The 56,279-nt window shown below is 73.1% G+C and carries 53 protein-coding genes (2 of these 53 cut by a window edge); 30 read left to right on the forward strand and 23 right to left on the reverse strand.

Annotated elements, in window-relative coordinates; genetic code table 11:
• Positions 1-489 carry the 3' end of an ABC transporter permease subunit gene (locus ACZ6WH_RS01890; RefSeq protein ID WP_469725240.1) on the forward strand. The gene continues 1,398 nt to the left of window position 1, outside the view, so the window shows 489 of its 1,887 coding nt (coding positions 1,399-1,887); its start codon lies off the left edge, out of view; its stop codon occupies positions 487-489.
• Between the two features lie 32 nt (positions 490-521).
• Positions 522-1,760 (forward strand): MDR family MFS transporter, encoded by a 1,239-nt coding sequence (locus ACZ6WH_RS01895; RefSeq protein ID WP_469726219.1) that lies wholly within the window; start codon positions 522-524, stop codon positions 1,758-1,760.
• On the opposite strand, the gene ACZ6WH_RS01900 is transcribed toward ACZ6WH_RS01895, so the two are convergent.
• On the reverse strand, positions 1,757-2,365 hold the full coding sequence (locus tag ACZ6WH_RS01900; protein WP_432850413.1) for a TetR/AcrR family transcriptional regulator: 609 nt from the start codon (positions 2,363-2,365) through the stop codon (positions 1,757-1,759). The two genes, ACZ6WH_RS01895 and ACZ6WH_RS01900, sit on opposite strands and share 4 nt — an antisense overlap.
• Before the next feature lie 171 nt (positions 2,366-2,536).
• Between ACZ6WH_RS01900 and ACZ6WH_RS01905 the strand changes: the two genes are divergently transcribed.
• The 4 genes from ACZ6WH_RS01905 (at position 2,537) to ACZ6WH_RS01920 (ending at position 7,586) form a co-directional block, all read left to right on the forward strand.
• The gene (locus ACZ6WH_RS01905) at positions 2,537-3,811 is read left to right on the forward strand and encodes an MFS transporter (protein WP_469725241.1); all 1,275 of its coding nucleotides are present in this window, start codon (positions 2,537-2,539) and stop codon (positions 3,809-3,811) included.
• A 67-nt stretch (positions 3,812-3,878) separates the two neighbouring features.
• Positions 3,879-6,338: a beta-glucosidase gene (locus ACZ6WH_RS01910; protein WP_469725242.1), complete on the forward strand. Its 2,460-nt coding sequence runs from the start codon at positions 3,879-3,881 to the stop codon at positions 6,336-6,338.
• Positions 6,339-6,439: 101 nt separating this feature from the next.
• Positions 6,440-7,249 carry a thioesterase family protein gene (locus ACZ6WH_RS01915; protein ID WP_469725243.1) on the forward strand — a complete coding sequence of 270 codons (810 nt, stop codon included), beginning with the start codon at positions 6,440-6,442 and terminating at the stop codon, positions 7,247-7,249.
• 4 nt (positions 7,250-7,253) lie between these two features.
• Positions 7,254-7,586 (forward strand): glyoxalase superfamily protein, encoded by a 333-nt coding sequence (locus tag ACZ6WH_RS01920; RefSeq protein ID WP_469725244.1) that lies wholly within the window; start codon positions 7,254-7,256, stop codon positions 7,584-7,586.
• A 30-nt stretch (positions 7,587-7,616) separates the two neighbouring features.
• Here ACZ6WH_RS01920 and ACZ6WH_RS01925 read toward each other — a convergent pair whose 3' ends face one another.
• Complete coding sequence (locus tag ACZ6WH_RS01925; RefSeq protein ID WP_469725246.1) at positions 7,617-8,222, reverse strand: helix-turn-helix domain-containing protein; 606 nt, start codon at positions 8,220-8,222, stop codon at positions 7,617-7,619.
• Between the two features lie 84 nt (positions 8,223-8,306).
• Between ACZ6WH_RS01925 and ACZ6WH_RS01930 the strand changes: the two genes are divergently transcribed.
• The 10 genes from ACZ6WH_RS01930 to ACZ6WH_RS01975 all read left to right on the forward strand — a co-directional run bounded on the left by ACZ6WH_RS01930 (position 8,307) and on the right by ACZ6WH_RS01975 (position 18,471).
• Positions 8,307-9,326, forward strand: a complete 1,020-nt coding sequence (locus ACZ6WH_RS01930) for an NAD(P)/FAD-dependent oxidoreductase (protein ID WP_469725247.1) — start codon at positions 8,307-8,309, stop codon at positions 9,324-9,326.
• A 23-nt stretch (positions 9,327-9,349) separates the two neighbouring features.
• Entirely contained in the window at positions 9,350-9,979 is a 630-nt protein-coding gene (locus ACZ6WH_RS01935) for a class I SAM-dependent methyltransferase (protein ID WP_469725248.1), read from the forward strand.
• A 144-nt stretch (positions 9,980-10,123) separates the two neighbouring features.
• Positions 10,124-10,774: a GntR family transcriptional regulator gene (locus ACZ6WH_RS01940; RefSeq protein WP_469725250.1), complete on the forward strand. Its 651-nt coding sequence runs from the start codon at positions 10,124-10,126 to the stop codon at positions 10,772-10,774.
• A 47-nt stretch (positions 10,775-10,821) separates the two neighbouring features.
• Positions 10,822-11,895, forward strand: a complete 1,074-nt coding sequence (locus tag ACZ6WH_RS01945; RefSeq protein WP_469725251.1) for a 4-oxalomesaconate tautomerase — start codon at positions 10,822-10,824, stop codon at positions 11,893-11,895.
• A gap of 45 nt (positions 11,896-11,940) precedes the next feature.
• Entirely contained in the window at positions 11,941-12,891 is a 951-nt protein-coding gene (locus ACZ6WH_RS01950; protein WP_469725252.1) for a catechol 2,3-dioxygenase, read from the forward strand.
• Positions 12,892-12,982: 91 nt separating this feature from the next.
• On the forward strand, positions 12,983-14,311 hold the full coding sequence (locus tag ACZ6WH_RS01955) for an MFS transporter (protein WP_469725254.1): 1,329 nt from the start codon (positions 12,983-12,985) through the stop codon (positions 14,309-14,311).
• Between the two features lie 22 nt (positions 14,312-14,333).
• Positions 14,334-15,359, forward strand: a complete 1,026-nt coding sequence (locus ACZ6WH_RS01960) for an amidohydrolase family protein (RefSeq protein WP_469725256.1) — start codon at positions 14,334-14,336, stop codon at positions 15,357-15,359.
• A 21-nt stretch (positions 15,360-15,380) separates the two neighbouring features.
• Positions 15,381-16,064, forward strand: coding sequence for a 4-carboxy-4-hydroxy-2-oxoadipate aldolase/oxaloacetate decarboxylase (ligK, locus tag ACZ6WH_RS01965; RefSeq protein ID WP_469725257.1), 684 nt, complete (start codon positions 15,381-15,383; stop codon positions 16,062-16,064).
• Positions 16,065-16,139: 75 nt separating this feature from the next.
• Entirely contained in the window at positions 16,140-17,063 is a 924-nt protein-coding gene (locus ACZ6WH_RS01970; RefSeq protein ID WP_469725259.1) for an amidohydrolase family protein, read from the forward strand.
• 37 nt (positions 17,064-17,100) lie between these two features.
• The gene (locus ACZ6WH_RS01975) at positions 17,101-18,471 is read left to right on the forward strand and encodes an MFS transporter (protein WP_469725260.1); all 1,371 of its coding nucleotides are present in this window, start codon (positions 17,101-17,103) and stop codon (positions 18,469-18,471) included.
• 102 nt (positions 18,472-18,573) lie between these two features.
• Here ACZ6WH_RS01975 and ACZ6WH_RS01980 read toward each other — a convergent pair whose 3' ends face one another.
• On the reverse strand, positions 18,574-19,629 hold the full coding sequence (locus ACZ6WH_RS01980) for a YncE family protein (protein ID WP_469725262.1): 1,056 nt from the start codon (positions 19,627-19,629) through the stop codon (positions 18,574-18,576).
• 167 nt (positions 19,630-19,796) lie between these two features.
• On the opposite strand from ACZ6WH_RS01980, the gene fes reads away from it, so the two are divergent.
• Positions 19,797-21,065, forward strand: coding sequence for an enterochelin esterase (fes, locus tag ACZ6WH_RS01985; protein ID WP_469725264.1), 1,269 nt, complete (start codon positions 19,797-19,799; stop codon positions 21,063-21,065).
• On the opposite strand, the gene ACZ6WH_RS01990 is transcribed toward fes, so the two are convergent.
• From ACZ6WH_RS01990 to ACZ6WH_RS02030, 9 genes are all read right to left on the reverse strand, one after another.
• Complete coding sequence (locus ACZ6WH_RS01990) at positions 20,999-21,802, reverse strand: 4'-phosphopantetheinyl transferase family protein (RefSeq protein WP_469725265.1); 804 nt, start codon at positions 21,800-21,802, stop codon at positions 20,999-21,001. The genes fes and ACZ6WH_RS01990 overlap by 67 nt on opposite strands.
• The gene (locus ACZ6WH_RS01995; protein ID WP_432850377.1) at positions 21,799-21,996 is read right to left on the reverse strand and encodes an MbtH family NRPS accessory protein; all 198 of its coding nucleotides are present in this window, start codon (positions 21,994-21,996) and stop codon (positions 21,799-21,801) included. Before ACZ6WH_RS01995 ends, ACZ6WH_RS01990 begins: the two co-directional genes overlap by 4 nt.
• Positions 21,993-25,925, reverse strand: a complete 3,933-nt coding sequence (locus ACZ6WH_RS02000; RefSeq protein WP_469725266.1) for an amino acid adenylation domain-containing protein — start codon at positions 25,923-25,925, stop codon at positions 21,993-21,995. Before ACZ6WH_RS02000 ends, ACZ6WH_RS01995 begins: the two co-directional genes overlap by 4 nt.
• Positions 25,922-26,149: a phosphopantetheine-binding protein gene (locus ACZ6WH_RS02005; RefSeq protein ID WP_432850373.1), complete on the reverse strand. Its 228-nt coding sequence runs from the start codon at positions 26,147-26,149 to the stop codon at positions 25,922-25,924. The genes ACZ6WH_RS02000 and ACZ6WH_RS02005 overlap by 4 nt, the downstream gene beginning before the upstream one ends.
• A gap of 5 nt (positions 26,150-26,154) precedes the next feature.
• Positions 26,155-26,787 carry an isochorismatase family protein gene (locus ACZ6WH_RS02010; RefSeq protein ID WP_469725268.1) on the reverse strand — a complete coding sequence of 211 codons (633 nt, stop codon included), beginning with the start codon at positions 26,785-26,787 and terminating at the stop codon, positions 26,155-26,157.
• A gap of 28 nt (positions 26,788-26,815) precedes the next feature.
• On the reverse strand, positions 26,816-28,483 hold the full coding sequence (locus tag ACZ6WH_RS02015; RefSeq protein WP_469725270.1) for a (2,3-dihydroxybenzoyl)adenylate synthase: 1,668 nt from the start codon (positions 28,481-28,483) through the stop codon (positions 26,816-26,818).
• The gene (locus tag ACZ6WH_RS02020; protein WP_469725271.1) at positions 28,480-29,700 is read right to left on the reverse strand and encodes an isochorismate synthase; all 1,221 of its coding nucleotides are present in this window, start codon (positions 29,698-29,700) and stop codon (positions 28,480-28,482) included. The genes ACZ6WH_RS02015 and ACZ6WH_RS02020 overlap by 4 nt, the downstream gene beginning before the upstream one ends.
• Before the next feature lie 63 nt (positions 29,701-29,763).
• The gene (locus ACZ6WH_RS02025; RefSeq protein WP_432850365.1) at positions 29,764-30,552 is read right to left on the reverse strand and encodes a 2,3-dihydro-2,3-dihydroxybenzoate dehydrogenase; all 789 of its coding nucleotides are present in this window, start codon (positions 30,550-30,552) and stop codon (positions 29,764-29,766) included.
• A complete protein-coding gene (locus ACZ6WH_RS02030) occupies positions 30,549-31,535 on the reverse strand; it encodes an ABC transporter substrate-binding protein (protein ID WP_469726221.1) in 987 nt (328 codons plus the stop codon). The genes ACZ6WH_RS02025 and ACZ6WH_RS02030 overlap by 4 nt, the downstream gene beginning before the upstream one ends.
• 170 nt (positions 31,536-31,705) lie before the next feature.
• Between ACZ6WH_RS02030 and ACZ6WH_RS02035 the strand changes: the two genes are divergently transcribed.
• Genes ACZ6WH_RS02035 through ACZ6WH_RS02045 form a run of 3 tightly spaced genes read left to right on the forward strand, consistent with a single transcriptional unit; the run spans position 31,706 to position 34,652 of the window.
• The gene (locus ACZ6WH_RS02035; RefSeq protein ID WP_469725274.1) at positions 31,706-32,782 is read left to right on the forward strand and encodes a FecCD family ABC transporter permease; all 1,077 of its coding nucleotides are present in this window, start codon (positions 31,706-31,708) and stop codon (positions 32,780-32,782) included.
• Positions 32,779-33,828: a FecCD family ABC transporter permease gene (locus ACZ6WH_RS02040; protein ID WP_469725275.1), complete on the forward strand. Its 1,050-nt coding sequence runs from the start codon at positions 32,779-32,781 to the stop codon at positions 33,826-33,828. Before ACZ6WH_RS02035 ends, ACZ6WH_RS02040 begins: the two co-directional genes overlap by 4 nt.
• A gap of 8 nt (positions 33,829-33,836) precedes the next feature.
• Positions 33,837-34,652, forward strand: a complete 816-nt coding sequence (locus ACZ6WH_RS02045; RefSeq protein ID WP_469725276.1) for an ABC transporter ATP-binding protein — start codon at positions 33,837-33,839, stop codon at positions 34,650-34,652.
• Here the strand turns inward: ACZ6WH_RS02045 and ACZ6WH_RS02050 are convergent.
• Positions 34,635-35,297, reverse strand: coding sequence for a TetR/AcrR family transcriptional regulator (locus ACZ6WH_RS02050; protein ID WP_469725278.1), 663 nt, complete (start codon positions 35,295-35,297; stop codon positions 34,635-34,637). The two genes, ACZ6WH_RS02045 and ACZ6WH_RS02050, sit on opposite strands and share 18 nt — an antisense overlap.
• A 609-nt stretch (positions 35,298-35,906) precedes the next feature.
• On the opposite strand from ACZ6WH_RS02050, the gene ACZ6WH_RS02055 reads away from it, so the two are divergent.
• The 5 genes from ACZ6WH_RS02055 to ACZ6WH_RS02075 are packed head-to-tail and all read left to right on the forward strand — an operon-like array spanning position 35,907 to position 40,008.
• Complete coding sequence (locus ACZ6WH_RS02055; protein ID WP_469725279.1) at positions 35,907-36,779, forward strand: STAS domain-containing protein; 873 nt, start codon at positions 35,907-35,909, stop codon at positions 36,777-36,779.
• Positions 36,776-37,186, forward strand: coding sequence for an STAS domain-containing protein (locus ACZ6WH_RS02060; protein ID WP_469725280.1), 411 nt, complete (start codon positions 36,776-36,778; stop codon positions 37,184-37,186). The genes ACZ6WH_RS02055 and ACZ6WH_RS02060 overlap by 4 nt, the downstream gene beginning before the upstream one ends.
• A 22-nt stretch (positions 37,187-37,208) precedes the next feature.
• The gene (locus ACZ6WH_RS02065; RefSeq protein WP_432864017.1) at positions 37,209-37,652 is read left to right on the forward strand and encodes an ATP-binding protein; all 444 of its coding nucleotides are present in this window, start codon (positions 37,209-37,211) and stop codon (positions 37,650-37,652) included.
• A complete protein-coding gene (locus ACZ6WH_RS02070; RefSeq protein ID WP_469725282.1) occupies positions 37,649-38,665 on the forward strand; it encodes an ATP-binding protein in 1,017 nt (338 codons plus the stop codon). The genes ACZ6WH_RS02065 and ACZ6WH_RS02070 overlap by 4 nt, the downstream gene beginning before the upstream one ends.
• A complete protein-coding gene (locus ACZ6WH_RS02075) occupies positions 38,662-40,008 on the forward strand; it encodes a PP2C family protein-serine/threonine phosphatase (protein ID WP_469725284.1) in 1,347 nt (448 codons plus the stop codon). The genes ACZ6WH_RS02070 and ACZ6WH_RS02075 overlap by 4 nt, the downstream gene beginning before the upstream one ends.
• A gap of 56 nt (positions 40,009-40,064) precedes the next feature.
• On the opposite strand, the gene ACZ6WH_RS02080 is transcribed toward ACZ6WH_RS02075, so the two are convergent.
• Entirely contained in the window at positions 40,065-40,454 is a 390-nt protein-coding gene (locus ACZ6WH_RS02080) for an STAS domain-containing protein (RefSeq protein WP_361551983.1), read from the reverse strand.
• Positions 40,455-40,830: 376 nt separating this feature from the next.
• Here ACZ6WH_RS02080 and ACZ6WH_RS02085 point away from each other — a divergent pair, with 376 nt between their 5' ends.
• Positions 40,831-41,205, forward strand: a complete 375-nt coding sequence (locus ACZ6WH_RS02085; RefSeq protein ID WP_361551980.1) for an ATP-binding protein — start codon at positions 40,831-40,833, stop codon at positions 41,203-41,205.
• A gap of 99 nt (positions 41,206-41,304) precedes the next feature.
• Positions 41,305-41,625 carry an L-rhamnose mutarotase gene (locus ACZ6WH_RS02090; RefSeq protein WP_469725286.1) on the forward strand — a complete coding sequence of 107 codons (321 nt, stop codon included), beginning with the start codon at positions 41,305-41,307 and terminating at the stop codon, positions 41,623-41,625.
• 28 nt (positions 41,626-41,653) lie between these two features.
• On the opposite strand, the gene ACZ6WH_RS02095 is transcribed toward ACZ6WH_RS02090, so the two are convergent.
• Positions 41,654-42,277 carry a CGNR zinc finger domain-containing protein gene (locus tag ACZ6WH_RS02095; protein ID WP_469725287.1) on the reverse strand — a complete coding sequence of 208 codons (624 nt, stop codon included), beginning with the start codon at positions 42,275-42,277 and terminating at the stop codon, positions 41,654-41,656.
• A 144-nt stretch (positions 42,278-42,421) separates the two neighbouring features.
• On the opposite strand from ACZ6WH_RS02095, the gene ACZ6WH_RS02100 reads away from it, so the two are divergent.
• A complete protein-coding gene (locus ACZ6WH_RS02100; protein ID WP_432850347.1) occupies positions 42,422-43,408 on the forward strand; it encodes an alpha/beta fold hydrolase in 987 nt (328 codons plus the stop codon).
• Between the two features lie 72 nt (positions 43,409-43,480).
• On the opposite strand, the gene ACZ6WH_RS02105 is transcribed toward ACZ6WH_RS02100, so the two are convergent.
• The 4 genes from ACZ6WH_RS02105 to ACZ6WH_RS02120 are packed head-to-tail and all read right to left on the reverse strand — an operon-like array spanning position 43,481 to position 49,297.
• On the reverse strand, positions 43,481-44,248 hold the full coding sequence (locus ACZ6WH_RS02105; RefSeq protein WP_469725289.1) for an SDR family NAD(P)-dependent oxidoreductase: 768 nt from the start codon (positions 44,246-44,248) through the stop codon (positions 43,481-43,483).
• A complete protein-coding gene (locus ACZ6WH_RS02110; protein WP_469725291.1) occupies positions 44,245-45,939 on the reverse strand; it encodes an outer membrane protein assembly factor BamB family protein in 1,695 nt (564 codons plus the stop codon). Before ACZ6WH_RS02110 ends, ACZ6WH_RS02105 begins: the two co-directional genes overlap by 4 nt.
• Complete coding sequence (locus tag ACZ6WH_RS02115) at positions 45,936-47,789, reverse strand: flavin-containing monooxygenase (protein ID WP_469725292.1); 1,854 nt, start codon at positions 47,787-47,789, stop codon at positions 45,936-45,938. Before ACZ6WH_RS02115 ends, ACZ6WH_RS02110 begins: the two co-directional genes overlap by 4 nt.
• Positions 47,790-47,833: 44 nt before the next feature.
• Positions 47,834-49,297 (reverse strand): MFS transporter, encoded by a 1,464-nt coding sequence (locus ACZ6WH_RS02120; protein WP_469725293.1) that lies wholly within the window; start codon positions 49,295-49,297, stop codon positions 47,834-47,836.
• Between the two features lie 188 nt (positions 49,298-49,485).
• Between ACZ6WH_RS02120 and ACZ6WH_RS02125 the strand changes: the two genes are divergently transcribed.
• Positions 49,486-49,941, forward strand: a complete 456-nt coding sequence (locus ACZ6WH_RS02125; protein ID WP_432850342.1) for a MarR family winged helix-turn-helix transcriptional regulator — start codon at positions 49,486-49,488, stop codon at positions 49,939-49,941.
• Between the two features lie 233 nt (positions 49,942-50,174).
• The gene (locus tag ACZ6WH_RS02130) at positions 50,175-50,780 is read left to right on the forward strand and encodes a response regulator transcription factor (protein ID WP_469725294.1); all 606 of its coding nucleotides are present in this window, start codon (positions 50,175-50,177) and stop codon (positions 50,778-50,780) included.
• Positions 50,781-50,797: 17 nt separating this feature from the next.
• On the opposite strand, the gene ACZ6WH_RS02135 is transcribed toward ACZ6WH_RS02130, so the two are convergent.
• From ACZ6WH_RS02135 to lanKC, 4 genes are all read right to left on the reverse strand, one after another.
• Positions 50,798-52,687 carry an ATP-binding cassette domain-containing protein gene (locus tag ACZ6WH_RS02135; RefSeq protein ID WP_469725295.1) on the reverse strand — a complete coding sequence of 630 codons (1,890 nt, stop codon included), beginning with the start codon at positions 52,685-52,687 and terminating at the stop codon, positions 50,798-50,800.
• A complete protein-coding gene (locus tag ACZ6WH_RS02140; protein WP_469725296.1) occupies positions 52,684-54,420 on the reverse strand; it encodes an ABC transporter ATP-binding protein in 1,737 nt (578 codons plus the stop codon). The genes ACZ6WH_RS02135 and ACZ6WH_RS02140 overlap by 4 nt, the downstream gene beginning before the upstream one ends.
• Before the next feature lie 133 nt (positions 54,421-54,553).
• A complete protein-coding gene (locus tag ACZ6WH_RS02145; protein ID WP_361551950.1) occupies positions 54,554-54,685 on the reverse strand; it encodes a SapB/AmfS family lanthipeptide in 132 nt (43 codons plus the stop codon).
• Positions 54,686-54,728: 43 nt separating this feature from the next.
• Positions 54,729-56,279 carry the 3' portion of a class III lanthionine synthetase LanKC gene (lanKC, locus tag ACZ6WH_RS02150; protein WP_469726223.1) on the reverse strand. Its footprint extends 1,053 nt past the window's final position, so only the last 1,551 of its 2,604 coding nucleotides appear in the window; the start codon falls outside the window, past its right edge; it ends in the stop codon at positions 54,729-54,731.

Here is a 56,279-nt window from a genome sequence, read left to right on the forward strand (position 1 = left end):
GCCGTGGCCGCCGTCGCCTGGGCGCCGCTGGCCGCGCACACCTCGGCCCTGCTCCAGCAGGAACGCGCCACCACCCACCTCGCCTCGACCCGTGCGCTGGGCGCGAGCCGCTGGTACGTGCTCCGGCACGAGCTGCTGCCGGCCGTCCTGCCGCCGGTCACCCGCCACGCGCTCGTCCGGCTGCCCGGCATCGCCCTGGCCCTGGCCGCGCTCGGCTTCCTGGGGCTGGGCGCGCAGCCGCCGTCGCCGGAGTGGGGGCTGCTGCTCGCCGAGAACCAGCCGTACGTGGAACGCGCCCCCTGGACGGTGCTCGCACCCGCCGCCGTCCTCGCCCTGCTCGGCGCCCTCGCGGTGACGGCGGCGGGCGCCTTCCGGGGCCGCCGCCGGGGTGCCCGCGCGCCGGGCGGCCACCCCGGCGACGGAGCAGAGCCGCTGGGCGACCGGCGGGTGAGCGTCCAACAGGCGCACGGCGTACGGGAGTTGGTGTGACCGACGTCCGCTCCGGGAGCCGGGTCCGGGTCCTGTCGCGACTACGGGCGCCCGGCTCCCTCCACCACACCTGGCGAGCCCTCTCGCCGCTCCTCCGCCTGCTGATCCTCACCCAGCTCGCCTTCAACATCGGCTTCTTCGCCGTCCTGCCGTTCCTCGCCGAACACCTCGGCACCGGGATCGGCATGGCCGGCTGGCTGGTCGGGCTGGTGCTGGGACTGCGGACCTTCAGCCAGCAGGGGCTGTTCGTCGTGGGCGGCGCGCTGGCCGACCGGTACGGCGTGCGGCCCGTCGTCCTGACCGGCTGCGTGCTCCGGATCGCGGGCTTCGCGTGGCTGGGGTACGCGGCACGGCCCTGGGCCGTGATCGGCGCTGTGCTGCTCATCGGCTTCGCCGCCGCGCTGTTCTCGCCCGCCGTGGAGTCCGAGGTCGCCCGGCAGGCCGTGGCCTGGGAGGACGCGGGCAACGGCCCCCGCACCCGGGTGCTGGCACTGCTCACCGTGGCCGGCCAGGCCGGCGCGTTCCTCGGCCCGCTCCTCGGCTCCCTCCTGCTGGCCGTGGACTTCCGCACGGCCTGCCTCGCCGGAGCCGGCGTCTTCGTACTGGTTCTGGCCGGCCACGCCCGGCTGCTGCCCCAGCACATCCCCGGCCGGGCGAGGGCACGCGGCAGGGGCGGCATACGCACGGCCCTGCGCAACGGCCGCTTCCTCGCCCTGTGCGTGGCCTACGGCGCCTACCTGCTCGCCTACAACCAGCTCTACCTGGCCCTCCCCGAGGAGGTGGCCCGTGCCGCCGGTTCGCAGGCCCCGCTCGCCTGGCTGTTCGCGCTGTCCTCGCTGCTCGTCGTGACGGCCCAGCTGCCTGTCACTCGATGGGCTGCCGACCGCCTGGACCTGCGCCGCTCCATGGCGGCCGGACTGCTGCTCATCGCGGCCGGGTTCGGCGCGGTGGCCCTCGCCCGCCCGGCGGGCGGGACGGGCGTACCGGGCCTGCTCCCCGCCGCCGCGTTCGTCGTCCTGCTCACCCTCGGCCAGATGCTGGTCGCGCCCGCCGCCCGCGCCTGGGTCCCCGACCTCGCCGAGAACGGCCGCCTCGGCCTCTACACCGGCGCGATGTCCTCCGTCTCCGGCCTCCTCGTCCTGCTCGGCAGCTCCGCCACCGGCTCCCTCCTCACCACGGGACTCCCGCCGGCCGTCCCCTGGCTCGCCCTCGCCGCGGTACCGGCCCTGGCCGTACTCCTGCTGCCCCGCCGGTCCCGGGAAACGGTCTAGTCCGCGCGCCCGAGGAGCCGGAGCAGCGCACGGAACGCGGCCGGCATGTCGACGGCTCCGGGGTCCAGGAGCCACTGGTACTGGAGGCCGTCCATCACCGCGATGAGGAGGGGCGCCGCTTCTTCCGGGGTGAGGCCGCCGGGGAGCCGGTCGCCGAACTCGCCGCGCAGCGAGTCGGCGGCGGACTGCCGCACCAGCTCGTACCGGTGGGCGAAGAACTCCCGCGCCGGGTGATCACCGGTGACGCTCTCGCCCAGCAGGGCCGAGAACGTCTGGACGATGCCGGGCCGCATCGCGTTGTACTCGACCAGTGAGGCGTACAGGTCCAGTGGCCAGGGCTCGCCGCCGGGCCGCGGGCCGCCGCTGATGTCCCACTCGTCCCGCGCCTCCAGTAGGGCGACGAGCAGTGCTTCCTTGCTCGGGAAGTAGTGCAGCAGCCCCTGTTGGGTGATGCCGACGCGCTCGGCGACCGCGCTCAGCGAGGCGCCCCGGTAGCCGCGCTCGGCGATCACCTCCAACGCCGCCCGCAGGAGCTCCGCGCGGCGGTCCTCGCCGCGTACGGCCCGCCCCTTGCCACGCTGTGCACGTCGTTCGTCCGCTCCCACGACGCCGAGCCTAACCGAACGGAAACGCCCCGGATCCCCGCTAGTAACAAACGGATAACAACACCTACCGTTCAACAGGTAGCCAGTACAGGATGTCGCGAACAACAGGGAGGCGCCCCCGCCTCCTCCCTGTCCGAGCCGTTTTCATCGCCTCAATGAGGAGGTACGGCAGTGGATCAGGCAGCCGTCCCCGCCCCCGCCACGCCAGCTCACCCCCGAAGACCCGCCACCGCCGAAGTGGCGCCGCGCGGCTTCGTGCTCCGCCTCGGACTCGCCAACTTCGGCCTGTACAGCGCCCTGATGACGCCGGTCATCGTCACCATGGCGCTGCGCGTCGCGGACGTCGCCCCGCACCGCAAGGAAGCGGTACTGGGCCTGGTCCTCGGCGTGGGCGCCGTCGTGGCGGTGATCGCCAACCCGCTCTTCGGCAGACTCTCGGACCGCACCCGCTCCCGCTTCGGCCGGCGCCGCCCCTGGCTCGCCGGGGGAGTGCTCGGCGGCCTGCTGGGCCTGACGGTGATCGCCTTCGTGCCCTCCGTGCCCGCCCTCGTCGCCGGCTGGGCCCTCGTCCAGGCCTCCTTCAACGCCGTCTACGCGGCGCTCATGGCGACCATCCCCGACCAGGTCCCCGAAGCCGCCCGCGGCAGCGCCTCCGGTGCCATCGGCACCGGCCTCACCGCCGCCGTCCTGGCCGGATCGGGCATCGCCGCGGTCAGCTCCGACCCCCGGGCGATGTTCCTGCTGCCGGCCGCCCTGACCATCGTGTTCGTCGGCTGGTTCGTCCTCCGGCTGGCCGACCGCCCGCCCGCCGAACCGCCCGAGCCGTTCTCGCTGCGGGAGTTCCTCGGCAGCTTCGTCTTCGACCCGCGCCGCAGCCCGGACTTCGGCTGGGCCTGGCTCACCAAGTTCCTGGTGATGTTCGGCTCGGTCGCGCCGATGACCTACCTGGCCTACTACCTCCCCTTCCGGATGGGGCTGAGCGCCGCCGCCACGGCCGGCACCGTGGCACTGCTCATCGCCGCCGGCTACGCCGTCCAGTCCGTCATGGCCGCGGCCGGCGGCTGGGTCTCCGACCGCTTCGGCCGCCGGAAGCCGTTCGTGGTCGCCGCCGGGCTCGTGGTCGCGGCGGGGCTCGCCCTGCTGGCCCTCGCACCCGACCTGACCTGGATCGTCGTCGCCCAGCTCGTCATGAGCGTCGGTGGCGGACTGTTCTACGCCGTCGACATGGCGTTGATCACCCAGGTGCTGCCCGACCAGACCAACCCCGCCAAGGACCTCGGCGTCGTCAACATCGCCAACGCGCTCCCGCAGTCGCTGATGCCGATGCTCGCGCCGTTCGTCCTGGCGACCGGCGGGGGAGAGAACTATCCCCTGCTGTTCGGCATCGCGGCCGCCGCGGCGCTCGCCGGATCCGTCCTCGTCACCCGCATCAAGGGCACCCGATGAGCCCGGCCGGCACCGGCCGGGCCGGCACGCCCGCCGCACCGTTCCGCGCACCAAGGAGGAGTCGCCGATGACCCCGTACGACGCGACCGTCGAGGACGCGCTCGGCAAGCTGGACCTCGACGCGAAGACCCGGCTGCTGGCCGGCCGGAACATGTGGGCGCTGCCCGCACTGCCCGAGATCGGCCTGCGGTCGCTGGTGATGTCCGACGGCCCGATCGGGGTGCGCGGCGTCCGCTGGACCGCCGACGACCCCTCCGTCGCGCTGCCCAGCCCCACCGCGCTGGCCGCGACCTGGGACCCGGAGCTGGCCCGCCGCGCCGGTCACCTGCTCGCGCAGGAGGCCCGCCGCAAGGGTGTGCACGTCCTCCTCGCGCCGACCGTCAACCTGCACCGCTCCCCGCTGGGCGGCCGCCACTTCGAGTGCTTTTCGGAGGATCCGCACCTCACCGGCGAGATCGGCGCCGGATACGTCACCGGAGTGCAGGAGGGCGGCGTCGGCACCACCGTCAAGCACTTCGTCGCCAACGACGCCGAGACCGAGCGCTTCACCGTCGACAACCTCGTGGCCCCGCGACCGCTGCGCGAGCTGTACCTCGCGCCGTTCGAGACGATCATCAAGAAGGCCCGCCCCTGGGGCGTCATGGCCGCCTACAACTCGGTCAACGGCACCACCATGACCGAGCACCACCACCTCCAGAACGAGGTCCTGCGCGGCGAGTGGGGCTTCGACGGCTTCCTCGTCTCCGACTGGATGGCCGCCCGCTCCACCAAGGGCGCGATCGAGGGCGGCCTGGACGTCGCCATGCCCGGACCGCGCACCGCCTACGGCGCGGCGCTGGCCGCCGCCGTCCGCGCGGGCGAGGTCGACGAGGCCCTGGTCGACGCCGCCGTACGCCGCGTACTGCGGCTCGCCGCGCGCGTCGGCGCCCTCGACGGCGCACCGCCCGCCGTCGCCCCCGCCGCACTGCCGGCCCCGGTCGACGGCCCGGCGCTGGCCCGCGAGATCGCCCGCCGCGCCTTCGTCCTCGTACGGAACGAGAGCGGCACCCTGCCCCTCGGTCCCGACCGGCCCGGCACCGTCGCCCTCATCGGGGCAGCGGCCCGCGAGGCCCGCGTGCTCGGCGGCGGTTCGGCGCAGGTCTTCCCCGACCACATCGTCTCCCCGCTCGACGGGCTGCGCGCCGCGTTCCCGGAGGGCGTCCTCACCTACTGCGTGGGCGCCGACCCCAGCGACGAACTGGCCGCAGCGGGAAGGGACTTCACCCTGCGAGCCGTCTGCCGGGACCGGGCCGGGCGGGTGCTGGGGGAGACCACGCTGCCCAACGGCGCGGTCCAGTGGCACGGCGACGACCTGCCGGCCGGCGTCACCCACGAAACACTGCACACCGTCGAGATCACCGGCACCTTCACCCCGCGCGAGAGCGGTACGCACCTCTTCGGCACCAAGGGGGTGGGCGGCTTCCGGCTCACCGTCGGCGACCGTGTGCTCCACGACGGCACCGAGAGCCCGGACCACGCCGATCCGTTCGAGGCGTTCTTCGGCGCTCCCGTGGCCCGCGGGGAGGCGGAACTCACCGCGGGCGAGCCGGTCGAGGTCGCCCTGATGCACACCGTTCCCGACCTGCCGGACGCGCCGATCCGGGCCGTCGGGTTCGCCCTCGCCCACCGCGAGCCCCGGCGCGACGCGGAGGAACTCATCGAGGAGGCAGTGGCCGCCGCGCGCGCCGCCGACACCGCGGTCGTCGTGGTCGCCACCACCGAGCGGGTGGAGAGCGAGGGCTTCGACCGTACCGGCCTCCGACTGCCCGGCCGCCAGGACGAACTGGTCGAGCGGGTGGCCGCCGCCAACCCCCGTACCGTCGTGGTCGTCAACTCCGGCTCGCCCGTGGAGATGCCCTGGCGGAACGGCGTGGCCGCCGTGCTGCTCAGCTGGTTCCCCGGCCAGGAGGCCGGCGCGGCCCTCGCGGACGTCCTCCTCGGTGCCGAGGAGCCCGGCGGGCGGCTGCCCACCACCTGGCCGGCCCGCCTCGCCGACGCGCCGGTCACCCGCGTGACCCCCGACAACGGTGAACTCCCGTATGAGGAGGGTGTCTTCATCGGCTACCGGGCATGGCAGAAGGCCGGCACCGAGCCCGCGTACTGCTTCGGGCACGGCCTGGGATACACCGACTGGGAGTACGAGACGGCGACGTACACCCCCGCCGCGGGCGGCGACGCGCTGGGCACGGTCACCGTACGGGTGCGCAACACCGGCGACCGGGCGGGCCGCGAGGTGGTGCAGGTCTACCTCGCCGTCCCGGACGGCGACTCCGTCGAGCGGCCGGCCCGCCGTCTCGCGGGCTTCGCCACGGTCTCGGCGGCGCCCGGGGAGACCGCCGAGGCGACCGTCGCCGTGCCCCGCCGCGCGGCCGAGATCTGGGACGAGCGGGCGCACGGCTGGCGGCTGGTCCCCGGTACGTACACCGCCGAGGCCGGCCGCTGCCTCGACGACGTCCGTCTGCGGAGCCGTGTGACGGCCGAAAGCTGAGCCACCGCCCGCCGCCCGGTGAGGGCGGCGGGCCACGCTCCGCCGTTTACATTGGCCTCGGCACCGTATTCGATCTTCGCCCGCCCGCCGAGGAGTACCCGTTGAACCCCAGCGCACCGGCCCCGGACAGCTACTTCGAGCGCATCGACGAGCACCGCTACAAGCCCACTCCGCACGTCGGCGGCGCGTGGGACCCGGACGAGCAGCACTTCAGCCCGCTCGGCGGGCTGGTCGTGCACGCCATCGACCGCTACCTGGCCGGACGCCCCGAGACGGGCATGCTGCTCGGCAGGATCAGCTTCGACATCCTCGGGCGGCTCGCCACCGACGAGTGCGAGGTCCGGGTGGAGACCGTCCGGCCCGGCCGCACCATCGAGCTGGTCGAGGCCACCGTGCTGATAGCCGGCCGCCCGGTGGTCCGTGCCCGCGCCTGGCTGCTGACCTCCCTGGACACCGGTGCCGTAGCGGGCGGCGGCGCCGACCGGCTCACCCCGCCCGAGGAACTGGAGCCCTGGCACATGGCCGGCGTCTGGCCCGGCGGCTACATCGGCACCCTGGACGTGCGGCCGGTCGCCCCGCCGCAGCCCGGCCGTACGACCGCCTGGGTCGCCACCGGCGTGGACCTCGTCGCCGGGGAACCGGCGAGCCCGCTGGCGTCCTTCATCACGCTGGTCGACACCGCCAACGGCATTGCCGTCCGGCAGTCGCCCACGGACTGGATGTTCCCCAACGTCGATCTGACCGTCCATCTGCACCGGCAGCCCGAGGGCCGCTGGACCGGCCTGGACACCACTGTGGTGTTCGGGCCCGCCGGCCAGGGCATCACCAGCACCGTCCTGCACGACACGGCCGGACCCGTCGGACACGCGCAGCAGATCCTCACCGTCCGGCCGCAGCCCGCGGGAGACTGACCGGATGGACGAGGAAGTCATCCCGATTCTGCACGTCACGGACGCCGCGGCCGCGGTCGCGTGGTACGCGCGCCTGGGCTTCACCCAGGAGTGGGAGCACCGCTTCGAACCCGGGCTGCCCGCGTTCGTCGAGATCGCCCGCGGCGGGATGCGGCTGTTCCTGTCGGAGCACGCGGGCGACGCCCGGCCCGACACGTTGGTGTACCTCCGCGTCCGTGACGTCGACGCGGTCGCGGAGGCGTTCGGGGTCACGCCGGCGGATGCTCCCTGGGCCCGCGAGGTCGAGCTGCGCGATCCCGACGGCAACCGGCTGCGGGTGGGCACGCCGGCGGACTGAACCCACCACCGTCCGCAATCCCGCCCGCTGTCAGTCTTCCCGCCCGGGGGAGTCCTTCGCCTTCGGGCGGGCGCGGAGGTGGGCGCGCTCGCCCTGCTTCCCGAACAGGCTGAGGATCTCCACGGGCTGGTCGTCGGCGGCGCCGAACCAGTGCGGTACACGGGTGTCGAACTCGGCCGCCTCGCCGGGCGTGAGCACCAGGTCGTGTTCGCCGAGGACCACCCGCAGCCGGCCGTTGAGGATGTAGAGCCACTCGTAGCCCTCGTGGGTCTGCGGGGCGGGCTCCCGGCGCGAGCTGTCGGCCGGGATGATCAGCTTGTACGCCTGGATGCCGCCGGCGCGGCGGGTCAGCGGCAGCATGGTCATGCCGTGCCGGGTGACCGGGCGGAGGTGGACGCGCGGGTCTCCGGTGGGCGGCGCGTCCACGAGTTCGTCGAGCGTGACGCCGTGGGCCTTGGCCAGCGGGAGCAGGAGTTCCAGGTTGGGGCGGCGGGCGCCGGACTCCAGCCGGGAGAGGGTGCTCACCGAGATGCCGGTCGTCGCCGACAGCTCGGTCAGCGTGATCTCGCGCTGAGTGCGCAGCGCGCGGAGCCTGGGGCCGACTGCCTCCAGTGCGTGGTCGAGGTCGTTGTCCATATCCGCAAGCTTGCCATACCGGCAAAGAAGTTTGCGGATGCGGCCGAGGGCCCCGCATGGTCGTCCGTGAAGGAGGTGGTCACGGTGACCGAGCGGTGGGAGAACGACTGCGACGTAGTGGTGATCGGTGGTGGCGCCGCGGGGCTGAACGGGGCGCTGATGCTGGCCAGGGCGCGGCGGTCGGTGGTGGTGATCGACGCGGGCGCGCCGCGCAACGCCCCTGCGGACGGCGTGCACGGCCTGCTGGGCAGGGAGGGGATGCCGCCCGCCGAGCTGCTGGAGCGGGGCAGGGCGGAGGTCCGCGCGTACGGCGGACAGGTGGTGACCGGCGAGGTCGCGACCGTGGCCCGGGGCGCGGCAGGGCTGACCGTGACACTGGCCGACGGCCGGACGCTCCGCGCGCGCCGGCTGCTGGTGACCACCGGACTGGTCGACGAACTGCCGGACGTCCCGGGGCTGCGGGAGCGGTGGGGCCGGGAGGTCGTGCACTGCCCGTACTGCCACGGCTGGGAGATCCGCGACCGCGCCATCGGCGTGCTGGCCGCCGGGCCGCTCTCCGTGCACCAGGCGCTGATGTTCCGGCAGTGGAGCGACGACGTCACCTTCTTCACCCGCGCCGCGGCACCGCCGGCCGGCGAGGAGGCCGAGCAGCTGGCGGCGCGCGGGATCCGGGTGGTGGAGGGCCCGGTGGCGGGCCTGGAGATCACCGGCGACCGCCTGACCGGGGTGCGGCTGGGCGACGGCACGGTGGTCGCCCGGGAGGCGCTGGCGGTCGCGCCGCGGGTGACGGCGCGGGCCGGCTTCCTCGCGGGGCTCGGGCTGCGGCCCGCGGAACACCCGTCCGGGGCGGGGGAGTACCTCCCCTCCGACGAGGCAGGGCGTACCGAGGTGCCCGACGTGTGGGCCGCCGGAAACGTCACCGATCCGACGGCCCAGGTCGGCGCCGCCGCCGCTGCGGGCGCCCTGGCCGGCGCGCGGATCAACGGCGACCTGATCGCCGAGGAGACGCGGCGGGCGGTCGCCGCGTACCGGGACCCGTTCTCTGTCGAGTCCGAGGCGCGCGTCTGCGAACTGGTCGCGGGCGACCGGCGCCACGGTCTGTGAAGCACGGAAAGGAACCGAACATCGTGACCGAGGAATTCGGCAAGGACTTCTGGGAGCAGCGCTACCGCGGCCACACCGCGACCCGCGTACGGCAGCCCAACGCCCAGTTGGTGGCGGAGGCCGCGGCGCTCGCGCCCGGTGCGGCGCTGGACGCGGGCTGCGGCGAGGGGGCCGACGCCCGCTGGCTCGCCGGGCGCGGCTGGCGGGTGACGGCGGTGGACATCGCCGCCGCCGCGCTGGAACACGCCCGGGAGCAGGCGGAGATGTCCGGCGCGGAGGCGGCTGAGCGGATCGACTGGGTGGAGGCCGATCTGACCACCTGGGTGCCGCCCGCTGACCACTTCGATCTGGTCTCCACGCACTACGTGCATGCGGCGGCGTCGCGGGAGGCGCTGTTCGGCCGGCTGGCCGCGGCGGTCGCGCCGGGCGGCACGCTGCTCGTCGTGGGTCATCACCCGTCGGGGCACGGGACGGCCGCGGTGCACGGTGCGCCGCGGGAGGTGCACTTCACCGCGGAGGAGATCGCGGCAGACCTGGATCCCGCCCGGTGGGAGATCGTCGTCGCCGAGGCCAGGACCCGGTCGGTCACCGGTCACGGCGGTCAGGAACTCACCCTGGAGGACGCCGTCCTGCGTGCCCGCAAGCGGCCCTGACCGCCCGGCCCCGCCGCCCTCCCTGCGCCTGCCTGCCCGGCCCGTCAGCACCGGCGACTCACGTCGCCAATATCGAAAACAAAAGTGTTGACAATCCTGTGGGCTAGATTTACGTTCGACAGGCACTCACTCAGGGAGGGCACGATGCCGAACGAAGCCAGTCCAGGCACCGGAGAGCAGGCCAAGCAGCACGCGCTCGACATGCTGCGGCAGGCGATCGCACGCGGGGACATGGCGCCGGCGCAGCGGTTGGTGGAGAACGAGCTCGCCGAGCAGTTCGGCGTGACACGGGCCAGCATCCGTGCCGCGCTGATCGATCTGGCGTCGGAAGGACTGGTGGAGCGGATCCGCAACCGCGGTTCCCGGGTACGGGTGGTGACCGTCGAGGAGGCGGTGGCCATCACCGAATGCCGCATGGTCCTGGAAGGGCTGTGCGCGGCCAAGGCGGCCGTCGCAGTGAACGAGGAGCAGCTCGCGGAACTCACCGAGATCGGTACGGCGATGTCCAAGGCCGTCGCCGACGGTGAACCCGTGACCTACTCCGAGCTGAACCACCGGCTGCACGACAGGATCAGGGAGTTCTCCGGCCAGCAAGTGGCGGTGGAACTGCTGGAACGGCTCAACGCACAACTGGTGCGCCACCGTTTCCAGCTCGCCCTGCGGCCGGGCCGGCCACAGCAGTCCCTGAGTGAGCACCTGGCCATGATCGAAGCGATCCGGGCCGGGGATCCGCGGGCGGCCGAGGAGGCCGTCCACGCCCACCTCGCGAGCGTGATCGACGCCTTGCGGCAATGACGCGCCCGGGTGGGCAGCGGCACCTGCTCACCCAGGAGAAGCCAGCGATGACGAACGGCCCCGAAGGGCTGCGCTGCATGCTGATGCGGGGCGGTACCTCGAAGGGCGCCTACTTCCTCGCCGAGGATCTGCCGGCCGAAGGGGAGGCCCGTGACGCGCTGCTGCTGCGCGTCATGGGCAGCCCCGACCCGCGGCAGATCGACGGCCTGGGCGGCGCGCACCCGCTGACCAGCAAGGTCGCGGTCGTCTCGGCCTCCGGCGACCCCGCGGCCGACCTCGATTACCTCTTCCTGCAGGTGGGCGTCGAGCGGCCCGAGGTGTCCGACCGGCAGAACTGCGGCAACCTGCTCGCCGGGGTCGGCCCGTTCGCCGTCGAACGCGGCCTGGTCGCCGCCGGCGGCCCGGAGACCTCCGTACGCATCCGGATGCGCAACACCGGCGACCTCGCCACCGCGACCTTCGCCACCACCGACGGCCGCGTGGCGTACGACGGCCCTGCCGAGATCTCCGGCGTACCGGGCACGGCGGCGCCGGTCGTCATCGAGTTCCAGCGGAGCGACCGCCCCTTGCTGCCCACCGGACGCGTCCGCGACGACCTCGGTGGCACCCCGGTGACCTGCGTCGACAACGGCATGCCGACGGTGCTGATCGCCGCGTCCGCGCTGGACGTCAAGGGCTACGAGGACCCCGCGGAGCTGGAGAAGGACCAGCGGCTCGCCGAACGGCTCCACGAAATCCGGCTGACAGCCGGTGAGCTGATGGGCCTCGGTGACGTCGGCGGGACGACCGTGCCCAAACTCAGCCTGCTGGCCCCGCCCGCGCACGGCGGTGCCGTCATGACCCGTACCTTCATCCCGGTGCGCTGCCACACGTCCATCGGCGTCCTGGGAGCCGCGAGCGTCGCCGCCGGGCTGCGCCTCCGGGGCGGCGTGGGTGAGGGTGTGGCCCAACTGCCCGATACTGCAAGGCGGTTGCGTATCGAGCACCCCACCGGATTCCTCGACGTCGAGAGCGACGTCGACGACGGCACGGCCGACGCCGCGCCCGTGGCCCGCCGCACCGCCGTCGTCCGCACCGCGCGAAAGATCTTCGACGGCACGGTCTTCCCCCGCCCTGCCTGAGCCGCGTCCCCCCTTCAGCACGACCCACCCGTAAGGAATCCGAAGATGACTCCGCCGCTCGGCGACATCGCCCACCTCGGTCATGTCGAACTGCTCACCCCCGACCTGGACGCCAGCGTCACCTTCTGCACCGACTACCTCGGCCTCACCGTGAACGGCCGCAACGGTGACTCCGTCTTTCTGCGGACGTTCGACGACTACGAGCACCACAGCCTGACCCTCACCGCCCACACCACCTCCGGCATCCGCCGCACCGCCCTGCGTGCCTCCAGTGAAGAGGCCCTGCGGCGCCGGGTGAAGGAGCTGGAGAGCACCGGCCGGGCCGGCCGCTGGGTCGAGGACGAGCCGGGCATCGGCAAGCTGTACGTGACGACCGACCCCGACGGCCACGAGTACGCCCTGTACTGGGAGACCGAGTGGTACCGGGCGCCCGGCGAGCTCAGGCCGGGCCTGAAGAACCAGCCCCAGGCCAAGCCCGGCCGGGGCGTGGGCGTACGGCGGCTGGACCACGTCAACTTCCTGGCAGCCGACGTGCTGCCCAACGGCGACTTCGTACGCCAGGTGCTCGGTGCCCGGCCGACCGAGCAGATCCGGCTGGACAGCGGCAGGATCGCCGCCCAGTGGCTGACGTTCAGCAACAAGTCCTACGACGTCGTCTACACCGAGGACTGGACCGGCTCGAACAACCGGCTGCACCACATCGCGTTCGTCACCGACACCCGCGAGGACATCCTGCGCGCCGCCGATCTCGCCCTGGACACCGGTGTGTTCATCGAGACCGGCCCCCACAAGCACGCCATCCAGCAGACGTTCTTCCTGTACGTCTACGAGCCCGGCGGCAACCGCATCGAGCTGTGCAACCCGCTCACCCGCCTGGTCCTGGCCCCCGACTGGCCGCTGGTCACCTGGACCGAGGAAGAGCGGAAGAAGGGCCAGGCCTGGGGCCTGAAGACCATCGAGTCCTTCCACACCCACGGCACCCCGCCGGTCGGCTGAGCCACCGTCACACTGCCCGGCGCCATGCAACCGAGCCCCCCACTGCCCGTGCACCCCCAAGGACACTCCTCCTGGACGAGAGGCCCCTCCGATGTCCTTCGCGCCCGCCCCCGCCGCCTCCCGCGGCAATAGACTCGCCCTGCTGGTCGTCTGCCTGTGCTGGCTGGTCGTCCTCTTCGACGGCCTCGACCTCTTCATCTACGGTGCCGTACTGCCCGGCATGCTCGACGATCCGGAGCTCGGCCTCACCGCGGCCCGCGCCGGCGACCTCGGCAGCTACGCCACCTTCGGCATGCTGCTCGGTGCCCTCTCGGCAGGCACGGTCACCGACCGGATCGGCCGCAAGAAAGTCATCATCGGCTGCACCGTGGTGTTCTCCCTGGCCTCCGCCGTGTGCGCGGCGGCACCCACCATCGGCGTCTTCGGACTGGCCCGGTTCATCGCCGGATTCGGCCTGGGCGGCCTGCTGCCCACCACCATCACCCTGGTCGCCGAGTACGCCCCGCGTGGTCGCTCCAACCTCATGATCGGCCTGCTGATGACCGCCCACCAGGCGGGCGGCATCCTCGCGGCCTGCCTCGGCCTGTGGATGGTGGAGCCCTTCGGCTGGCGCTCCGCCTTCTGGATCGGCCTGGCGCCCCTGGTCGTCGCCGTACCGCTGGTGGTGAGGTTCCTGCCCGAGTCGCTCGGCTTCCTGCTCGCCCGCGGCCGCACCGAGGAGGCCCGCCTGCTCGCCGAGCGGTACGAGGTCCAGCTCCCCGCGGAGCGGCCGGAACCGGCCCCCGCCACCGACCGCTGGGCCGCCCTCGCCGCACTCTTCCGCGACGGCAACTGGAAGCGCACCCTGCTGTTCTGGGGCACCTCCTTCGGCGGGCTGCTCCTCGTCTACGGCGTCTCCACCTGGCTGCCCACGATGATGCGCGGCCAGGGCTACGAACTCGGCTCCGCGCTGGCCTTCCTCGTCGTCATCAACCTCGGCGGCATCGTGGGCATGCTGGTGGCGGGCCGCATCGCCGACCGCTTCGGTGCCGCGCGCGTCGCGGCCGTCTGGTTCGCGCTCACCGCCGTCGGCATCTACCTGCTGGGCATCCGCATGCCCCTGGCGCTCACGTACGCCGTCGTCTTCCTGACCGGCCTGTGGCTCTTCAGCGCGCAGACCATGGTGTACGCGGCCGTGGCCGGTCGCTCCACCACCGAGAGCCGCGCCACCGCGGTCGGCTGGACCTCCGGCATGGGCCGCTTCGGCGCGGTCTTCGGCCCCTGGGTGGGCGGACAGCTCGTCGGGGCCGGCGCCGAGAACTGGGGCTTCACCGTCTTCGCCGTCACCGCGCTGCTCGCCACCGTCCTGGTCGGCCTCACCGGCCTCGGTTCGCGCGACACCACCGAACCGGATCTGACGGTGCGTCCGGTCAGCACCTGAACCAGAAGGAGCAACCCCACCCATGATCATCGACTGCCACGGTCACTTCACGACCGCGCCGCCGGCCCTGGCGGCCTGGCGCGACCGGCAGATCGCCGCCCTTTCCGGCCCCGCCGCCGCGCCCGCCCCCGAGGACCTGCGGATCGGCGACGACGAGCTGCGGGAGAGCATCGAGCCGAACCAGCTGCGCATGATGGACGAGCGCGGCATCGACCTGACGGTCTTCTCGCCCCGCGCCTCGTTCATGGCGCACCACATCGGCGACTTCGAGACGTCGTCCCGCTGGGCCGCGCTCTGCAACGACCTGATCCACCGCGTCGCCTCGCTCTACCCGGAGCGGTTCGCCCCGGCGGCGATGCTCCCGCAGTCGCCGGGCGTCGACCCCGCGACCTGCGTCCCGGAGCTGAAGCGCTGTGTCGAGGAGCTTGGCGCGGTCGCGGTCAACCTCAACCCCGACCCGTCGGGCGGCCACTGGACCGCGCCGCCGCTGACCGACCGCTCCTGGTACCCGCTCTACGAGGCCATGGCCGAGTACGACGTGCCGGCGATGGTGCACGTCAGCACCAGCGTCAACCCGGCCTTCCACACCACCGGAGCGCACTATCTGAACGCCGACACCACGGCGTTCATGCAGCTGATCCAGGGCGACCTGTTCCGCGACTTCCCCACGCTGCGGCTGATCGTCCCGCACGGCGGCGGCGCCGTCCCGTACCACTGGGGCCGGTTCCGCGGCCTCGCGATGGCGCTGGGCAAGCCGGAACTGGAGCAACACGTCCTGGGCAACGTCTTCTTCGACACCTGCGTCTACCACCAGCCCGGCATCGACCTCCTGCTCGACGTCGTACCCCGCCGCAACGTCCTCTTCGCCTCGGAGATGATCGGCGCCGTCCGCGACATCGACCCGTGCTCCGGCCACCACTTCGACGACACCCGCTGCTATGTCGAGAACGCCGGCCTGTCCGCCGAGGACGTGGCGGACGTCCAGGAGCACAACGCCCGCACCGTCTACCCCCGTCTGAACGCCCTGCTCACGCAGCAGGGGCGCTGACCGCGAGAGAAGCAGCCCATCATGTACGAACTCGGAGTCGTCCACCGCACCGTCCACCGGCCCTCCGAAGCGGACGTCGAGAAGCTCGCGCCCTTCGGTGTGGCCACGATCCACGAGGCCATGGGCCGCACCGGGCTCATGCGCCCGTACATCCGGCCCGTCTACCCCAAGGCGCGGCTCGTCGGCACCGCGGTCACCGTGCTGCTGCAGCCCGGCGACAACTGGATGATGCACGTGGCCGCCGAGCAGGTGCGGCCGGGCGATGTCCTGGTCGCGGCCTGCACCACCGAGTGCGAGGACGGGTTCTTCGGCGAACTGCTCGCGACGTCGGTGCGCGCTCGGGGCGGCCGCGGCCTCGTCATCGACGGCGGCTGCCGCGACGCGGCGGAGCTGGAGGAGATGGACTTCCCCGTCTTCAGCCGCGCGGTCAACTCCAAGGGCACCGTGAAGGCCACCCTCGGCTCGGTCAATGTGCCCGTCGTCTGCGCCAATGCGCTGGTCCACCCCGGTGATGCGGTCGTGGGCGACGCCGACGGCGTGGTCGTCGTGCCGGCCGGCCGGGTCGCGGAGGTGGCCGAGGCCGCCCGGAAGCGCGAGGAGAACGAGGAGGTCAAGCGGAAGCGGCTGGCCGCCGGCGAGCTGGGCCTCGACATCTACGGCATGCGCGAGCCACTGAAGGCCGCGGGTCTGCGGTACGTCGACTGACCCGTCCAGGAACGCGGGCCGGCCCGGACCATGCCCTGACGCACGGGCCGGCCCGCCACTGACCAAGGAGCACTCATGAGCACGACCAGCGCACCGACCCCCGGGTGGCTGGACTGGTACGACGGCCCCTCGCGCCCCGCCTTCGAGCTGCCGGCCGGGGCCGTCGACTCCCACTGCCACGTCTTCGGCCCGCAGCACGCGTTCCCCTTCGCGCCGGAACGCAAGTACACCCCCTGCGACGCGAGCAAGGACCAACTGTTCGCACTCCACCAGCACTTGGGTATCGGTCGCCGCGTCGTGGTGCAGGCCACCTGCCACGGCGCGGACAACAGCGCCATGGTCGACGCGGTACGGGCCGCCGGCGGCACCGCACGCGGCATCGCCACCGTACGGCCCGACGTGACCGCCGGCGAGCTGCGGGCGCTCGACGACGCGGGCGTGCGTGGAGTGCGTTTCAACTTCCTCAAGCGTCTGGTCAATGCCGCGCCCAAGGACGAACTGGCCACCATCGCACGGAAGATCGCCCCGCTCGGCTGGCACATCGTCCTCTACTTCGAGAGCGCCGACCTGGCGGAACTGGCCGGCTTCTTCGGCTCCCTGCCCGCACCGCTCGTGATCGACCACATGGGACGCCCTGACGTCACCCGGCCCGTGGCCGGCCCGGAATTCACCCGCTTTCTGCGGTTCGCCGAGCGCGACGACGTATGGGTCAAGGTGAGCTGCCCCGAGCGGCTCAGTGTGTCCGGGCCGCCGGCGCTGGACGGTGAGCAACACGCCTACACCGACGTGGTCCCCTTCGCCCGGCGGGTGGTGGAGGAGTTCCCGGACCGGGTCCTGTGGGGCACCGACTGGCCGCACCCCAACCTCAAGGACCACATGCCCGACGACGGGCTCCTGGTCGACCACGTCCCGCACGTGGCCACCACGGCCGAGCGGCAGCGCAAGCTGCTCGTCGACAACCCGATGCGGCTCTACTGGCCCGGCGAAGGCGCCGTCTGACCGTCCCCCATCCCACCTCCCGACGAGGGCATTGTCCATGCAGCCAAGGCAGCACTCCAACGCGGCGAACCGGCTCGACAGACTCCCGGTCTCCCGCTTCCACAAGCTCACCCTGGTCGCCGTCTCCTTCGCGTACTTCTTCGAGTTCGCCGACATCAACAGCTTCGCGACCACCGCGCCCCGGCTCATCACGCTCTGGGACGTCACGGTCAGCCAGGTCGCCTACGTCACGTCCCTGTCCTTCGTCGGCATGTTCCTCGGCTCCGTCGCCGCCGGCTGGGTCGCCGACCGATGGGGCCGGAAGAAGGCGCTGACCTGGACCACGCTCTCCTTCGGCCTCTTCTCCTTCGCGTCCGTCTTCTCCTGGGACCTCGTCTCGCTCGGCGTCTTCCGCGTCCTCACCTCGGCGGGACTGTCGGCCATGACCGTGGTGGCCGTCATCTACGTCAGCGAGCTGTATCCGGCGGCGGTCCGCGGCAAGTACCAGGCCTACGCCATCGTCATCGGCATCTGCGGCACCCCCGTCACCAACCTCATCGCCAGTGCGGTGGTGCCGCTGTCCGACTGGACCTGGAGGCTGGTCTACCTCTGGGGCTCCCTCGGAATCCTCTTCGTCCTCTTCGCCCGCCATCTCCAGGAGTCCCCGCGCTGGTACGAGAGCAAGGGGGAGTACGCCGCGGCGGACGCGGTCCTCAGCCGCATCGAATCCCGGGTCGCCGCGGAGAAGGGGCCGCTGCCCGAGCCCGAGCCCCCGGTCGAGCAGCCGCCACCTGCCAAGGCACCCATCCGGCTGCTGCTCCAGAAGAAGTACCTGTTGCCCACGGCCCTCCTCACCGTGCTGTGGGTGACGCAGACCATCGGCTTCTTCGGGTACTCCAGCTGGGCGCCCACCCTGCTGGCCAAGGAGGGCTTCGGCGTCGAGCAGTCCATCTTCTACGTCGCGCTGACCACGCTCGGCGCGCCGCTGGGCTCGTACCTCGCCTCGCTGGTCACCGACCGTTTCGAGCGCAAGTGGTGCCTGGTCGCCTTCGGTTCCGTCATCGCCCTGTGCGGCCTGTTCTACGGACTGTCCTTCAACCCGGTCCTGATCGTGGTGTTCGGCTTCCTGGTCAATCTCTTCGAGCGCGGCTACACGGCCCTCGGGTACGCCTACTCCCCGGAGCTGTTCGACATCCGCGGGCGTTCCCTGGGCACCGGCATCTCCTACGGGCTGGGCCGGCTGTCGAACGCGGCCGGACCGCTGATCATCGCCGCGCTGTACAACAGCACGGGGTATCAGAGCGTCTTCTACTTCATCGCCGGCACCTGGATCCTCGGCGCGGTCGTGCTCGCGGTCTTCGGCCCCAGGACGAAGCGGGCGGCCGTACCGGCGCCGGCCGGCCATGCGGATCCGGCCCGGACCGTCTAGACACGGATGCGCGGTACCGGTGAGTGCGTCTCGCCGGTACCGCGCATCCATGTGCCCGCGCGCCGGTGTCGGCCGGCGCGGGCCGCCCGGTGGCCGAACGGCTCAGTGGCCGAGGCGGATGCGGTGCACCCGGTCCTCGCCGGCCGGGCCGGTGCCCGACTTGTCGACCACGTACGCGGTGTTGCCGGCCACCTCGACGTGGTTGGGGTTGGCGCCGGTCGGGACGGTTTTCACGACGGAGCCCTTGCGGGGGTCCACCACCGACACGGTGGCGTCGGTGCGGTTGACGACCAGCACCCGGCCGGAACGGTGGTCGGTGGCAACGGAGAGCGCGCCTTTGCCGGTGGTGACCGACTTGGTGACGGCACCCTTGCGCAGGTCGACGACGGAGAGGCCGGCGCCGTTCTGGTCGGCGGTGTAGGCGGTGCTGCCGTCCTTGGACAGCGCGATCGAGATCGGTGCGTCGCCGGTCGGGATGAACCGAGGGTCCGTGGAGCCGGGGGAGGCCTGGATGATGCGGTCGTTGTCGAGGTCGGCGGCGTACGCGGTGCCGGACCGCTCGTTCACCGCCAGGCCCGTCGGGGTGGCGCCGTCGACCGTGATCCGCTTCTTCTCCTTGAAGGTGCGGCTGTCGAAGGCGACGAGGGAGCCGTCGCCGAACCCGCTCGCCCACACCGTGTCGTGCCGCTCGTCGACGACGATCTCGCGGGCGTGCGCCACGTCCGGCAGCGTGGCGAGGTGTTTGCCGGTGCGCTGGCTGTAGACGGCCACGGTGTTGTTGCGGGTGTTCGTCGTCCAGACGGTGTCGTGCTCGTCGTCGACGGCGACGCCGTAGACGGCCTCGACGGCGCCGGTGGCCTCATCGGTGACCGGCGGGGTGTACGTCGCCTTCACCTTCAGCGTCCGCGGATCCACTTTCAGCAGGCCGGACCGGGTCACCGGCGGCCGGCCGACGGCGGCGGTGGCCCACAGCACGTGATTCCGCTCGGAGTACGCGGACTGGTAGAGGCCTTTGGTGAGCGGTGCGCTCGTGGCCGCCTCGCCGGTGGCGGTAGGGGAGTGCGCGGAGGCGGTGCCGGTGAGGGCCAGCGAGCTGCCCGCCGCGGCGGCCACGGCGATGGCCGCGGTACGGCGGATGCGTCGGATGAATGAGGTCATGCTGCGTCAATCTCCTTCACGGATGGCACTTCTCGGGAAGTGCGCACCATGTAACTTAGCTTAGGCTTACCTAAGTAATATGTCGTTTCGGGTGTGGCGCGCACCACAAGAACCGGCAAGGTAAGGTAACCCTAACTTGACCTTCTCGTCGGTCGGAGTCCGCCCGCATGCCCCTGTCCACGCCTCCTCAGGGGGACCCGCATCAGCCGCCCCGGCTGGCGCGTCCGCACCCCCTCCCGCGCCTCACGGAACCCGCCTGCGCCCTCCCGGAACCCGGCGTGGTCCAGGAGTTCTGGGCCGATGTGCAGCGGCGCGGTAACCCGCTCGTCGCGCCGGACCCCCTCGGCAGCGCGGACCACCGCGCAGTGACCTTCCTCTGGCGCGGCACGCCCGCCACCCGGGCCGTTCAGGTCATGCCCAACAAACTCGGCGACCCGCGCGCCCCCGAGGGCAATCTGATGGAGCACGTTCCGGGCACCGACATCTGGCACTGGACGCTCCGCCTGCGCCACGACTGGCAGGGCACCTACGACTTCCACGTCGACGAGGGCGACGGCCCCGAGCCGGACAGTGCGGCGTACTGGCAGTGGCTTCGTGCTCAGCGCCGCAGCGACCCCTTCAACCCGCGTACACTGCCCCGCCGTTGGGGTGGCGCCCCGGTCGCCTGTGCCGAACTCCCGGGCGCCCCGCGAGCGGTGGACTGGGAGCCGCGGCCGGACACCGCACGCGGCACCGTGTCCGAGCACAAGGTGGCGAGCGCGCACCTCGACGGGCCCCGACGGGTGTGGCTGTACCGGCCGCCGCGCACCGCACACCTGCGGAAGCGGCTGCCCGTCCTCGTCCTGCTCGACGGCGAGCACTGGCAGCAGCCCGGACTCGGCCTCGCCCACCTCCTCGACAACCTCATCGCCGACGGCCGCATCCCCCCGCTCGCCGTCGTACTGCCGGATTCCGTGGACGCCGCCACGCGGTGGGCGGAACTCACCTGCCGCCCCGAGTTCGTCGCCTTCCTCGCCGAGGAACTGCTGCCCTGGGCAGGCGGTCTGCTGCCGGTCACCGAGGACCCGGCCGGTACGGTGATCGCCGGGCAGAGCCTGGGCGGTCTCACCGCCGCCTACGCCGCCCTCTCCGCACCGCACCGGTTCGGCAACGCCCTCGCCCAGTCGGGCTCGTTCTGGTGGCCCAACGGCCCCCGGGCCGAGTGGCTCACCCGCCGCATCGCCGAAGGCCCCCGGCTGCCGGTGCGCTTCCGGCTCTCCTTCGGCGAGCAGGAATGGGTGGCGCTCCCCGCGGCACGGCGGCTCCGCGGCGCGCTCGCGTCCGCCGGCTACGACGACGCCGTGTACCGCGAGTTCAACGGCGGCCACGACTACCTGTGCTGGCGCACGGAACTGGCCGCCGGCCTGGAGGCGCTGCTCTCCGGCACCCCGGACTGAGGCTCCGTACACCCCTGCCCGGGCAGTGCGCACGCCGCCGCGTAACCCGGCGGCACCTCGACGTCGCCGAGCAGCCACCCGGGCAGTCCGGCAGGTTCGCTGCCCGTCCCCAGATGCGCGGTGCGCAGGCCGTCCCCGGACAGCGCCTCGCCGATCGCCTTCAGGTATGCCTCCTTACGCGTCCAGCAGCGGGCGAAGGCGGCGGCGCGGTCGGCCTCGGGCAGTGCGGCCAGCTCCTCCTGCTCCGCCGGGTGCAGCGCACCGGCCGCATCCCGCACCAGCCGTATGTCCGGAACGCGTTCGACGTCCACCCCCACCGGCCGGGCGGCCAGCCCCAGCAGGGCCAGGCCGCCCGTGTGCGACAGCGAGAAATGCACCGCGGCGCCGGCCGGCCCGGCCACGGCGGGGCGGCCGTGCGCCCCGCCGCAGCCCGGGCACGGCAGCCGCGTCAGCGGGACACGCGCGGCCGGCACCCCCAGACAACCGCCCAGTACGCGGCGCAGCGCCACATGCGCCGCCACGTACAGGGCACGGTCGGCCGGGCGCCGCAACGCGGCCGCACGACGGCGCTCTTCCGCGTCCAGCACCGACTCGTCCGGTATCGACTCGTCCGGTACCGACGCATCGGGTGCTGCGCCCGGCCCCGGGGCCCGGACCAGCCACAGCCGCGGCCCCGGGGCGAGGTCCTGCGGCCGGGGCAGCGGTCCGGGGTCCGGCCACGGCCGTACCGCGGTCATCGGCGTCCTGCCGCCCGCGTCTCCACGTGGCGTACGCACGCCTCGTGCGGTGCCGGTCCGAAGCGCGCCGACCACCCCGGCGGCACGGTGCGCCACACCGGCCACAGCGACTGCCGGCCGTGGTCGTTCTCCAGCACCAGATGCGTGTCGCCCCCACCCGCGCCCGCGTCGAACGGGCCGGCCTGCTGCGTCATGCGTCGAGCTCCTTCAGCCGGGCCGCCAGCACGGCGGCGATGTCGTCGAGCTGCCGCTCCCGCATCATCTGCGGGTGCGTGCAGTCCAGGTCGTGGTTGACGACGGCGCCGCTCACGTGCGGACGCCACGCCTCCCGGGTCAGCCAGTCCTCGGCGCGCGGCGCGGCGGCCGTGAAGAACAGCACGTCGCCGTCGAACACATCGTGGTGGTGTTCGCGCATCATGCGCGCGTGGTTCGGCACGATGTCCACGATCTTCGCCAGGGTGTGGTCGGTGAGCCCGGCCAGCGGGCTGCCCGCCTGCCGCAGCGTGGCGAGCACGTCGTCCCGGTCGCGTTCGTGGGTGCGGTCGAAGCCCGCCATGCGCAGCACCGCGGTCAGCGCGTCCCCCTCCTCGGGCGCGGCGTTCTCCCGCCACTGCTCGGCCGGGAACGCGTCCAGCAGCGCGAGGAACTCGACCTCCTCGCCCGCCTGTTGCAGCAGCACGGCCACCGTGTGAGCGAGGACGCCGCCCACCGACCAGCCCAGCAGCCGGTACGGGCCGTGCGGCCGGAGGGCACGGATGCGCTCGACGTAGTCGGCCGCCTCCTCCTGGAGCGTCGCCGGCAGCGGCTCGTCGCGCACCAGGCCGCGCGCCTGGATGCCGTACAGCGGCTGCCCCTGGCCGAGCCGCGCGGAGAGGCCCGCGTAGCACCACGCGATGCCGCCCGCCGGATGGATCGCGAACAGCGGCGGCCGGTCGCCGTCCGTACGCAGCGGCAGCACGACGTCCAGGGCGTCCTCGGCCGCCGGCCCCGCGCTCTCGATCCGGGCCGCGAGCGCCGCCGGAGTGGGCGCCTCGAACAGCGAGCCGATCGTCAGCTCGGCGCCCAGCTCCTCCCGGACGCGCGCCACCAGGCGCACCGCGAGCAGCGAGGTGCCGCCCAGGTCGAAGAACGCGTCGTCGGGACCGACCCGTTCGGCGCCGAGCACCTGCGCGAACAGGCGGGTCAGCGCCTCCTCGCGCGCGTTCGCCGGCCGCCGGCCGCTCCCGCTGCCGGTGAAGACCGGCGCGGGCAGCGCCTTGCGGTCCAGCTTCCCGTTGGGGCTCAGCGGGAACGCGTCCAGGGCCACCACCGCCGACGGGACCATGTGCTCCGGGAGCACCCCCGTCAGCCCGGCGCGCACGGCGGCCGGGTCGGCGCCGCCCGTGACGTAGCCGACGAGCTGCTGCTCGCCCGGCCGGTCCTCGCGCACCAGCGCGCAGGCCCCGTCCACCCCGGCCTGTGCGGCCAGCGCCGTCTCGATCTCCCCCAGCTCGATGCGCTGGCCGCGCAGCTTCACCTGGTGGTCGGTGCGGCCGAGGTACTCCACCTCGCCCTGGTCCGTCCAGCGCGCCAGGTCGCCCGTGCGGTACATGAGGCTCCCCGGCGGCCCGAAGGGGTTCGCCACGAAGCGGGAGGCGGTCAGGTCGGCGCGGTTCAGGTAGCCGTCGGCGAGCTGCCGCCCCGCGAGGTACAGCTCGCCCGCCACGCCGGGCGGGCAGGGCTGGAGTGCCGCGTCGAGGACGTACAGCCGGGTGTTCCACACCGGCCGGCCGATCGGCACCGGGCCGCCGTCCGCCGGGACGCAGGCGTGGTACGTGACGTCGACGGCGGCCTCGGTGGGCCCGTACAGGTTGTGCAGCTCGGTCCCGGGCAGCGTGCGCGCGAAGGCGTGCGCGGTCTCGCGGGGCAGCGCCTCCCCACTGCAGAACACCTGCCGCAGGCTGTCGCAGGCGGCCGCTTCGGACTCGGCCCCGGCCAGGAAGACCTGGAGCATCGACGGCACGAAGTGGCAGGTGGTGATCTGCTGTTCGCGGATGACGCGGGTCAGGTAGGCGGGGTCCTTGTGGCCGCCCGGCGCCGCGACGACGAGCGTGGCGCCCGCCCGCAGCGGCCAGAAGAACTCCCACACGGACACGTCGAACGAGGACGGTGTCTTCTGCAGCACCCGGTCCCCGGGGCCGAGCCCGTAGGCGTGCTGCATCCAGCGCAGCCGGTTGTCGATGGCAGCGTGGGGGACCACGACGCCCTTGGGCCTGCCGGTGGAGCCGGAGGTGTAGATGACGTACGCGGGATGCGCGGGCGTCAGCGGACGCCCGGGGTTGATGGCCGGGTACGCGGAGACGTCGAGGCCGTCCAGGACGACGAGCGGGGTGCCCGCGTCGTCCGGCAGCCGGCCGGCGCGGTCGGTGACGGCACACACCGGCGCCGCGTCCTGAAGCATGAACGTGAGCCGCTCGGCCGGGTAGTCCGGGTCCAGCGGCAGGTACGCCGCACCGGTCTTGACCACGGCGAGCAGGGAGATCACCAGCTCCGCCGACCGGGGCACCGAGACGGCCACCACCGCGCCGGGCCGCGCGCCGAAGGTCTGCAGATGCCGGGCGAGGCGATTGGCGCGGGCGTTGAGTTCGGCGAAGGTGAGCGAGGTTCCCTCGTACACCAGCGCCGTGGCGTTCGGGGTCCGCATGACCTGCGACTCGATCGGGCCGACCAGGTTGGTGGGCGGCACCACCTGGTCCGTACGGTTGAACTCCGTTACGACCAGGTCGAGTTCGGCGGGCGTCGCGACCGGGTGCGCCGCGAGCGGCAGCTGCGGGTCGGCCTGCGCGAGCCGGTCCACCAGGTGCAGGAAACGCTCCTGGTGGGCGGCGAGTTCGCCGTCCTCGTACAGCGCCGGGTTGCCGTCGTGGTCGATCTGCAGGCCGCGGCCGTCGGCACGGTCGTAGATGTTGACCGTCAGATCGTCGACCGGGCCGGCGGAGAGGTTGCGGGCCCGCGCGGGCGCGCCCGCGAAGTCGATGGCGTAGTCGAACGGCATGACGTTGACGAGCGGTCCGGCCAGGCCGCGGCTCTCGCCGAGCAGCCCCAGGTCGCGGCGGATGTCCTCGTACCGGTAGTGCTGGTGGCGGCGGACCTGCCGGACGGCGAGCACGACCTGCCGCACCAGCTGCGCGAAGGTCGCCTCCGGCGGAACGCTCAGGCGCAGCGGCAGCACGTTCATCACCATGCCCGGAACCCGCAGCGCGACCGATCCCATGCGGCCCATCATCGGCAGGCCGAGCACGACGTCGGCGCGGCCGGTGACCCGCGCGGTGTACAGGGCCTGCGCCGCGATCAGCACGTCCGGCCAGGTCGCACGCAGCGTGGCGGCGAGCGCGCGGACCCGCTCCGTCGCCTCGGGGCCGAGCCCGGCGCTGTGCCGCAGGAAAGTACGGGAGGGCAGCGCGCCGCGGCCCGCGAGCCGGGACGCCTCCGGCCGGTCGGCGAACGCCTCCGACCAGTGGGCGCGGTCGGCGGCGAAGGCGTCCGAGGCCCGGTACTCGGCGTCCTGGGTGAGGAGGTCGGTCAGCGTGCCGAACGTGCGCGGGGCGGGCTCCGCACCGCGGGCCAGCGCCGTGTAGACCTCGGCGGTGCGGCGGACGAGCAGCGAGTACCCGTAACCGTCCATGACCAGGTGGTGGATGCGCTGGTACCACAGCCACCGCTCCTCGCCGACGCGGAACAGCGCGTGCCGGAACAGCGGGCCGGTGGCCAGGTCGAAGGGCCGGCCGAGGTCCGCGCGCATCCACGCCTCGGCCTCCTCCCCGGCCCGGTCGCGGCCGCGGAGGTCGCGCAGGGTCAGCGGCGGCTCGACGGCGTCCAGGACCCGCTGGCGGGGGCCGTCGGGGGTGTCCGTGACGCGTATCCGCAGCGAGTCGGCCTCGGCGGTGACGCGGCGCAGCGCGGCATCGAAGAGCTGCGGATCCAGGGGCCCGTCGATGTGCAGGCACTCGGCGGTGTTCTGTGCGGGGCTCAGCGGGTCGAGGGCCTGCGCGTACCACATGCCCGACTGGGCCGCCGTGAGCGGCAGCGGGGCGTCGGCGGCGCCGGCCGGCCGGCGGGCGTCCGCCGTGACGGGGGCGGTCATGCCACCCCCAGCAGCGGTGCCCAGGCCTCGATGGCCGGCTGCTCGGCGAGGTCGGCGAAGGCCGCCTCGACGCCGTGCTCGCGGCGCCATCGTTCCAGCAGCGCCATGATGCGCACCGAGTCCAGGCCGTAGTCGACCAGGTTCTCGTCGTACGGGATGTCCGCGGGGTCCTCGCCGAGGGAGTCGGCGACGTCGCCGCGGATCTGCTCCAGGGTGAGCGCCATCGGTGTCAGATCTCCTTCAGGAGGGCGTCGGTGGTGGTGACGACCGCGCAGCGGCCGGCGGCCCAGCGCAGGGCCATGTCGTGGTCGGCGCGGGAGAAGTCGGCCACCGCGTCGGCGACGACGAACGCCCGGATGTCTTGCTGCCACGCGTCGGCGGCGCTCATCAGTACGCCGATGTGCGCGTACACACCGGTGATCACCAGCTGGTCGCGGCCGGAGTCGCGCATCAGCCGTGCCAGCTCGGAGCGGACGAAGGCGCTGTACTTCCACTTGGTGAGGAGGGTGTCCCCGGCGGCGGGCGCGACCACGTCCGGTACGGCGAGCTTGTACGGGTCGTCGGCGACGCCCGGGCCCCAGAAGTCCAGCTGGAGGCCGCGCTCCTCGGGCGTCTGGCCGCCGCGCTGGGCGGAGTAGACGACCGGGGCGCCCTGGCGGCGGAACGCGTCCAGCAGCCGTGCGGTGTTGTCGAGCATGCCGGTCACGGGCTGCTCACCGGCCGGGAACGCGTCGAGGAAGTGGTTCTGCAGGTCGTGGACGAGCAGCAGCGCGCGCGAGGGGTCCACGGTCCAGGCGACACGGTTGGCGGGCAGCTCGTCCGGAGCCGGCAGCGGGTAGGGGGCGATGGCGGGAAGTGCCATGGGGCGGCAGCCTTTCGGGTGGTGCGCGTCAGCGGTCGGTGTCGGCGGCGGGCATGGCGGCGGAGGACCGCAGCCCTTTCTTGCTGACCTTTCCGACGCCGGTCTGCGGGAAGGCGCCGACGAACTCGACGAGGTCGGGGACCTTGTAGGCGGCGAGGCCGCGCTCGCGGACGAACCGCTTGACGGCGACGGGCTTCAGCGGCTCGGCGCCGTCGCGCAGGATCACGTAGGCGAGGGAACGCTCGCCGAGGTATTCGTCGGCCACCGCGACGACGGACACGTCGTGCACGGCGGGGTGGGCGAGGATGACGTTCTCGACCTCCTCCGGCGCGATCTTCTCGCCGCCCCTGTTGATCTGGTCCTTGGCCCGTCCCTCGACGACGAGGTGGCCGGTTGCCGTGCGGCGCACGATGTCGCCGGTGCGGTAGAAGCCGTCCTCGGTGAAGGTGCGCGCGTTGTGCTCGGGGGCGCGCCAGTAGCCGCGGATCGTGTACGGCCCCCGGGTCAGCAGGTGCCCGAACTCGCCGTCCGCGACGTCCTGTCCGGCGTCGTCGACGACGCGGATCTCGTCGTCCGGGGAGATCGGGCGGCCCTGGGTGGTGACGACGGTCTCGTAGTCGTCGTCCAGCCGGGTGTAGTTGACGAGCCCCTCGGCCATGCCGAAGACCTGCATCAGCCGGCAGTTCAGTGCCGGTTCCAGCCGGCGTGCGGCCTCCTCGCTGTACTTGGCGCCGCCGACCAGGACCAGCTCCAGGCTGGACAGGTCGTGTTCCGCCGCGGGCCCGGCGTCGGTCCACACCAGCGCCAGCGGCGGCACCATCCCGGTCATGGTGATGCGTTCCCGCTCGATGAGGGGGAAGGCCGTCGCGGGGTCGGGCCGGGGACACAGGACGACGGTGCCGCCGGCGTAGAGCACGCCCAGCCAGCCGGGGGAGCTCATGGGGAAGTTGTGCGCGGCGGGCAGCACCACGAGGAAGCGGGTGTCGGCGTCGACGCCGCAGATCTCGTTGGAGCCCCACAGCGAGTACATGTAGTCGTCGTGGGTGCGCGGAATGAGCTTGGAGACGCCCGTCGTACCGCCGGACAGCTGGAGGAACGCCAGCTCGTGCGGGGCCGGTCCGTCGGGCAGGACGGCCGGTTCGCAGGGGACCTCGGCCAGCGCGGTGTGCTCGCCCGGGTCGCCGACGACGAAGACGTGCCGCAGGCCCGGAGTGCGTTCCTGGATCCTGGTGGCGAGGCCCCGGTGGTCGAACCCGGCGTGCCGGTCGGGGATCACATAGGCGACGGCCTCGGTGAAGGAGCAGAAGTGCGCGATCTCCGTCTCGCGGTGGGCCGGCAGCGCGTACACCGGCAGCGCACCGATCCGGAACAGCGCGAAGACGACCTCGATGAACTCACCGACGTTGGGCAACTGCACGACGACCCGGTCGCCCTTGGCGATGCCGCGCGCGAGGAACCCGGCGGCGAGCCGGTCCGCGCGCTCGTCCAGCTCCCGGTAGGTCCAGGCGCGGCGTACGGGGCCGGGGTCGACCAGCGCGATCCGGTCGGGGTGGGCGGTGGCGCGCTCGCGCAGTACGCCTCCGAAGGTCTCCCCGCGCCAGTAGCCCGCGGCGCGGTAGCGCTCGGCGAACTCGGCGGGCCAGGTGGGCGCGTCGACGCCCGGGGTGAGGGCACTGACGGCTTCAGCGGTGCTCACAGGGCGGCCCCCACGGCGTTGAGGAAGGTACCGAACTTGGCGCCGGTCTCGGCGGTCTCGGCCTCCGGCGAGGATGCGGCCACCACGCCGGCCCCGGCGAACAGCCGCAGCGAGCGGCCCTCGGCCTCGGCGCAGCGGATCGTCACGACCCACTCGCCGTCGCCGTCCGCGCCCTGCCAGCCCACCATGCCGGTGTACGGGCCGCGGTCGAAGGGCTCGGACTCGGCGATGACGGCGCGCGCCACGTCGGTGGGGGTGCCGCACACCGCGGGAGTGGGGTGCAGCGCGGACGCCAGGTGCAGGGCGGTGGTGCCCGGGCCGGCCAGTTCGCCGGTGACGGTGGTCGACAGGTGCCACATCGCCGCGGTGCGGACGAGGGTGGGCTGCGCGGGCACGTCCAGGCGCGTGCAGAACGGTGCGAGCGCGGCGCGTACGGCCTCCACCACGACGGCGTGCTCGTGCAGGTCCTTCGGCGACTCCAGGAGCGCGGCCGCGCGACGGACGTCCTCCGCCAGATCGGAGCTGCGCGGTGCCGAGCCCGCCAGCGGGTTGGCGACGAGGTGCCCGTCGCGCCGGGCCACCAGCAGTTCGGGGCTGGCGCCGATGAGCGTGCGGTCCGGGCCGCTGGGCACGGCGAAGGTGTATCCGGCCGGGTCGCGCTGGGCCAGCCGGCGCAGCATGGCGGGCAGGTCCAGCGCGCGGTCGGAGGTCAGCTCCAGCGTGCGGGCCAGGACGACCTTGTCGAATTCACCGGCGCGCATCCGTGCGACAGCGGCGGCGACGGCCGCGCCGTACTGCTCCGGCTCCGGTACGGGCCGCATTTCCCACTGGCCCCGGCCCCGGTCGTCCCCGGCCGGCACGGGCAGCGCGACGAGCGGGTCCTCCCGCAGGGGCGGTGCCCAGCGCACCGACCGCGGCACGGCCAGTGCGGACGGGGCGTCCGGGGCGAAGGGCAGCGAGCCGACGACGACGGGGGCCGCGTCGCCCGCGCGCCGCCGCGTATCGAGTACGTCCTGCACGCGTTCGGTCAACGGTCTCTGATCGTGCGGGACTTCGGCGGCGGTGCCGCGGCCCAGCAGCGTGCGGTGCGGGGTGGCGAGGAAGCGGTCCGTGCCCGGGCGGTACTCGTCGAGCAGGGCGGTCGCCGAGCCGGGGGTGACCACGGCGGCGGGCGCCGCGCCGTGGGGGAGGGTGGGTTCGCGCAAGGAGGCGGACATGGTGTCTCCAAGGGGAAGATGGGTGCGGCCGCGGTCGGCGGCCGTGCTGCGAGGGCCGGCGGGTCAGGCCCGGAGGGTGGCGCCACCGTCGACGTACAGGTCGTGCATGGTGATGTGGCGGGCCCGGTCGGAGGCGAGGAAGACGACCGCCTCGGCGATGTCGGACGGGTCGGCGATGCGGCCGAGCGGGATGCCGGTGCGGTGGGACGCGAGGTTCCCCTCGATCACGCGCCGCGCGGCGGCCTCCTCGTCTCCGGTGGTCCACATGGCGCGTTGCATGTCGGTGAGGGTCGAGCCGGGGGAGACGGTGTTGCAGCGGATGCCGCGGGAGGCGAGCTCCAGGCCGAGGCACTTGGTGAACATCACGGTCGCCGCCTTGGACGCGGCGTAGGCGGACATGCCGGAGCGCGGTATTCCGGCCGCGTTCGAGGCGACGGTGACGATGCTGCCGCGGCCCCGCTCGCCCATCCGGCGGGCGACCGCGCGCGAGACGTGGAAGACCCCGTCGGTGTTGACGGCGAAGGTGCCCGCCCAGTCCTCGTCGGTGGTGTCCACCACGGCGGACTCCCGCAGGACCCCGGCGACGTTGACCGCGATGTCCAGTGCCCCCAGGGTGTCTTCGGCCTCGGCGACGAGCTGCTCGACGGCCGCCGCTTCGGTGACGTCCAGCCGGCGGGCCACGACCTGTTCGCCGTGCTCCTTGGCGACGCTCTGCACGTCCTCGCCGGACAGGTCGGTGGCGAGGACGCGGGCGCCGCGTTCGACGAGGGCCGCGACCACCGCGCGGCCGATGCCCCGGCCGGCGCCCGTGACGAGCGCGAACCGTCCGGCGAGTTCCTGGTCGGCGCTCACTTGACCATCGCCTTCCGGATGTCGTCCAGTACGGAGACAGCTGCCTGCGCGCCCCCGAGGCTGGTCCACTTCGAGCCGTCGATGACGGTCGCGTGGCCGTTCCGTACGGCCTTCAGCTCCTTGTAGGCCGGCTTCTTCGCCAGCTCGTCCAGGAGGCCCTTGTCCGGCCCGGTGGTCGACAGGGTGCCGATGAACAGCCGGTCGCCGTCGATCTCCTGGAGGTTCTCGTCGCTGATCGGCGACGAGTGGCCCGCACCCTTCTCGTTCTGGATGCCGGGACGCTCGAATCCCAGATCCTTGAGCACGTCGCTGATGAACACGCCCTGCTGCATGACGGCGGTGCCCTTGGCGGAGTAGCGGGCCACCGACACACGGGCGTCCGTGTCGTCGCCGAGGTCCTTCTTCAGCGCCGCGACCTTCGTGTCGTACGCGGTGAGGAACTTCTTGGCCGCCTTGCCCTTCCCGAGCACCGTGCCGGTGAGTTCGAGCGACGTCTTCCAGTTCTTGGTGCGGCCCACCGTGACGACGGTGGGGGCGATCTTCTTGAGCTGCTGGAGCACCTGCTGGTCGGCGAGCTGCCCGGCGAGGATCACGTCGGGCTCGGCCTGGACGACCTTCTCGATGTCCGGGCCGGTCACCGCGCCCACCACCGGTATGCCCCCGGCCCGGTCGGCCAGGTAGGCGGGGGCGCCCTTCTGGCCGCGCCCCGCGGTGAGTCCTACGGGCTTGACGCCGAGCGTGAGCGCGGAGTCCAGGTCCATCTCGCTGAGCGCCACGACCCGCTTCGGGGCGGCGGGCACCCGCACCTTCGCGCCGGTCGCGTCGGTGACCGGAGTGGTGCCGGATTTACCGGAGTCGCCCGCGGCAGTGCTCCGGTCCGAGGAGCTGCAGGCGGTGGCGGCCAGCGCGAGGGCGGCGAGCACGGCGGCCGTGGCGGCGGACCGCGCGGGTCTGCGGGAGGGCGAGACGGTACTGGGCACCAGGGGCCTCTTTCTGCGTTTGTTGTGCTGTCGCGGGGATCGATCCGGAAGGCGCTGCCGGGGCGTTGAACGGTGGCCGGGGCGTGACGCAGTGCGCATTGCGGGCATGCGTGAGCCTTCCGAGCCGTCGACTGACGGAACGAAACTTAGGTTAGGCTAACCATATGTGGAGAATGCAAGAAGCCCGGGGGGAGACCACGGGCCGCCGCTTCGGCCGGCGCCCACGGCCCGAAGCCGGCCCCGTGGCGTGGGCCGCCCTCGGACTCGTCGTCCTCTTCCTCGGGCTCGCCCTGCTCTCTCTCCTCATCGGGACGGGCAACAGCTCGCCCGCCCGCGCCTGGGACTACCTCCTCGGCGACGCCACGGCCCGCGCCGACGCCCAACTCCGCCTGGCGCTCCTGGGCGTGCGCCTGCCGCGCACCCTCGCCGCCGTCCTGGTCGGCGTCTGCCTGGGCGCTTCCGGCTGCCTGCTCCAGGCAGCGACCCGTAACCCGCTCGCGGAGACCGGCCTGCTCGGCGTCAACTCCGGCGCCGCCTTCGCCGTCGTCCTCGGCCTCACCTTCTTCGGGGCCACCTCGCCGGCCGCGCTGCTGGCCTGGGCACTCGTCGGCGGCATGGCCGCCAGCGCCGTCGTCCTCCTGCTCGCCGCGTCCGGCCGCGCCGCCGGCTCCCCGCTGCGGCTCGTCCTGGCCGGATCGGCGCTGGGCGCCACCTTCCACGGCCTCACCGCCTACGTCCTGCTCGGCACTCGATCGACCTTCGACACGTACCGGTACTGGACGATCGGCTCCCTCGCCGGAGTGCAGGTCTCCGACCTGCTGCCGCTCCTGCCCCTGGCCGCCGTCGGCCTGCTCGCCGCGCTGGGCTGCGCCCGGCCGCTGTCCGCACTGGGCCTCGGCGACGACAGTGCCCGCTCGCTCGGCCACCACCCGGGCCGGATCCGCCTGGTGGTGGCCGGCGCGGTGTCGCTGCTCGTCGGGTGTGCGGTCGCCGTCGCCGGGCCCATCGCCTTCCTCGGACTGCTCGCTCCGTACGCGGCGCGCGCCGTCGCAGGTGCCCGGATGACCGCGACACTCGTCCTGTCCGCGCTGGTCGCGGCCGATGTCATGCTCCTCGCCGACATCCTCGCGCGCGTCGTCATCCGGCCCTGGGAGACCCCGGTCAGCGTGCTGCTCGCCTTCGTCGGCGGGCCGCTGCTCATCTGGATCGCCCGCTCCGCCCGGCTGTCCACCGCGGGAGCCTCGGCATGACCGGGGTGACCCCGCCGGACAGCGTCGTGCTGCGCACCGGCACCCTCTCGTGGCTCCTGCCCCGCCGCAGCGCACTGGCCGCGGCGCTCCTCGTACCCCTCGTCGCGGTCCTCGGCTGTCTCGGCGTGCTGGCGAGTTCGACCGGTATGAGCCTGCCGCAGACCGTCTCCGGGCTACTGGGCACGGGCGACCCGGGCACCGTGATGATCGTCCAGGACTTCCGGCTGCCGCGCGTCCTCGTCGGGCTGCTGGTCGGCGCGGCGCTCGGCGTCGCCGGCTGCCTGACCCAGACCTTGGCCGGCAACCGGCTGGCCACCCCCGACCTCATCGGTGTCAACGAGGGGGCGACCGCTGCGGTCGTCGCCTCCGTCGCCGGATCCGCGACCGGCATGGTGGGGGACTGGTGGCTCGGCCCCCTGGGTGCCGTGGCCGCCGCCGCGGTCGTGGTGGCGTGCGCGGGCGGTGCGGGCGCGGCCGGCTACCGCGTACTCGTGGTCGGCATCGGCGTCTCCACGTTCATCGGCGCCGTGAGCGACCTCATCATGTCCCGGGAGAACGACAACACCGCGGGCGGCGTGTTCCTGTGGGCCGTCGGCAGCCTGAACGGCCGTGACGGCGGCGTCGGCGTACCGCTCTCGATCGCCCTGCTCTTCCTCCTCCCGCTCGCCCTGGCGGCCGGCCACCGGCTGCAACTCCTGCGCTTCGACGACGACATGGCGGCTTCCCTGGGCGTCGACCTGCGGCGGGTACGGGCGGCCGCGCTCGCCGTCGCCGTCGCCCTGGCGGGCCTCGCCGTGGGGGTCGGCGGCCCCATCGCCTTCGTCGCCCTGGCGGCCCCCGTCCTCGCGCAGCGACCGGCCGGCCCCACCCGCGTACCGATCACCGGGTCCGCCCTGGCCGGAGCGGCGCTCATCGCCGCCGCCGACGCGCTGGGGCGCGTCATCGCCCCTGTCGAGCTTCCCGTCGGCGTCGTCACCAGCGTCCTCGGCGGACCGTTCCTTCTTTGGGTCCTCTTCCGTTCGGAACGGGCCACCGGAAAGGCGTGAACACCCCCATGACCGACCCCCTGACCGCAGCGGTGCCGGGCCTCGAAGTCCGGTCCCTGCACTCCGGTTACCCCGGCCGCCCCGTCGTCCGGGACGTCGGCCTCACCGTCCCCGCCGGTCGGGTCGCCGCCGTCGTCGGCCCCAACGGCTGCGGAAAGTCCACCCTGCTGCGCACCGTCGCCCGGCTGCACCGGCCCGAGTCCGGCACCGTGCTGGCCGGCGGGGAGGACGTCTGGCGACTCGGCCAACGGCAGGCCGCCCACCGGGTCGCCCTGCTGCCCCAGTCGCCGCGTGCCCCCGAGGCCGTCACCGTGGCCGGGCTGGTCCGCTACGGCCGCCACCCGCACCAGGGACTGCTGCGGCAGTGGTCGCGGGCGGACGAGGACGCCGTACGCGAGGCACTGGCGGCCACCGGCACCACCGAACTGGCCGCCGAACGCCTCGACCGGCTCTCCGGCGGGCAGCGCCAGCGCTGCTGGCTGGCGATGGTCCTCGCCCAGCACACCCCCGTCATCCTGCTCGACGAGCCCACCAGCGCCCTCGACCCGGGCCACGCCGTCGACGTACTGGAACTCGTCCGCGAGGTCGCCGCGGCGGGACGCACCGTCGTCATGGTCCAGCACGACCTGGCCGCCGCCGCCCGCTACGCCGACACGCTCATCGCCATGAAGGGCGGGCGCGTCGTCGCGCAGGGCGCGCCCCGCGACATCGTCGACGAGGCACTGATCAAGGAGGTCTACGGCCTGGAAGCGGACATCCTGTCGGCCCCCGGCGACGCCTCGCCGGTCGTCGTCCCGCGCGCCCGCTCAGGAGCGGCCGTGTGACGTGCCCGGTGTGACGGGTGCCAGCCAGATGCCGGTGATCGCGTCGATGAGCCCGCTCGCGTACTCGGGCCAAGTGGAGGCGGTGGTCTGGGTGTTGCCGGCGAGGGCGCGTTCCCGCTCGGCGAGCATGTGCATCAGCAGGTGCCGGGCCATTTCGCCGCGCTCGATCCGTACCGGCAGCGGCAGATCCGGCAGACAGCGGTTGAGACCGTCGAGCGTCTGCTGGACCGGCGGCCCGAACGTCTCGTCGATCATGATCTCGCGCAGCACCGGGTCGGTCATCACCTGGGTGGCGAACCGCGCGAACCACGTGGGGCTGTCCAGCTCGGCCAGGTGATCGGTGCTGGGGCGGACGAGGCACGCCACCCAGTCGCGTACGTCCTCGGAGTCGCCGGTCTCGGCCAGCATGGCCTGCCGCAGTTCGTCGATCCGCCGGGCGTGCTTGCGGACGATCGCCCGCAGCAGGTCGTTCTTGGTGCCGAAGTGGTAGCCGACGGCGGCGTTGTTGCCCTGCCCCGCGGCCTCGCTGACCTGGCGGTTGGAGACCGCGAACACACCGTGCTCGGCGAACATCCGCTCCGCGACGGTGAGGATCGTCTCCCTGGTGCCCTCGGCCCGCCCGGACCGGGTCGTCCTGCCGGCCATCATGCTTCCCTTCGCTTCCCGACGTCTCGGCTCAGTGAACGCGCCCGGTCGAGCTGAGTCAAACGACTGAAGGGAACCGCCGGCGGCCCCGACGTCGAGGGGGCGGGCGGGGCACCCCGCGCGGTCGCGCGCCGGGCACCAGGTGGAAAAGGGCGCGACGGGTGCCTTCCGGACGTGCCCGGGGGAGTGGCCCAGACGCCCGGGCCCCGTCGGATCGGGTGCCTGGTCCGGCGCATACGGCAAGCCGGCCACCCAGGAGGGCTGGGGCCGCACTGAAGGGCGAGTGATCACCTGGACCGGTGGGAGCGGCGGAGGCCGCTGTCCACGGGGGCCGGGAGATCGCCGTCGTACGGCCCGCTCCGGGCAACCGGCTCAACGCCACGGAAAATGTGCCGGAAATCAGAGGTGAGAAAGTCGATTCCCGGGGTACTGGGGTGCGGCTGCCCGGACTTGGCCGACGGCGGGGCAGCGCCGGTGGATCTTTGCGTGCTTGACTCCGCTCGGTAAGATTTGCCGGGCCGAAGAAGCTCGGGAAACGTGGCTTCCGGTCGCAGCCGACCATTGCCGGGGGCCACCCGGAATCGCCGTTGACCTGGAAGGACCGTGGTTTTGAGTTCCACCGAGAGCGGCGCGCGTGAGCTCGTCGCCGGTGCGCTGGAGGCAGAGGCCGACGACATCGCCGACCGCTGGGTGCAGTTGCAGCTGGCGCGGACCGAGCAGGTCACCGACCTGAGCGAGGGCACACTGCGCGAGGAGGCCGACGGGCTGGTCGGCGCCGTCCTCGGCGGCCTGCAGAGCGACGTACCCGTGGAGCGGGCGGTCGCCACCCACCAGGACCTGCGCCGCGCGGTGTCCGAGTTCTCCATGCGCAGGGCCCGCAAGGGCGCGGCGCCGATCGCGACGTCCATGGCGGTGCTCACCCTCAAGGAAGCGCTGCTGGAGGCGGTGCAGCGGCGGACGCACGACGGCGACGAGCTGTTCGCCGCCGCCCTGCTGGTCAACCAGCTGCTGGACAGCGCCGGGGCGCTCTGCTTCGACACGTACGTCGAGGGCCGCGAGGAGATCATCCGGCGGCAGAGCCGGCAGCTGCTGGAGGTCTCCACTCCGGTGGTGCGCCTGTGGCGCCAGGTGCTCGCCGTCCCCCTGATCGGCACCTTGGACACCGCCCGCACCCAAGTGGTCATGGAGAACCTCCTCCAGGCGATCCAGGAGCACGAGGCGCGGGTCGCCATCATCGACATCACCGGCGTCCCCACGGTGGACACCGCGGTCGCGCAGCACCTGATGCATACGGTCAACGCCGTACGGCTGATGGGCGCCGACTGCGTGATCAGCGGCATCCGCCCGCCCATCGCGCAGACCATCGCCCAGCTGGGCATCGACCTGTCGACCATCCTCACCCGTGCCACGCTCGCCGACGCGCTGTCCGCGGCCATCGAACTCAGGGACACGCCCGCGACGGCCACCCTGACGGAGCGATGACCGTGCCCGCATCGACCGGAGTGCCGATCCTCCGCCTCGGCGACGTCCTGGTGACGGGGCTGCTCAACGAGCTCGACGACAAGACGGCCGTCGCCTTCGCCGACGAGCTGACCGAGCGGATCACGTCCGACGCCGCCCGCGGCGTACTGATCGACATCTCCCGTCTGGAGATCATCGACTCCTACGTGGCGCGGATGCTCATGGAACTGACCACGATGTCCCGGCTGCTCGGCGCGCGGGTCATAGTGGCCGGCATGCAGCCCCCCGTCGCCATCACCCTGGTCGAGCTCGGCCTCCAGCTGACCGGTGTGGAGACCGCGCTCAACGCCGAACAGGGCCTGACCGCCCTGGGCTGGCACCGAAGTCCCCAGGCACCCGAGGGAGTCTCGCGTGACGCCCATAGGTGAACTGCACGCGGACGTCGCCGACTTGACCGGCGCCGGACCGCAAGAGGCGGTCACCGGCGGCCGGGAGGCGCCGTCGGTGTACCCCGTCGAGAGCGAGGAGGACCTGCTGGCCGTACGGCACGCCGTGCGGGCGGCCACCATCCGTGCCGGTTTCGGCATCGTGGACCAGACCCGGGTGGTCACGGCCGCCAGCGAACTGGCCCGCAACGCCTACATCCACGGCGGGGGCGGCACCCTCACCATCGAGCACCCGGCCCGCGCCGACGAGGCGGGGCTGCGCCTGGTCGTACGGGACAAGGGGCCCGGCATCGCCGACCTGGCGACCGCCCTCACCGACGGCTACACCACGGGCGCCGGGCTGGGGCACGGACTGGGCGGCGCGCGGCGGCTGATGGACGAGTTCGAGGTGGACACTACGGAAGGCCGTGGCACGACCGTTGTGGCCACACGGTGGGCGAGCCGTTGACCGACCCTTCCGTCCCGCCCACCCTCGCCGTCCGCATCGATCATTACAGCGCGGTTCACGTCGCGGCCCGGACCGCCCGGCAGCTCGCCGAGCGGTCCGGGCTGCCCGGCGCGCTGCCCGACCAGGCCGCGGTCATCGCGTCCGAGCTGGGCAGCAACCTCGCCAAGCACGCCACGGACGGCGTCCTCTACCTCCAGCAGCTGCCCACGGGCGGCGGCCTGGAGGTGCTCGCCGCCGACCGCGGCCCCGGCATGCCCGAGCTGGAGCGCTGCCTCTCGGACGGCTTCAGCACCACCGGCACCCTCGGCGCCGGCCTGGGCGCGGTGCGCCGGATAGCGTCCCACTTCAGCATCCGCAGCGGCTCCGCCGAGGGCACGCTGGCCTGCGCCCGGCTCTGCGCACCGGATCAGCTCCCGGCATGCGACGACGGGGTGGGCGCGGTGTGTCTCCCCGCCGACGGTGAGCAGGACAGCGGCGACGCCTGCACGGTCATCGACACCGGCGACGTCCGTACCGCGATGGTCGTCGACGGCCTGGGCCACGGTGCGCTCGCGGCCGAGGCCGCGCAGACGGCGCTGCGGGCCTTCCGCCGGGTACCGGACGCGCCGCTGCCGGACGTGCTCACCACCGTCCACCGGGCCCTGCGGCGCACCCGCGGGGCCGCGGTGGGACTGCTGCGCCTGCACGAGGAGCGCGGCGAGTACTGCGGCGTCGGCAACATCCGGGCCCTGGCGGTCGGCCCGGAGGGTGTCCACCACCGGCTCACGGGCCGTCCCGGCATCGCCGGCCTGCAACTGCCCACCGGCGGCCGGGTCGGCGACATCCCGCTGGGCCCGGCCACGATCGCGGTACTGCACACGGACGGCATCAACCACCGCTGGAGCCGGACGCCCCCGCGCTTCACCCTCAGGCTGCCGCCGGCGCTGCTGGCCGCCTCCCTCGCACACGGACACCGGATCACCCGCGACGACGCGACCGTACTGGCCGCCACTCCCCGACAGAGAATGCCGTGACCCCGCAGACCTTTCACACGCTGCCGGCGCTCCGCGGTGCGGTGCGCCGCCTCGGCGACGCCCACCGGCTGCCCATCGAGACCCGGGCCCGGCTGGTCCTCGCCATATCGGCGGTCGCGCAGCAGGAGTTCCAGGCGGGCGGCTACACCGTGCTGGAGACGCTGCCCGCACGGCAGAGCGGCGAGCCGAGTCCGCTGACCGTCATCCTGCGCGCCCCGCTCAAGCGCTGTCTGCTGCCCACCTCGGGTCTGCCGCTGCCCGCGCAGGCCACCACCGACGGCGCCGCGGTCTGGCGCGTCACGCCCGGCACGCCGCCCGGCTCCGGCGGGCTCGGCGACGTGCCCGCCGAAGGGCTCGGCCAAGAGGGCGGCGCGCTGTCGATGGTCGTCGACGGGCGGCAGGCCGTGGAGGCGGACGGGGACCGGGCCGCGCGGCAGGACGGGGCGGGGCAGCCGCCGGCTCCCTCGGCCGAGGTCGCCGCGCTGGAGGAGGAGCTGCGCACCGCCCTCGCGCACGTGGACGCCGTCAACGCCGAGCACCAGCGCCTCAAGCACGAACTCGCCGAGACCAACAGCGGCGTGCTCGCGCTCTACGTCCAGCTCGAGGAGCGCGACGAGCAGCTGCGCAACGCGCACGGCAAGATGCTGCGCGAGCTGGAGGACGCCCTGCGGCCGTCTCCCATCGCCGTCGACGGCCTGGAGCTGGCGGTGCACTACGCGCCGGCCGAGGCGGCAGCGCCGACCGGCGGCGACTTCTACGACTGGTTCGTGCTGCCCGACGGAACCGTGCACATCACCGTCGTGGACGCCCTCGGGCACGGCGTACGCAGCACCAAGAGCGCGCTCAATGTCACCCATGCCGTCCGCACGCTGGCCCTCGAAGGCCATCCGCTGCATTTCATCGTCGAACGGGTCAACGAAGTCCTCGCGCCCTTCGACCCCGACCTGATGGCGACGGTCCTGCTGGCCAGGATCGACCCGGCGACCGGCCGCCTCCAGCTGGCCAACGGGAGCCACCCGCCCGCCCTCGTGCTGCGCGCGGACGGCACGGGGGAGTACCAGGAGGCGCGCGGGCGGGGCATCGGCTTCCCCGCACCCGGCAGCGATACGGTGCTGGACACCCGCCTCGTGGCCGGCGATCTCCTCATGCTCTACACCGACGGCCTGACCGAGAGCCGCCGCGACCCGCTGGAGGGCGAACGCCGGCTCATCGACAGCGCCCGGAACCACCGGCACCTGCCGATCGACGAGATCCCCGGTGCCATCGCCGAGGACATGCACCGCGTCATACTGCACTCCGACGACACCCTCGCCCTGGCCGTACGGGTCGTCCAGCCGGGCTGAGCGGGCGCTGCGCGGAACGGTGAAGCCCCCGGGGCACCGGGGGCTTCACCGTCCCGCTACGCCTGCGGAGCGGCCGGGGCGGTGTCGATGGCGGCCAGGGCGTCCGCCACGGTCGCGTAGACCGGGCTGGTGGCGCTCAGCCCCGTCAGGTCCAGGAGCCGGCTCACGGCGGGCGTCACGGCCGCGACGTAGAGGTTGCCGGACACCTGCCGCGCCTCCCGGGTCGCGCGCAGCAGGACGTTCAGCCCCATGGAGTCCATGAAGTCCAGGGCGGCCAGGTCCAGTACAAGGTGCTTGCGGCCGTGGTGGAGCTGGTTGACCAGATGGTGGTGGAGCAGGGTCGCCGAGTCGAGGTCCAGCTCACCGCCGACGGTGACGACGGCGGTGTCGGAGCTCCGGACCTCGACCTCGACCTCGACGTTCAGTGCTTCGTTGTCGGTGGACACGAGCGCGGTACCTCCTGTGGGGGTGGCCGGCCCGGGTGCCGGCCGGTCGGCTCGGCCGGGTACGCGGGCGCGGGTGTGCTGACGGTTCCCACTCACGTACTGCCCCGAATGGGGGACTTAAACATTCGTCACCCCGAGAAGAATTCGGCGCCCCACCGGCCGCACGACCTGCGGAAGGGGCCGTGCCCGAGGCACGTGCCACGGCCCTCGTCCGGACGGGCCGGTGTGAGAGCTGCCACGGCGGGCACCAGCACCTCCGAACATGGCGACGCGGAACGGCACAGTGCGGGACGGAACCCGTACCATGCGACAAGTGTGCGCATGCTTCCGCCGCGCCCACAGCGGGATACCGGTGCGTACCGGAGGAACGAGCGGGATGATCACGAGTTCGCAGGAGGCCGACGTCTCCCAGGCCAGGCGCGCCACAGCCGCCTTCCTGTCGGAGCAATGTCCATGGGTGGACCGGGATGCGGTGGTGCTCGTGGTGTCAGAGCTGATCGCCAACGCCGAACGGCACGCCTCGGGCTGGTGGCGGCTGAACGTCTCGGTGCAGGAGGGCTTCCTGGTGGTGGAGCTCCACGACGCGAGCGCGGCGGCACCCGTCGCCCGCCAGGGCGACCTGGGCGGCGCGGGCGGCCACGGCTGGCACATCGTCCAGCGGCTGGCCACCGACGTGGAGGTCGTGGACCTGCCGGGCGGCAAGTCGGTACGCGCCCGCTGGCAGCAGTCCGCGAACGCCCTCTGCGCCTGACGGCCGGGAGCGGCGTACCGGGGCGTTGACGTCGCGGACCGTGCTCGGCTACGTTCGGGACCTCCTGTGTGAAACCTTTCAAACGGTCGGACGGTTCCCGTGCAGCGTGTCTGCTTCCTGCTGAAAGTCCGTCCCGAGCGGCTCGACGAATACCGTCGGCGCCACGCCGAGGTGTGGCCGGACATGCTGGCAGCCCTCTCCGTTGCTGGCTGGCACAACTACTCGCTCTTCCTTCGCGAGGACGGCCTGCTCGTGGGCTATCTGGAGACCCATGACTTCGCCGCCGCGCAGGAGGCCATGGCCGCCACGGACGTCAACGCCCGGTGGCAGGCAGAGATGGCACCCTTCTTCGAGACGCTGGACGGCGTGCGGCCGGACGAGGCCATGCGCCCGCTGACCGAGGTGTTCCACCTTGACTGACGGGCCGCCCCGCACGTCCGCGGCAGTCTCAGCCGCCCGGCGCGTCCGTACTGTCCTGTGCGCTTTCCCGCTCCCGGCGGCGCTGCCGGGAGGCGCGCAGATTGGCGGCGTTGCCGCAGCCGCGCGTGGAGTGCCAGACCCCGCTGTTGTTGCGCGAGCGGTCGTAGAACGCGCCGCCGCACTTCTCGTTGCGGCAGATCTTCAGCCGCTGCCAGGTCCCGGTGGCCTGTGCCAGCAGGGCCTCGCCCAGTACCGCTGAGGTCAGCCAGCGCCAGCCCTCGCCCTCGGGCTCGGCGGTCAGCGCCGCGTCCCCGTGCAGGCTGACCCGGACCGGACACGAGGTGAAGCGCACGGCGTCGGCGTCCGCCGCCGCCCCCTGCCGGGCGGTCAGCGCTCGCCGCAGCTGTTCGCGCAGCCGCCGCAGCTCCGGCAGATCCGCTTCGGTGAGCGTCAGCCGCACCCGACCGCGCCCGGTGCCCTCGGCCCAGGAGCGCAGCGCCGTCGCTGCCCACTCCTGCGCGGACGCCACCTCCGCCAGCAGGTCGGGCTGACGTGGTCGTCCGCCGGACGCGGTGTTCAGCAGATCCTGGACGAGACCGAGGCCGCCGGGCACGGCAGTGGGGTAGTAGCGCTCGGTGGCCGGCCAGTTCATGCGCCCATGGTACGCGCCCGGCCACCGTCGGCCGGTCTTCGACGGGAGGGGATGACAGGGAGCTATGACATGAGCGTAAGCTTTTGCTCATGTCGTCCGGGGTAGTCCCGGACCGCACTGTCCACACCCACGTCAGGAGGACATGTGACTGCCGGGATCGAGCACCGCTTCGTCGAGGTCAACGGGGTCAAGCTGCACATCGCGGAGCAGGGCCGGGGACCTCTGGTCGTCCTGCTGCACGGCTTTCCGGAGAGCTGGTACTCCTGGCGCCACCAGTTCGGACCGCTGGTCGAGGCCGGGTACCGGGTCGTCGCGCCCGACCAGCGGGGGTACGCCCGCAGTGAGCAGCCCGCCGACGCCGACGCGTACAGCCTGCTGCACCTCACCGGCGATGTGATCGCCCTGATCCACGCGCTGGGCGAGGAGCGGGCCGTGGTCGTCGGGCACGACTGGGGCGCGCCGGTCGCCTGGACCGCGGCCCTGCTCCGCCCGGACGTCGTACGGGCCGTCGCCGGGCTCAGCGTGCCGCCGGTGCTGCCCGCCGGGATGGCGCCGCCCTCCGTCAGCCGGAAGCAGTACGGCGACCGCTACTACCAGGTCTACTTCCAGCAGCCGGGCGTCGCGGACGCCGAGCTGGCCCGGGACCTGCCCTCGACCTTCCGCCGGATGCTGTTCAACGGCTCGGGCGACAACCCCGCCAACGAAAGGCCGCGCCCCTGGGTCGTCCCCGAGGGCACCCCGCTGCTCGGTACGGGCCCGGACCCCGAACTGCCGTCCTGGCTCACCCCGGAGGACATCGACACCTTCGCCCGCGACTACGCGAACCATGGCGACCGTGCCTTCACCGGCCCCCTCAACTGGTACCGCAACATCGAGCGGAACAACGAACTCCTCGCGGTGTTCCGCGGCCGCGGCATCGACGTACCGGCGCTGTACGTCACCGGCGACCGCGACATGGTCACCTCCCTGCACGGCATCGACCGGATCGTCGACTCCCTCGACAAGGTCGCGCCGAAGCTGCACCGCAAGGTGACGCTCCCCGGCTGCGGCCACTGGACCCAGCAGGAGCGCCCCGCCGAGGTCAACGCGGAGCTGCTGGACTTCCTCGGCCACCTGCCGAAGGAGGACTGACCCGCACGCCTGCGTCAACGGGGCCGTACCGCGCGACAGTTCGCGCGGCACGGCCCTCGCGTGCGTCCTCCGTCAGACGGCCGCCCAGCCGTCGTCGACCGGGAGGACGGCGCCGTTGACGAACGCCGCCGCGTCGGACGCCAGGAAGACGATGGCGTCCGCCTGCTCCTCGGCGCTGCCCAGCCGGCCGATGTTCGCGCCGATCAACTGGCCGATGAGGGCAGGACCGTGGGCATCGGGCGCCGCGTCGACGCCGATGTTGGTGGCGGTGGGGCCGGGGGCTATGGCGTTGGCCCGTATGCCCTGCTTCCGGTACATCACGGCGAGGCTCTTCACCAGGCCGACCACCCCGTGCTTGGAGGCGGTGTAGGCCGCGCCCGCCGCGCCGCCCCGCAGGCCGGCCTCGGAAGCGGTGAAGACGATCGACCCGCGCCCCGCGTCGAGCATGTGCGGCAGCACGGCGCGCGTCAGCAGGAACGGCGCGGTCAGGTTGATCCGTACGACGCGCTCCCACTCCGCGTCGTCGGTCTCGCCCAGCGCCGACATCCGGTCCATGATCCCGGCGTTGTTCACCAGGACGTCCAGGCCGCCGAATTCCGTGACGGCCCGCTCGACGACCGCGTCCACCACCTGCTGGTCGCTGAGGTCACCGGCGACGGCGAGCGCCGCGCCCCCGGCCTTCCCGATCTCGCGGACGACGTCCTCGGCGCCGTCCCCGTTCAGGTCCGCGACCAGTACCCGGGCGCCCTCCGCCGCGAACTTCAGGGCCGCGGCCCGGCCGATCCCGGAAGCGGCTCCGGTGACCACGACACCACGTCCCGACAGGCCTGTCTTCGTCATGGGGTTTCCTCTCCGCCGGGGACTCCGGCACGGTGAACGGTGGCTCCCTCGCGGGGAGAGAGGCGCAGTACGGTTCCCTCGCCGTTGGCCGAGAGCAGCAGCGAGCCGTCGGGCGCCGCGGCGAGGCCGGCGAACAGCCGCGGCACGCCGGGCATGCCGTGGGTGAACAGCGCCGGATCGGTACGGGGCCCGGTGCCCGGCGGCAGCCCGACCGGCAGGTCCTCGGCCTCGGTCCGGTGCGCCCCGGTGGTGAGCGACACGGCCCGCAGCTTCCGCGAACCGGTCTCCACGACGAAGACCTCGTCGCCCAGCACGGCCAGCCCCTGCGGGGCATCGAGCCCGTCCGCGACGGTCTCGGCCCGCCCGGCCTCGATCCGGAGCACGGCGCCGCGCCGCTCGTCGCTCACGTAACAGCGCCCCGCGGCGTCGAACGCCACATCCACGGGGTGGTCGAGTCCTTCGGCGAGCACGGTCACGGTGTCGTGCCCCGACCCGTCCCCCTCGCCGTTCTCGTCCAGGGCCAGGACCCGGCCGGCGTCCGTCTCCGCGACGGCCAGCCCGCCGCCCGGCCGTACGGCGATGCCCGTCGGCCGCCGCAGCCCGGTCGCCCGGACCCGGGTGGTGCCGCGCTCGGGGTCGTAGGTGGTGACCTCGCCGTACTGCGAGGTGAGGTGCAGAAGCCCGTCGCCGGCGGCGATGCCGTGCGCGAAGGGCCGCAGGACGTGCGTGGTGACCTCGTCCGTGCCGTCCGCCGCGCGGCTCTCCGGCCCGGCCACGCGGTAGTGGTCGGCCGCGTACACCGTGCCGGCCCGGTCCACGGTGACCCCGAAGGGGCCGTCGAGGCCGCGGGGCACGATCTCCCGCGTCCGGCCGTCGGGATGCAGCTCGGTGATGCCGCCGGTGGCGAAGCTGGAGACGAACATCCGGTTCTCGGTGTCGAACGCCGCGTTGTCGAGGCCCACGAGTCCGCTGGTGACGAGCGACCGGGAGCCCGTGCCGTGCAGGTCGATGCGGGTCACGATGCCGGACCGGCCCCGGGACAGGACCATCAGGACGCCGCCCCGGTCGAAGCGGACCGCGACCGGTTCGTGCACGTCCTCGGCGACCACTTCCGGGCTGCCGCCGTCCGGAGGGATCCGCCAGACCTGCCCCGTCACCATGTGCGGGTAGTACAGGTGGCCGTCGGGGCCGAGCTGCATCGCGTTGCCCAGCGCCAGCCCCTCGGTGAGCACCTTCGGCGCGGCACCGCTGTCCGGGAACAGCTCCAGCAGCCGGCCGTTCATCCGCATCTCGTTCACGAAGAGCCGGTCGCCGACGCAGGTGATGCCGTTGGGCACCTGCACCTCGTCGGAGACGAGGCGGTACTCGCCCTGCGGGCTGCGGCGCCACACCCGCCCCGGGACCAGGTCGGTGATGTACATCGAGCCGTCGGCGCCGAAGGCGAGGTCGTCCGGCGACTGCACCGGACCGTCCATCGGTACGATCGTCTCGACGTACCCGGTGGCCGGGTCCACGGCGCTGATCTGCCCGGCCAGGAACTGCGCGGCGTACAGCCGCCCGTCGGGCCCGAACGCGACACCGTTCGAACCCCACAGCGGGCTGGGCAGGTTGAGCCGCCGGACGTCCCACCGTGTGCTGCCCGAGGCCGGTGCGGACGCGGTGGAACCGTACCGGCTGGAATGCTCCGTCATCGTCGCGCTCCTCCTCGGGCCTCGTCCGGCCCGGCCTCGACGAGGACCTCGTCCAGGCCGCCGTTGGCGCGCCACTCCCGGAGCAGCGCGTGGAAGGCGACCGGCCCGTCCCCGTACGACTCGCTGCGCTTCCGCGGCATGCCCTCGTTGTTGTAGTAGCCGGGGGTGCACTCGGCCTGGAACGCGTACAGGTCGGGCGCCTTCTCGCGGATCGTCGCGACCCAGGCGGCCTCGGCCTCGGCGGTGGGCTCCACGTACCGGGCCCGCCGCGCGCGTGCCCCGGCGACGACCTCGGCGACGTGGGTCGCCTGCTCGTCGAGGATGTGCACGTAATTCACGGAGCTGGCGTTCTGCAGCGGGCCGAGCTGGAAGAGGTTGGGGAAGCCGTGGGTGTAGAAGCCGTGCAGCGTCCGGGGGCCCTCCCGCCACGCCTCGGGCAGGGCGATGCCCCCTCTGCCGTGCACCGGCAGCCGTCCGGAGGTGATGCCCGAGACGCCGACCTGAAAGCCGGTGCCGAAGACGATGCAGTCGACCTCGTACGAGACGCCGCCGACCACCACGGCGTTCTCGGTGATCCGCTCCACGCCGTGGCTGTCGGCGGTGTCCACCAGGGTGACGTTGGGCCGGTTGAAGGTCTGCAGGTAACTGTCACTGAACGTGGGCCGCTTGCACATGTAGCGGTACCACGGCTTGAGCAGTTCCGCCGTCCTCGGGTCCGTGACGACCTCGTCGACCCGCGCCCGGATCTCGTCCATCTTCTGGTAGTCGGCGAGTTCGTAGGCGCGCTCCCGCTCCTCGGGCGGCACGTCCCGGTAGCTGTCGCTCGGGATGAGCTTCTGCTGGAGCCGGGCGCTGCTGGTCCAGCCGTCGTCGATCAGGTCCTCCTCGACCCGGCCGCCGGTGACGAGGGCGAGGAAGTTGTCCCTGCGCTCCCGCGTCCAGCCGGGGGAGAGGGTGGCGGCCCACTCGGGGTCCGTGGGGCGGTTGCCGCGCACGTCGACCGAGGAGGGCGTCCGCTGGAACACGTACAGCCGCTCCGCGTCCGCGCCGAGGTGGGGCACGCACTGGATGGCCGTGGCGCCCGTACCGATCAGGGCGACCCGCTTGTCGGCCAGCTTGTGCAGGCCGCCGTCGGCGTCGCCGCCCGTGTAGGCGTAGTCCCAGCGGCTGGTGTGGAACGTGTGGCCCCGGAACGTCTCGATGCCGGGGATGCCCGGGAGCTTCGCCTCGCTCAGCGTGCCGCTGGCCGTGATCACGTACCGGGCCCTGATCAGGTCGTCCCGGTCGGTGCTCACCAGCCACTCGTCCGTCTCGTCGGACCAGCGCAGCCCGGTCACCTGCGTCTGGAACACGGCGTCGCGGTAGAGGTCGAAGGTACGCGCGATGGCCTGCGCGTGCTGCCGTATCTCCTCGCCCGGCGCGTACTTCCACTTCGGGACGTAGCCGACCTCCTCCAGCAGCGGCATGTAGATGTACGACTCGATGTCGCAGTGGATGCCGGGGTACCGGTTCCAGTACCAGGTGCCGCCGAAGTCGCCGCCCTTCTCGATCACCCGGATCGACTCCACGCCCGCCTGACGGAGGCGGGCGCCCGCCAGGAGACCGCCGAACCCGCCGCCGAGGACGACCACTTCGACCGCGTCGCGCAGCGGCTCACGGGCGGGCGCCGGCTCGGTGTACGGGTCCTCGTCGTAGTACCCGAACCGGCCGGTGACGGGCTGGTACTGGCGGCCGCCCTCGGGCCGGATCCGGCGCTCCCGTTCGGTCCGGTAGCGGGCCTTGAGGGCGTCGAGGTCGAGTGCGGGTTCCCCGGCGGGGGAGGAGCCGGACGGGCTGTGGGGGTAGGACATCGGCGGTCCTGTTCCTCTCTGTAGCGGTGCTGCGGTACGGGCTGTCAGCCGTGCCGCGGTGCGGAGGCGAGGTGTCCGGGTTCGGTCCCGGTGGCCGGGCCGGCGTCGGCGGCGGCGCGCGGCCCGCCCGGTATGGCGGCCGCGATCGCGACGGCGATGAGCGCGATGCCGCAGCCGACGAGCAGGGCGGTGCGGAAGCCGCTCTCGGAGGTGAAGGTGTGGCCGCCCGCCGTGGTGGTCAGCTGGGCGAGGATCACCCCGATCACGGCGGCACCGACCGAGGTGCCCAGCGAGCGCATCAGGGTGTTGAAGCCGTTGGCGGCGGCGGTCTCCGACTGCGGGACCGAACTCATGATGAGCGCGGGCATGGAGCCGTACGCGAGGCCCACGCCACTGTTGATCACGAGGGCGAAGAGCATCATGCCCCAGGCGGTGCCCATCAGCACCATGGACAGCCCGTAGCCGGCGGCGATGACCAGGGCGCCGCAGATCAGTGTGAACTTCGGGCCGCGCGCGTCGGTGAGCTTCCCGCCGAGCGGGGAGACCAGCATCATCATGATGCCGCCGGGCGCCATCCACAGGCCGGCCGCGAGCATCGACTGCCCCAGGCCGTAACCGGTGGCCTCGGGGAACTGGAGCAGCTGCGGCATGACGAGCATGCCGGCGTACATGCCGAAGCCGACGAAGACCGAGGCGGCATTGGTGAGCAGCACGCGGGGACGGGCGGTGGTGCGCAGGTCTATCAGCGGGTCCCGCGTACGCAGCTCCCACCACCCCCAGAGGGCCAGGACCACGACGGCGGCGGCGAGGAGGCCGAGCGTGGTGGCCGAACTCCAGCCCCAGTCGGCCCCCTTGGAGACCGCGAGCAGCAGGCAGACCAGGCCGGTGCCGAGCCCGATGGCGCCGGGCCCGTCGAAGCGCTGGCCCTTGGCGCCGGCCGGCACGTCCGGGATGAAGAACCACAGCAGGGCGGCGACCACCAGGGCCAGCCCGGCGCAGCCCCAGAAGAGCACGCGCCAGCTCGCGTACTGGGCGACGGCGGCGGCGATCGGCAGGCCGAGCCCGCCGCCGATGCCCATCGACGCACTGACCAGCGCGATGGAGGAGCTGAGCTGCTCCTTCGGGACCACATCGCGCAGAAGGGCGATGCCGAGCGGCACCATGCCCATCCCCATGCCCTGGAGGCACCGTCCGGCGATCATCGGGAGCACGGAGGAGGCGAGCGCGCACACCACCGAGCCGGCCACCAGCGGCACGGCGCACACGAGCAGCATCCGGCGCTTGCCGACCAGGTCACCGAGGCGGCCGAAGACGGGGACACAGACGGCGCCGACCACCAGCGTGGCGGTGATCACCCAGGCGGCGTTGGAGGCGCTGGTGTGCAGGATCGTCGGCAGCTCGGCGAGGAGCGGGGTGACCAGCGTCTGCGTGGTCGCCGCCGTGATGCCGGCGACCGCCAGCGTGGCGACCACGCCACCTGGGCGGGATGTCGAGCGGGGGGCGTCCATGGCGGACTCCTTGACTGTGTTCGCGGCACCACGACTGTGCTCGCAGCGATGTGCATCGTACACGTCACATGTATGGGCCACATTATGTGCGTGGTGCATATTCATGAGAGGATGGCGGCAAGGAGCCACCCAGGGGCGCGATGCGTCAGCGGCGCGGCAGGAGCGGAAAGCAGGAGGCGGCGGGACGCATGGTCAGGCCGACGCACGAGGTCGAGTACGAGCAGATGCTGCTCAGTCGCCACACGTTCTTGAACAAGCGGGGCGGCCGGCACAAGGACGGTGCGCTGGAGCGCAGCGCCTACGTCCTGCTCAGCCGCATCCGTATGCAGGGGCCGATGTCGATCGGCGAGCTGAGCGACGCCTTCGGCCTCGACGCCTCCACCCTCAACCGGCAGACGGCCGCTGCGATGCGCGCCGGACTCGTTGAGCGCATCCCCGACCCCGCCGGGGGCATGGCCCGCAAGTTCCGGATCACGGACAAGGGCACGCAGATGCTCGACGAGGAACGCGAGGACCTGATCCACATACTGGACGACATCCTGGTGGACTGGTCCGACGAGGACATCGCCGCCTTCGCCGCCTACCTGCGGCGCTTCAACACCGGCATCGAACGCATCGGCGGCCGCCCCTGGCCGCGTCCGTGACCGGCAGGCCCGCCCCGGCTCCCGTACGCCGCTGAGGAAGTCCCCCGCACGGTCGCGCAGGGGGTACCACGGCGCACGACAGGGGGCACAGGGACTGACGATGCGCCTGCAATGCAACGGGACGGCCGGGGAGAAAAGTTCACTTTCGAAGTATGCGGGCACTCCTGCGGTGCGGCCGGCGAGCGGGGAGCGCGACGACCGCATCCGGGTGGGACGAACCGAAGGGTGGGGCAATGATCCAGGTGACCGTGGCGCACGACGTGGACCTCTTCCGGTCGGCGCTCGTGGCGTTGTTACGCGCGGAGCCGTCTTTCGAGGTGACTGCGGTGCCTTGTCGGAACTGGCACGGGCAGGCGGTGGCGCTCCGCTCCGACGTGGCCGTACTGGACTGTCAGTCCTCCGGCGCCGCGGCGGCCTTGGAGGCGTTCGGCCGGTTCCGGCCGAACGCCCGCCGTGTGGGGGAGCTGCTCGTGCTGGTACCGACGGGACGGCCGAGGCTGCTGCTCAAGGCATGCGACGCGGGTGCCCGTGCCTTCGTGGACCGCGACGGGGATGTGGGCACCCTGGTGAAGGCGATCCGGACGCTCGCCGAGGGCGAGAGCTTCGTTGACGACTCCCTCGCCCTGGACTTCCTCCGGGCCAAGGACATGCCGCTGTCGGCCAGAGAGGTGACCGTCCTGTCCCTCACCGCCGACGGCCAGGCGACGTCCGACATCGCACGGATTCTCAACCTCTCGATCGGCACCGTGCGCAACTACTTGGCCGCGGCGACGCGCAAGGTGAACGCCCGCAACCGTATGGACGCCATCCGCCTCTGCCGGCAGCACGGCTGGATATGAGCATCCCGGCGCGGACCTCAGCGGCCTGCGCCGCCGCTCCAGACGCCGACGAGATCCCGGTAGAGGGGCGAAGCGGCCAACAGCTCGTCATGGGTGCCCGATGCGGGCCTCGTCCCGTCCAGCACCAGCACCCGGTCGGCGCGCCGGGCCGAGGAGAGCCGGTGGGCCACCACGATCAGCGTGCCCGGCCGCGCGGCGAGTGCCGTCTCGGCGCGCTCCTCCTCCCGCGGGGACAGGTGGCAGGTCGCCTCGTCGAGAAGGAGCAGCGGGGCGGCGGAGAGATGGGCGCGGGCAAGGGCGAACAGCTGGCGTTCCCCCTCAGAGAGCCGATGCGGCTCCACGGACGCCGACAGCCCGCCGAGCCCGTCCACCAGCCGGTGCAGGCTCAGCGCTTCGAGGGTGGCGTCCAGTTCCCCGTCCGTGGCCTCCGGCCGCAGATAGCAGAGGTTTTCCCGGACGGTGCCGCTGCAGACGTAGGCCTCCTGCGGCACGAGCGACCGCCGCCGCGCCAGCTCCTTTGCGGGGCGGCCCACGACCGTACCGCCGTCCACCAGGATCTCACCTGCCTGCGGGGACAGCATCCCTGAGACGAGTGCGGTCAGGGTGGACTTCCCGATCCCGCTGGGCCCCACCACGGCCAGGTGCTCGCCGTGCCGCACGGTGAGGTCCAGCCGTTCCAGCACGGGGCGGGCCCCGTATCCGAAGGTCACGGCGCGGAGTTGGACGGCGGGCGGGCGCGCCCCCACGGCGTCGCGTACGGGAGCGGGCGGGGAGGCGGCAGTCCTCAGCGGGCCCGCGCCCGTGGCACCCGGCGTGGCAGGAACCGGCCGGGTTCCCGGTCCGTCAACGGGGCGCGGGCGGTGCGCCGGGGAGGGGGCCCCACCGGCCAGCCGGTCGAGTACCACCAGCAGCCGGGTTCCCGTGGCGCCGAGTGCGGTCATGAGCGTGTTGAGCGCAGGCAGCAGGGACTGGGTCAGATAGGTGAGGGCGCCGACCAGGGCTCCGGCGGTGACACCGTTCCGCAGCAGCCACGGCGCACTGGCCAGCAACGACAGCACCGGAAGGTGCGCCGAGACGCCGAGTGCCACGGTGCGCGCCGCCGACCACCGGGCCAGCGCCCGGGACGCGGCGGCCTCGGCCGCGACGAGCTCCGTCAACTCCTCTGCGGTGCGCGGGCCGGCACCGCAGGCGGTGATGTCCCGCAGCCCCTCGCAGGTCCGTCCGGCGGCGGCCGCCAGTGCCTCGTCGGCGTCGAGATAGGCTCGTTGCCGCGCCGCCATGGGGGAGAGCACCGCCAGGAACAGGCCGATGCCCAGCACGAGCGGCAGCACCACGAACGGCAGCAGCAGAGGAGCGAGCGCCCCCAGCCCGAGCAGCGCGCCCGCCGCGGTGAACACGAACGAGCGCAGGGTGAGCAGCACCCCGGCGAAGCCGTCCCGTGCCGCCTCCGTCTGCCCGGTGAGCCGGGAGACCGCCGCGGTGTCGGCACGGGCGGGGTCGGCGAGCGCACCGGCCAGCGCACCGCGCACCGTACGTCGAACGAGTCCGTCGCGCAGCGGCTCCACCAGCCCGGCCAGGCCCGTGAACACCCCGCGGACGGCGAAGCCGCCCAGTACGGCGGCGGTTGCCGCGGCCGCCAGCCAGAGCAGGCCGGTCACCGGGCGCCCTGCCAGGAAACCGTCGTCCAGCGCGCGTGCCGCGCCGTACCCGCCGAGGAAGGTGTGCCCGGACTCCAGCAGCGACCAGCCCGCGAGCACGGCGAGCGGACGCAGGTGCTGCCCGAGGAAGCGGCGGCCGGGCCGCCACAGGCGCCGCACCGGCTTCCCCGCTCCCCGCTCCGTACGAGCCCGTGTCTGCGCGCCCCGCTGCCGACCGAGGGGCACCGCGCGCTCGTCGAGGGCGCTCACCGGCCGATTCCGGTCGTCGGCACGGCGAAGTTGGCGCGGTAATCCGGGTCCTGCCACAGTTGCCGGTGGGTTCCGGTGGCCCGCACCGTTCCCTTCTCCAGCCACACCACCGTGTCGGCGAGGGCGGCGCACGACGGCCGGTGCGCAACGATGAGCCGGGTACGGGCCCGCACCTCACCGGAGACCAGTGCGCGGTTGACCTGCTGTTCGGTGACCGTGTCGAGGCTGGACGTGGCATCGTCCATGATCAGGAAGCGCTCGCTTCCGGCGAAGGCACGGGCGAGACCGAGCCGTTGACGTTCACCGCCGGAGAGGGGAGCCGCTTCGAGCGGGGTGCGGTAGCCGTGCGGCAGCAGTGTGACGAAGCCGTCCGCACCGGCCGCGCGCGCCGCCCTGCGTACGTCCTGCGGCGGGTACCGCCGGGGACCGCAGGCGAGGGCGTCCTCGACGGTGCGGCCGAAGAGCGCGGGGCGCGCGAACGCGGTGCCGATCGCGTGCCGGGTCTCCTGGTAGGTCAGGTCGGCCAGCGGTACGCCGTCCAGGGTCACCGTTCCGGTGTCCGGATCGAGCAGCCGTCCGGCCACGGCGGCCAGCAGTGTCTTGCCGGAACCCGAGGGCCCGACGACGGCGGTGGTGGTGCCGCCCGGCAGCCGCAGTGAGGGAATGTCGAGCAGCCGTGTGCCGTCCCGGGTGACGGTGAGGCCACGCAGCTCCAGCGTGCCCTCGCCGTCGGCCGGCAGCCGTGCCTCGCCGTGGCGCAGCGCCGGGAGTTCTTCCAGCGTTCCCACGCGGCGCGCCGCAGTGCGCCCGCGTACCAGGGTGCTCAGCGCTCCGGTGACCGTGCCGATGCCCGCGGCGTAGGTCGCGTAACGGGACAGCGCGAGCAGCTCCCCGACGCTGATCTCCCCAGCGGCCAGCCGGAGCCCGCCCACGGCGAGTACCACGGTGGTCAGCAGCGGCATCAGGACGGTGCTGCCGGCCACGGCGAGCCCGTACACCCGCCACATGCGGCGGCCCTGCGCGCCGAGTTCGTCCAGTGGGGCCAGAATGCGTGCGCGCTCCAGGTCCCCGGTGCCGGCCGCTGCGATGGTCCGCGCGCCGGTCAGCGCTTCGGCCAGCCGACCGGCGATCGTGGCCTGCGTCCGCTGGTAGGCGGCGTTGCTGTCGGTGGTGCCCCGGATGAAGGAGCGCAACAGGAGCAGCAGCAGTGGGACGCCCGCGAGGAAGGCCAGCGCGGTCCAGGCGTCGATGACGAACAGGGCCACCAGCGCGCCCACCGGAGGCAGCACCGCGGTCACGGCGGTCACCGCCGTGACGGGTGCGGTGCCCGCGTCGGTGGTGTTCGCGGTCAGCCGGGTGGCCAGGTCGCCGGCGCCGAGCGACTCGGCGCGGTGCGGTTCGGCGGCCAGCAGCCGCCGGACGCCGCGCCGCCGCAGCCACGCGGTGGAACGGGCCGTGGCCGTGCCGCCGTGCCAGGCGACGGCGGTGTCCAGCCCGATCTCTGCGATGAGCAGTGCGGCGCAGGTCAGTACCGCCGTGGTGCTGTGCGCACTGCCGGAGAGCAGCAGGTCGAGGGCGCGGCCGAGCACCGCGGGCACGGTGAGCGTCACACCTGCCGCCGCGGTGGCGCACAGCGCGACCACCACCAGCCGCCCTCCGCTGTGCCGGGCGGCGGCCCGCAGCAGGGGGCCGGCGCGGCCCGGCTCCGCCGTGCTCGCCGGGGGCGAGGCCATGGGTCCTCCTGGGAGAGTGCCGACATGCCTGGTTCCGGGCGGAGGACAACCCGCCCGGAACCAGAGGACCGTCTCACTGTCGGCGTCGATGCCTGACCGGCGCCTCAGAAGCCGGACGAAGAACGGCCCCGTGTCACGGGGTGCAAGCGACGACGCTGAGGGAGCTGTACTCACAGATGAGCAGGCTCACCTGGCTGCCGGTGCCCAGGTCGCCGGTGGCCTCCTCGGCCGGGGTGTCCATCGCCTGAAGATCCAGAAGCGCCATGACGGTTACCTTTCTGGGGAGAGTGTTCCGGTGTGATGAGCGGTTACTTGCCTTCGGCCCCTGGCTGGGACCGGTCTGTGGGCCGCCGCAGCGGCGGGAGGAAGGGCAGGTGCGCCCGGTCGGGGCGGTGCACACTGCCGAGGGCGAGCAGACACCCGGCGGTGCCGGTGGACAGGTCCATCGACAGCCGGGACAGCTGCTCCCCGGGGAACGCGAGCTCCCCCTGCCGGGGAATCGCATGCCAGGCGAGAAGTTCCGCGAGCCGGCGTACGTCCTCGCGCAGGCCGTCGTCACCGGGTGTGGCGGTGCGGGTGAGATGCAGGATCAGCCCCGCCACGCCCCTGAACAGCCCCGGCTGGATGTAGAAGGAGGAGCGCGCCGCCTGGAGGATCTCCGCGCGGGCCGTCGTGAACTCCTCGTCCGCCCGGTGGAGGAGGTAGTCGTCGAGGACCGTGCCGATGCCCACGCTGCCGCCGCCGAGGTACGGCATCGTACGGCGGGCCTCGCGGACCAGCAGCGCTCCTCGATCCTCGTCGCGGACACAACGGGCGAGGTCCCTGCGCAGCGCCGTCGCCGCGGCGTCCAGGAGCGCGGTGTCCTGGTAGCACTCGTACAGGCGGATGAAGAGCAGCGCGGCCCCGGACGCACCGTGCAGCAGCCCTGCGCGCGCGTTCTCCGCGGGTGTGCCGGAAAGCCGGCGGGCAGTCAGCTCGGCGCAGCGCAGCGCCGTCTTCTGGAGTGCCTCCTCCCCGAGGAGCTGGGACAGTTCCAGCAGGGAGAGGCCGACCCCGGCCAGCCCGGAGTGCAGATCGGCGTTCAGCCCGTCCAGCGGCTGCCGGGCCACCAGGTCGGCGAGTTCACCGGCCGCCGTGCGATGGCCCAGCCGCGCCAGGGCCCAGGCCACACCGGACAACCCGTCGTAGAAGCCCACCGGCGACCCGGACTCGGGCTCCTTGCTGCGCCGCAGCAGCCACTCCTCGCCCTCTTCGCAGCGGACGCCCGCGCTCTGCAGCGCGTACAGGACGCCCGCGGTGCCGTAGCCGAACGACCGGCCGCCGCACGGCGAGGAGAACTGGGCGATGTCGCCCGGGAAGAAGCGGTCGTCCCGCAGCGGTGTGGCGGAGCCGAGGACGGCCCGCACCAGGGAGTCCCGGCTCGCCGGCCAGTCGTCCGGACGCACCGGAAGGTACGCAGGCCGTTCGGGCGCCCCTGCGGGCGCCGGCGGGATACCGGTGATCTCCGCGACCGCCTGGTCCAGGAGCTCGCGCCGTACTGGATAACGGTCGGCGATGATCTCCGCCAGATGACCGGCCTTGGCCCGGTCGAGCGGGAAGAGCGTGGTGAGGGGCACGAAAAGCGCCAGCCTCAGGCAGGCCAGTGCGTACCGGTCGATCGCCTTGCCGCGGCGGTCGGCGGGAGCGACGAACGCGGGGTTGGCCACCACCTGCCGCCGGTTCTCCTCGGCCGGTGCGGCGGCCTCGAAATCCAGGAGGGTGACCGAGGACTCGTCCGGCGAGACCATCACATTGCTCATGTGCAGGTCCCCGAAGACCAGGCCGCGGTCGTTCACCTGCCGCACCGCCCGCTCGACCAG

The organism is Streptomyces sp. NPDC050806, assembly GCF_055586425.1.

Coding starts and splice junctions, on each gene's coding strand:
- ACZ6WH_RS01910 (WP_469725242.1), top strand. CDS start 3,879: ATGACCCCGTACGACGCGACCGTCGAGGACGCGCTCGGCAAGCTGGAC.
- ACZ6WH_RS01920 (WP_469725244.1), top strand. CDS start 7,254: ATGGACGAGGAAGTCATCCCGATTCTGCACGTCACGGACGCCGCGGCC.
- ACZ6WH_RS01925 (WP_469725246.1), bottom strand. CDS start 8,222: ATGGACAACGACCTCGACCACGCACTGGAGGCAGTCGGCCCCAGGCTC.
- ACZ6WH_RS01940 (WP_469725250.1), top strand. CDS start 10,124: ATGCCGAACGAAGCCAGTCCAGGCACCGGAGAGCAGGCCAAGCAGCAC.
- ACZ6WH_RS01945 (WP_469725251.1), top strand. CDS start 10,822: ATGACGAACGGCCCCGAAGGGCTGCGCTGCATGCTGATGCGGGGCGGT.
- ACZ6WH_RS01950 (WP_469725252.1), top strand. CDS start 11,941: ATGACTCCGCCGCTCGGCGACATCGCCCACCTCGGTCATGTCGAACTG.
- ACZ6WH_RS01955 (WP_469725254.1), top strand. CDS start 12,983: ATGTCCTTCGCGCCCGCCCCCGCCGCCTCCCGCGGCAATAGACTCGCC.
- ACZ6WH_RS01960 (WP_469725256.1), top strand. CDS start 14,334: ATGATCATCGACTGCCACGGTCACTTCACGACCGCGCCGCCGGCCCTG.
- ligK (WP_469725257.1), top strand. CDS start 15,381: ATGTACGAACTCGGAGTCGTCCACCGCACCGTCCACCGGCCCTCCGAA.
- ACZ6WH_RS01970 (WP_469725259.1), top strand. CDS start 16,140: ATGAGCACGACCAGCGCACCGACCCCCGGGTGGCTGGACTGGTACGAC.
- ACZ6WH_RS01975 (WP_469725260.1), top strand. CDS start 17,101: ATGCAGCCAAGGCAGCACTCCAACGCGGCGAACCGGCTCGACAGACTC.
- ACZ6WH_RS01980 (WP_469725262.1), bottom strand. CDS start 19,629: ATGACCTCATTCATCCGACGCATCCGCCGTACCGCGGCCATCGCCGTG.
- fes (WP_469725264.1), top strand. CDS start 19,797: ATGCCCCTGTCCACGCCTCCTCAGGGGGACCCGCATCAGCCGCCCCGG.
- ACZ6WH_RS01990 (WP_469725265.1), bottom strand. CDS start 21,802: ATGACCGCGGTACGGCCGTGGCCGGACCCCGGACCGCTGCCCCGGCCG.
- ACZ6WH_RS01995 (WP_432850377.1), bottom strand. CDS start 21,996: ATGACGCAGCAGGCCGGCCCGTTCGACGCGGGCGCGGGTGGGGGCGAC.
- ACZ6WH_RS02000 (WP_469725266.1), bottom strand. CDS start 25,925: ATGACCGCCCCCGTCACGGCGGACGCCCGCCGGCCGGCCGGCGCCGCC.
- ACZ6WH_RS02005 (WP_432850373.1), bottom strand. CDS start 26,149: ATGGCGCTCACCCTGGAGCAGATCCGCGGCGACGTCGCCGACTCCCTC.
- ACZ6WH_RS02010 (WP_469725268.1), bottom strand. CDS start 26,787: ATGGCACTTCCCGCCATCGCCCCCTACCCGCTGCCGGCTCCGGACGAG.
- ACZ6WH_RS02020 (WP_469725271.1), bottom strand. CDS start 29,700: ATGTCCGCCTCCTTGCGCGAACCCACCCTCCCCCACGGCGCGGCGCCC.
- ACZ6WH_RS02035 (WP_469725274.1), top strand. CDS start 31,706: ATGCAAGAAGCCCGGGGGGAGACCACGGGCCGCCGCTTCGGCCGGCGC.
- ACZ6WH_RS02040 (WP_469725275.1), top strand. CDS start 32,779: ATGACCGGGGTGACCCCGCCGGACAGCGTCGTGCTGCGCACCGGCACC.
- ACZ6WH_RS02045 (WP_469725276.1), top strand. CDS start 33,837: ATGACCGACCCCCTGACCGCAGCGGTGCCGGGCCTCGAAGTCCGGTCC.
- ACZ6WH_RS02050 (WP_469725278.1), bottom strand. CDS start 35,297: ATGGCCGGCAGGACGACCCGGTCCGGGCGGGCCGAGGGCACCAGGGAG.
- ACZ6WH_RS02060 (WP_469725280.1), top strand. CDS start 36,776: ATGACCGTGCCCGCATCGACCGGAGTGCCGATCCTCCGCCTCGGCGAC.
- ACZ6WH_RS02085 (WP_361551980.1), top strand. CDS start 40,831: ATGATCACGAGTTCGCAGGAGGCCGACGTCTCCCAGGCCAGGCGCGCC.
- ACZ6WH_RS02095 (WP_469725287.1), bottom strand. CDS start 42,277: ATGAACTGGCCGGCCACCGAGCGCTACTACCCCACTGCCGTGCCCGGC.
- ACZ6WH_RS02105 (WP_469725289.1), bottom strand. CDS start 44,248: ATGACGAAGACAGGCCTGTCGGGACGTGGTGTCGTGGTCACCGGAGCC.
- ACZ6WH_RS02110 (WP_469725291.1), bottom strand. CDS start 45,939: ATGACGGAGCATTCCAGCCGGTACGGTTCCACCGCGTCCGCACCGGCC.
- ACZ6WH_RS02115 (WP_469725292.1), bottom strand. CDS start 47,789: ATGTCCTACCCCCACAGCCCGTCCGGCTCCTCCCCCGCCGGGGAACCC.
- ACZ6WH_RS02120 (WP_469725293.1), bottom strand. CDS start 49,297: ATGGACGCCCCCCGCTCGACATCCCGCCCAGGTGGCGTGGTCGCCACG.
- ACZ6WH_RS02125 (WP_432850342.1), top strand. CDS start 49,486: ATGGTCAGGCCGACGCACGAGGTCGAGTACGAGCAGATGCTGCTCAGT.
- ACZ6WH_RS02130 (WP_469725294.1), top strand. CDS start 50,175: ATGATCCAGGTGACCGTGGCGCACGACGTGGACCTCTTCCGGTCGGCG.
- ACZ6WH_RS02140 (WP_469725296.1), bottom strand. CDS start 54,420: ATGGCCTCGCCCCCGGCGAGCACGGCGGAGCCGGGCCGCGCCGGCCCC.
- ACZ6WH_RS02145 (WP_361551950.1), bottom strand. CDS start 54,685: ATGGCGCTTCTGGATCTTCAGGCGATGGACACCCCGGCCGAGGAGGCC.